Origin of the sequence: Streptococcus sobrinus DSM 20742 = ATCC 33478 (genome assembly GCF_000686605.1) — a bacterium.
Classification (GTDB): Bacteria; Bacillota; Bacilli; order Lactobacillales; family Streptococcaceae; genus Streptococcus; species Streptococcus sobrinus.
Genome location: NZ_JMLC01000006.1, coordinates 1 through 57,671, shown reverse-complemented (window position 1 = coordinate 57,671; position 57,671 = coordinate 1). Strand labels below are relative to the sequence as shown.

Sequence of the window (57,671 nt, the reverse complement as noted above, 5' to 3'; positions counted from 1 at the left end):
GCTAGAGCAAAGGCTAAAAGCGTATAAGACCAATAGAAATAGAAGTGAATGTTCTTGATGACTGTCAACTTAACCGCATTCTTCACAATAATTGCAGGCAGGAAGTAATGACCGCCTATGATGCCTATGGTGGTCCCTAAAAGACTGGCAACTAGGCCATAGATGACAAATTTTTTAATAACATCATTATTGGAATAGCCCAAGGCCTTGAGCAGTCCGGAATTGGTTCGCTCCTCATTGACAAAGCGGGTCATGGTCGTAAAGGTCACCAGGGCAGCTACCAAGTAGAGTACAACAGGGAAAATATTACCAATTTGATTGACATTACGACTGATATCTCGATAGGTCTGATAACCTTCCCCACCAGGTAGGGTTGTCCGACTGTAAGTCTGATAAGTCGGTGTTGCCAGCTGATTTAATTTAGTCTGAGTGTCCTTGATACTAGCTTGATTCTGAGCCAACTTAGCCTTGCCTTGGGCTAAAGCAGCTTGAGCTGCTGCCAAACGCGGACCGCTCAGGTATGGTAGAAGCTTTTCTTGTTGATTAAGCTCTGCTTGGGCTTGATTCAGTTTGGATTGAGCTTGGTTGATACCTGCCTCTTTATCTTTCTTGATTTCTGCTAGACGCCTAGTACCATTATCGGCCAAGACCTGATCTAAGGCTTCCTGCTTTTTTTCCAAACCTTTGGTATAGGCAGTGGAAAAAGGATTAAGGTTTTTCAGGTCATCGTAGCGCAGGCGGGCCAGGCTGTATACAGGACTAGAAAAACTATCAGCGGGTGTCACCGCATAACCAGTCAAGTTCCCATCGCCTGCGGTAGAGGAACCTAAATTTTTATAGGACCAAATTTCAGATGATTTGACGAAACCAACAATCTTGTAACTAGTTACCCGCAGAATGCCAGTTGACTTTTGCTTGAAAGTGATGGTACCGCCAATTTTATAGTCCTTTTTCAAGGTTTCAGATAGAGCGATTTGATTGCTTTTCCTTGGTAAATGACCAGACACTAGTTGGTATTGAGACAAGGTTTTTGTTTTAGAGAAAATTCGAACTGCATCATTCTTATCTTTGGTAGTCACGTCAGTCATATAGGCGAATTCTACTGTGGCCCCTTTGGTTTGTTTTAATTCATCTTGATCTGCCTTGCTCAGACCACTACTAGCAATAACCGATAAGTCCATGGTTTTATGGTCACTCAAGTAGTCAATGGCCGTTTTTTGCATATCTGGACTAACCACCTTGAGCCCCAAGAGGGCGAAGGCTCCCAAAAACATAAGCACAGTGATGGACAAAAAACGCCCCAAAGAGCCAGTGAAGGATTTGAAAATATCTTTCCAATAGATTTTCTTCTTCATGACATCCTCCTAGTATTCCAGACTGGCAATATCTTGAGGCTGGTCGTTGAGGTCAATAGACTTAACCTTGGCATCATGCATCTGAATGACTCGATCAGCAATGGGGGCTAAAGCAGCATTATGGGTGACAATAATCACTGTTGCTCCCTGTTCACGCGACATGTCCTGCAAAATCTGTAAGACCTGTTTCCCTGTATGATAGTCCAGAGCTCCAGTTGGTTCATCACAAAGAAGAATTTTGGGAGTTTTAGCAACAGCACGCGCAATGGCTACCCGCTGCTGTTCACCGCCTGATAGTTGGGCCGGAAAGTTGTCAAGCCGTTCCCCCAGTCCAACATCTTCCAGAGTCTGTTGAGCATCGCGGGCATCTTTGACAATTTCAGAAGCCAACTCAACATTTTCCTTGGCCGTCAGATTAGGGACCAAATTATAGAATTGGAAAACAAAGCCAACATCATTGCGACGATAATTGGTCAACTGTTTAGAAGAAAAATTCGAGATATCTTGTCCGTCGATAATCACTTGTCCATCATCATTAGTATCCATACCTCCGAGAATATTAAGGACCGTTGATTTCCCAGCCCCCGAGGCTCCAAGAATAATAACCAGTTCACCTTTTTCAATAGCAAAACTAACATCATTATTAGCAATAATCTCCGTATCACCCATCTGATATCGTTTAAAGGAATGTTTCATTTCAATATAGGACATTATTTTTCTCCTTACCTCTAATTTCACACCCCTTATTATAGGGGATTTGGCTCAGTGAAAAAAGCCCAAAATGTTTACAGATTGTCAAGTAATTGTAGGCTGAGATTCCCCCATAAAACTGGGTTGCCAAAGCTGAAAATTGACATTCATTTGACAGCCCGTCAATTTTTTTATAAGCTGGTGCTAAAAGGAGGTTACAATGGTTCAAGGAAGCCGTGAAGCTATTGTCAATGCTGTCTTTCGGATTGCTAGCAAAAATCCCAAAAAACGGGAACTCACTATGGCAGAAATCGCCAAGGAAGCTGGGATTTCTCGCCAGGCGATTTATCAAAAACACTTCGCTAATGTCGAGGAAATTTTTAACTATATCCACAGAAGCATGACGGATGAAGTTTTTGCGACTTTTAAAACTAGTATTACCAATCCTAAAAATCATTCAATCTATGAAGCCGTGGCTAACGATATCATCCCCCTTGTGTATCAGAAACGAGATCGCGTCTATGTCTTTTATCACACCTCGCTAGATACAGGTGTTTCTAATTTTTTAGAAGCACACTATGTCGACTTACTAGAGCATGCGGCTATTGAGATTGATAATAAGGGGCCTTTCTCAAATAAGAGTATGATGAGGATTGTCATCAATTATATTTTTTCCATTGTTGGTGAATGGATTGCTGAGGATTTCCCAGACCCACCAGAAGTCTTTGCCAAGAAATTTTTAGACTTAATGGAAAGCTCCCCAAAGGATTTAATTGATGCTAGGCCAGCCCCTGACAAAAATTAATTAAGTAAGTAAACAAGAGGTGCAAAAAGCCTACCAGCTATTGAAGCGGTAGGCTTTTTTAATATTAGCGACTTTAGTCAATTTTGCTCCGGAGATGCAACAGCCAATAGAATGAGAGGCATAAATTATTAGAGCCAAACCATCAATTTATCTTCCTCTTCAACTTCAAAGTATCAAGATAGCAGCTGAGTAGTCACCCTATTGCAACCTACTGCTCTCTCTTATTGAGTTTTTATCTCTTTTACAAAAACACTAACGAGGTTAAAAGTAACCTGTTGCAGGCTGAAACCGCTCACTCTGTACCACCCTGTATTAGTTGAGTTGCAACAGGGATGGGCAAACGCTAAAGCACCAAGCCCAATATCGCAAATTGACCTTTTCACCAAATTGTTAGCTATAGGAAAAACGAAGCGGTTGCTGACTATATCCTGATTCCTATAATTGAGTGTTCAGTCAGTTAAAAAGAACCAAAATCTTCTTATTAATCTTCTTGGTGTTTGTTGAGGCTCCCAACAAAAGTGACTATCATAAGGCCAAGAAATATCATTAGAGAATCAGCCTTGCTATCACCTGTTTCAGGTAAAGCTTGCGCTTTTTTGTCTGGCTTATTAGATGTGTCTGTATTCATAGAAGGGTTCTGGTTAGATGCTGGGCGACTGCCTTTACCTGGTACTGCTGGGCTGTTTGGTAAATCAGATAAACCGCTTGGATTACTGGTATCGTTAGAGGATTGTGCAGAATCACTGGGATCTGAAATATTCCCTTGCGATTTTTGGTTATCCTCTGCCTGATTGTCAGAGCCAGCAGCATCACTAAATGAATCAGGGATTGCTGAAGCTAGGGAAGAATTTTCAGGGGCTTGACCAACCACGGGGGTTGTTACCATAACAGACGGGTCGGCTTGATCAGCAGGTGTGGTTTGGTTGCCATTAGCATTTCCTTGTTCTGAAGAATTTAGCTGACTAGGGTCGGCTTGGTCAACACTTGGTTGGTCCACCGGAGTCTCAGGAGCTACCGATGCTTGATCTTCATTTGATGTAAGGAAATTAGTTGGCTGTTCAGGAAGATTAGCTGCCTGATTATCAGCATCATCAGATGCCGCTTCCTTATCAGAAGAAGGCGCTTGGCTTACCCCATCCACAGCCGGTTGAGCTGTCGGATCAGGTTGACTAGCACTTGGCGCTTGGGAAGCTGCCGGAGTGTCGTCCTGATTTTCATCTGCAACTGGTGCCTGAACCTTCGCAATAGAATTCTGGTCTGCAGAATCAGTCTCCTGATTGCTTGGTTGAGAGGCATCTGAGTTGGCTGCGGAGTCGAGAACTGCTTCTTCAGCCGGCATCTCCGTCGCTGCTAGCTGCTCTTGACTTGGAGTTACACTACCAGGAGTTTGAGCGGAGTCAGGTTGGGGAGCTACTGGGGCTGGACTCGGCCCTGCAGTTTCTGATTGAGCTGCGGGGTCAGTAGATGCCTGGTCTTGCTCTCCTGCTTGGGGATGAGCTTGTTCAGCAGCTGGGATTTCTGGCGCAGCCGATTCTACTGACATATTTCCTTCAGGCACTTTAGGTGCTACTGTTTGAGCCGGCTCTGCATTAGTTTGACCTTGCGGAGTTTCTGGTTGAGAAGAAGCCTGATTTTCAGTCGGTTGGTCGGCTTGGGCAGATGAGTCTTGCTCATTGCTTGCTTGGGCCTGACCATCTTGGCTTTGGCCCTCAGTATTTGATTGACCGCTCTGGTCAGGAACTGATGGAGTTTCTGATTGAGCAGGGGTATTTTCAGTCGCTTGAGCTTGGGGCTCTGTTTGAGCTGAAGCAGAACCATTATCTGGGCTGTCAGCTGCCGGCGCTGGATTCACTTCTGGAGTTTGGTCAGAAGTTTTATCAGCTGATTGAGACTGGTCCTGACCTTGGGCTGCTTGATTTTCAGCACTTGGTTGGATTTCTTCTGTCTGGGCTGGAGCCTCATTGTTTGGCTGAGCTTGACCATTGTCATTAGCGGCTGACCCTTGGTCTGATGGTGTTTCCGTTGACTGATTGTTATCAGCTTCTGGAACTGGCTCAGTCGGTTGCGTTGACTCGGCTGGCTGGCTATTGTCTGCTTGAGCTTGGTCGGCCGGTTGGCTAGACTCTGTGGACGACTGATTATTGTCTGCTTGAGATTGATCAGCCGGTTGGTTAGACTCAGTTGATGGTTGACTGCTGTCAGCTTGTGGTGCAGGGTCTTGAGACGGTGCATCTTCTTGCTTATCTGCAGCCGGGGCTGAGTCTTGCGATTGAGCTGGTGCTTGAGCACTTGTCACCAAGTTAGCTAGTTGGGCATCCTTGTCAATGGTATTGTTGTCAAGGTGAATGTCGCCATTACCTTGAGCTGAAAGGTCAAAATTAGCATTGATGGCATTGACGCTATTGCCAAAGGAGTTCAACAGTTTGTTGTCCTTGATGGTAACATTTTTGATGTCGCCGTTGGCAGTTTGGAAGTCAATAGCCCCACGTTCTTGATTGTAGAGATCACTGGTCGTTCCTGTTCTCCAAAGGAGGTTGTCATGAACGCTGATACCAGTATCATTGTTATCAAAATTGTAACCTGGGAAGACCGTACTAATACGGACTCCGGCACCGGCAAAGTTATCCTTGATGAGGTTATTAGCCACTTCGTGACCCTTACCACCAAAAATACCCACACCTCCGGCCCGCCATCCCAGTTCGATGGTGTTGTTGAGGTATTTGTTGTTCTCATCCATGCTGGCGTTGGAAGCACCATCACGGCTGGACCAGCTGGCCAAGCCATCGTCACCATTGCCACGGATGTTTGAATTTTGGACGGTTGAATTTTTGGTTCCTTGGGCAAAGTTAATGCCGTCGGCCAAGTTATTACGGATACGAGAATCCTTAACCGTCAGACCATCAGTATAGTGCATATTTGAGGCATCATAATCCCCAATCCACATACCGGCTTCAAAATGTTGCTCCCAGAAATCATGGATTGAAGAATCCTTGCCAAGGCTACCGGCAATAGCTTTGTAGTTGGCAGCTTCTCCATAACGGGAAGTCAGGTTGGAATCGGTGAAAAAATCGCTGATTTCCAGACCATCATCATTGTGGTCAAATTCAAATCCACCACCCCCAACTTGGTCGCTGGTAAAATGCAGGTTGGTATGCCAGATACCTGCACCTGAAATCTTCATATTTGAAGCCGTCACATGAATCTTTTGGGCTAGATCAAATTGACCAGCTGGAATGTAGACATTTTTGCCGGTCGATTGAGCATCCGCAATGGCAGCCAAGAGGGCTTGGCTGTCATCCTGACCGTCATTGGCAACGGCACCCTTATCGGTGATACTGATAGAATTTTCAGGTTGGGCTTTGGGGCCTTGGTCCTCTTCCAATTCGATAAAGTCAATACCGTAGGCAACATTATCCCCCTTCTTTTTGACCAGGGTAATCTTATCGCCTGCCTGCAGTTGAACATTGCTCAAGAGGGTGTGAGCTTCATCGAAACGGAAACGAGCACGAGCACCCTCACTGGCTGAATCCTGCTCCTTATCTCCAACAAGGTACTGCCAAGAGGAGGCAGAATTCAAATCCAGGGTCGCAACGCTATTGCCATTGATTTGGACATCCAATTGACCTGTTGTCCCGTCTGGAACGGTATAGCGGACGTTGAGGGCATTGGCTGGCTTGGTAACCTGGAAGGTTACGGATGAGCCTTCATTGGGCAGCTCAACGTATTTTTGGTTGGAAGCTTCAACGGCGGTTGAATCAACGTCGTCGGAAGCCTGTTGGCTGGCCCCGTTGGCCAGTTGGGCATCCTCAGCCTCATAGGTAGTATATGGAACTTTGGCACCATAATTGGAGCTGTCATAGGTATTCGCTGCAGCGCTGGCTGGTGCTTGAACCTTGTTAGTCTGATCGCTAGTTTGTGTTTCTACTTGAGCATCAGCATTGGCGTTTTCTGCTGGCTGGCTGTCCTGGCTAGTCGTGATGACACCGCTGCTTGCAGGGGCAACTGACTGACTTGACATCGATTCAGAAGATGCGGCCAGAGAGGCAGAAGGGGTAGAGGAATTTTCTTGAACCTCATCTGCACTGGCTGTCGTCGCTGCTTGCCAAGACAAGCCGATAGCTAATAGACCAAGAAGAATTGCTATTTTTCGCTTACTTAATGGCAAGGGAACTCCTTTCTAGAGGAGGCCGAGATAAAACTCCTAACCTCTTTACTTTTTCAAGTTCTAACATATTGACGCAGGGGGTTGATCGGATATCTTTATTCCCCGCATAGCGGTGATAGGTTCAATAACCTGGGAGGCTATTGGAGAAAACCAAGTCAACTGTGCGGGGTGGGAAATAAAAAGGTTCAGTGTCCCTTGAATCCCGCGACACTTCACAAGTAAACTCGATAATAGTTTACTTGTGAGTTAGTATGGAAGGTAGACAAGCTACTCTAGTACTTGTCGTAAGCCTCCCTTGAACCTTAAAACGAGAGAGTGAGGGAAATCGATTTGACGAAATCACGATTTGTCCCGCTCTCTCTTAATTTAATGGACCTAATCCTACTTCTTTTTCTAACGCTAAATACTTTGACACAGTGAATAGTTTTTTAACGGTCCAAAGACTATTTGAAAAACTATTACCAACTGCGCAAGAGCAAGAAAATGGATGGCAGAGCCCCACCACTTTCCTCTAGCTTATTTTTTTTCATGCCTTGCCAAAAGTCCTGTCATACCAACAAAGACAAGACCAAGAACAATAATGAGAACAACGGTCTTGTGATCCCCAGTCTTAGGCAACTTGTCTGAAGATGAAGTCGTGCTTGTTTTAGAAACAGGCTCTGATTTCTTTTCTGGGCTAGTTGCAACTGATGATTTTACTCCTGCTACTTGTGGAGAGGCTGGTTGACCAACTTTTTCCAAGTCTGTAGCTTCTTTAGGGAACTCTGAAGATTTTTGACGGCCTTCTGAATCAGTTGCCACCTTGTTCTTATCTGCATCGGCTACTTTTTTAGACTTAGCTGAGTCTGTATTCGCTGGAGTATCAGTGTCATCCGTTTTAGGATCATCTACTGTTTGATTAGGAACTACTGGTAGACTTGGCTTCACCTGTTCCTGATCGCTTGTATCAGTATTTGGATCTGACGGTTTGGTCTCAGGATCTTCTGGACCAGAATTGTCTGGACCATCCTCCGGAGTCGTTGATTTTCCAGATTGATCGGTTGAAGACCCTTTTGTAGAATCCTGATTAGCCTTGTTGGAATCAGCCTCATTAGTCTTATTCTTATCTGCATCGTTTGCATTATTAGGCTGATTGTCATTATTTTCTGGTGTTGATGGCTTAACAGTTGGAGCCTTGTCTGAGTCTACCTGACCAGCTTCTGGAGCTTTATCTGTTCCCGAATCTGGAGTGACCTCTGACTTAGTCTCATCAACTTCTGGATCATCTGCCTCTTTGGCTGGATTGCTGGTGTCTGCTGCTTGAGTTGAATCAGGCTTAGCCGCTTCTGGTGCGGCTGCCTTGTCGACAGAAGGTTTAGCCTGGTTTGGTTCTGTTGCTTGTGGTTGTTCAGCTACTGCTGGGACCTGGTCAGCAACTGGGGTCTCGGTAGATGATTGATTAGCCTTGGAGTCTCCTTGCTTGTCTGGAACGGTCGGTGTCTCGATCTCTGCCGGTTGAACAGAGAGATTGCCGGCAGGAACTATAGGAGTATCTGAAGACTGGTCTGTTGCTGCTGGCTCAACTGGACTAGTTGACTCAGGAGTAGAAGTGCTATTTGTCGGAGCTTGGTCTGCCTTATCAGCTGCTTGACCTTGGTTAGTCGGTCGTTCAGCTACTGGTGTAACTGAAGTATTGGCTGGACTAACTTGGGAACTTGGTTGCGTTTGAGCTGTTGGTTCATTTAATTCAGGTTGTTCTGAATTTTCTTGAGTTGCTGGAGTTTCATTTGAAGCTGGTGTTTGGTTCGCTTCAGGCTGACTTTGGCTAGCCGCTTGCTCTTGACTTGCAGGCTCAGGGCTTACGGCTCGATCAGCGGCTTGGTTTGCTTCAGGTGCATCTACCTTAGCAGGTTCAGCTGTCGCTGGAGTCACCTCAGCTTCAGGTTCAGTAGCTGGAGATTCTGCTTGGTTAATAGCTTGTCCTTGCTCGGCCGGTGCCGCTTGGTCTTGAGCTGGTTCTGAAGTTTGCTCTTTTGCGTCTGCTGCTGGTTGACTTGTTTCGTTTTCAGCAACTTTATCATCGCTAGATTGAGCTGCAGGTGTTTGAGCTTGATCAGCTTCAGGAGCAGATTCTTGGTCGGCATTGGAGATGTAGACCACGTCCCAAAGAGTCAATTTAGGCACATTAATAACCAAAACAGGTTTACCATTTTCGTCAGTTTTTACAGATGCAGAAACCTTTTGCAGATTAGATTTGGACCAGTCATCTGGAGAGGTCACATAGGTTTGGTTAGCCATCCGTTGAGCATCTTCCATTGAGACATCCCCCAGAGCATACTTAACCGTCAGGTTGGTTTGCTCATCTGGGGTCTTGTTGGCTGCCAAACCATCTTCATTCTTCCAGTCAGAGTTAATGCCCATCAAGTTAAGGAGTTGAACGGTTCTAAAGTTATCGCCTTTTTTTCCGTAAGTCCAAACTTGATTGCCAGTAATACCTTTGGCGTCGGTCGAAAGCTTTTGACCATTTGAGTCAAAAGTATTTACTTGGGCATCATCATTTTCAACACCATCACGCAAAACGTTTTCATAAGCGGTGATGAACTGTTGATAATCATTATTTTTGCGGGTTAATTCGCTTGAGGTCTTCAAGCTTTGAGTTGGGTAATAAGCAGTTTGGAGAACGCCAATTCCTTGGCCTCCGTCCGTTTCGTCTTGCTGGTTAGCAAGAACTGCGAGGGACATATGGTAACCACCGGCAGCGGCGATTGAGGCAGAGGTCAAGAGAACCGCATCTGTTTGCAGGGATTTACCTGCTTCAGCATCAGCCTTGGAACCGCCATTTTCGCTACCTTCCATATAGGCACCGACAATAAGAGATTTTCCAGTCACCTTGCGAACTTCATCAACACGGGCCTTGAGGTCACCGTATTCGGTTTGACTGCGGCCATCTCCGAGGGCAGAGCCGCCGAAAGGCCAGATTTCGTTGTAGATAACATCTTGATTACCGTCTTTGAGACGATAGATTTGTTCACCGTTAACATCGTTTACGGTTAAGTAGTAGTTGGGTAATTTTTCCTTAATGGCACGAAGGAATTCCGCATAACCTTCGGTCAGCCAAAATTTCTTAGAGGGGTCATTGCTATCCTTATCAGCATAGCTGTAAACTTCGTTATCTCCGATAGTATCACCCTGCCAACCATCAAAGCCACCATTCTTCATGGCTTGACCCATCTTGTCAGCAATGTAATCTTGCCAGAGTTTGCTAGTTGGGTTGTAGTAGCGTTGGATTTCGACATCCTCTTCTTGCCCGTCTTTTGGAATTTTCACGGTGTAAGACATCGGTTGTCCTTGAGCACCATAACCGCGGTCATCGCTATTATAAGCGTATTCCGTCTCTGGCAAAACAGGAGCTTCACCGGTATTGGTATTTTCTGCCAAAATCATGTTGTAAAGCATGGCAACAGCGCCACCATCATGAACTTGATTGACAATATCTTTGACAGCTTGGGTATCAATTTCTGAGCCACTCCAAGTGTTCCAGTCTTGTTTGAAAGTGTCTTCATCACTTGGGAAGGGATTGGTAGCAGTCTTGTAAACATCATAGAAGAAGTATGAATTGATGTTCATATTCTTCATCTTTTCAATTTCTGCACGGTAACGGTCAGCATCCTTAGACAGCAGGCTGTTGTTGGTATCTTGAGAACCCCCAACAATTCCGTAACGGGGGAATTTGGTCCAATCACTTTCAACGGCAATGGCCTTGTTGACCTCGCTGAGAGTATTATTGTCAGCGTCAGCCACGCGAACCTTAAGCAGGTAGCCATGATTGTTTTCAAATTGTGAAGCAGGAATCTTCAAGTCGCCGGATTGCATCTTGTAGCCTTCACCGGCTTTGAGATGTTTGCTGAACTTGTAGGTCCCTAGTTTGTTGTCAATATAATAAACATCAGCGTAAACAGTTACGTCTTGCTCTTTATCTGTTGTGTTCTTGAAGTCAACAGATAGGTTGACATCTTCACCCTGACGATAGCTGGCCTTGTCGGCTGACAAGTCAACAATTGCATCGCCAGATTGTGAAGAAACAACAGATCGAGTTGCGGTTACCTGAGCACTTGTTGCTCGGATAACCCCAGGTCCGTTGCTGGTAGATGATTGGTTTTGGGTTGCATCTTGAGCGTATTTCTCAACAGAATCCGCCGAGGTTGTCGCTGGTGCAGAAGCATCAGACGTTTCAGGCGGTGTTTGTTCAGCGGGATCTTGAAGTTCTGTACTTGAGTCAGGACTTTGTGATTCTTGCTGAGCATTGGGTTTCAGGCTCAAATTGCTCGTGTCCTCTTCCATTGCTGGGCTGATCTCCTTCTCTTGTGACTGGGGCTGCTCAACAGCGGCTTGTGATGTACTAACCACAATGGAAGCCTCATCGGCTACCTTGGCGGTTTGGTTTGCAAGCTCATCTGCATGAGTAGTGCCAGCTGAAACTGAGAGCACCATTCCAAAAGCAAGTAGAAATAACATGCTAGGGAGAGATAGCATTCTGTTATTCACGGCCTTTTTCTCCTTCTAATTTTTTATGATCGAGCGACCTGTTTAAGGTGCTCCAAAATCATAAGTGTATTTTACTGAAAATCTATGAAAACACAACCCTAATACTTGAAAAACACCGACTAATTTCATACCCAAAACCATTTCATTTTTACTGGCTTTGTAAATAAAGAAAAAGCCGAGCCCTGTGAGCTAGCCTTTTCTTTATTGCATAAAACCTAAATCATCAAATTTATTACCATTTTGTTACAAAACGCAAACAATTTAATGATTGGAATAATTTAAATAGCCAAACACTTATTAAATAAGGTTCTTTACGCATTTAGACTCATTAATGGTTTTTACTATCTAAAATAATTGTAACCGGTCCATCATTAACCAAGGACACTTTCATATCCGCTCCAAACTCTCCTGTCTTGACCGGAAGGATTTTTGAAAGGATTTTGTTAAAATCTTGATAGAGTTTTCTGGCTATTTGGGGTGAGGCTGCTTCAGTAAAAGACGGCCGATTTCCCTTTTTCGTATTTGCAAATAAGGTAAATTGGGATACGGAAAGGATTTCTCCTTGGATATCTTGAACCGACAAGTTCATCTTGTCTTCCGGATCCGAAAAGATCCTTATATTAAGGACTTTTCGAGCCAGATAGTTTACATCCTCTGCTTCATCATCAGGACCAATACCAACCAGTAAAAGAAGCCCTTGACCAATAGAAGCGACTGTTTTTCCTCCAATAGTCACCTGAGCTTGACTAACCCTTTGCACTACTATTTTCATAATAATTTAGCAGCCTCCTCCTATAGTTTTAGGTTTGGAATCAGAGAAATAGTTGCAATTTTAACCATTCGTCCGTTTTACGGAATAGACATCCGGAACCACCTTAATCTTGTCTACAACAGTCGTTAAAGTGGTTAAATTCGGAATTTTGAAGCTGACATGGATATTAGCAAATTTCATATCCTTGGTCGGTTGAGCATTGACCGTAGAAATACTCTTGGTCTGGGTTGAAAGGATTTGCAGGATATCATTTAAGAGACCAGAGCGGTTGAGACCGTAAATATCAATTTCGGCTAGATATTCTTGACTGGCTTGGCTAGACCCATCCCATTCGACATCAATCAGTCTTTGCTCATAGCCATCTTGACTTTTGATGTTGTGGCAATCAGCACGGTGGATAGCTACCCCACGCCCCTTAGTGATGTAGCCTTCAATTGGGTCACCGGGAACTGGATTACAGCACTTGGCAATCCGCATTAAGAGACCTGAAGAGCCTTGAATAATGACTCCATTTTCACTCTTAACCTTGAGAACATCCTTATTTTGATGCTTAACTTCACCGCCGTTCATCAATTCATCAGCTTCTGCTTTGGCCTTGGCTCTTTCTTCTTCCCGCCTTTCTTTTTCTGTTAGACGGTTAAAGACGGCAGCTGGACTGATCTCACCAAAACCGATAGCTGCATAGAGGGCCTCTTCACTGCGGGCGCTCATACGGGGCAGGATTTCGTCAATATGCTTCTTATCTAGGTACTTATTGGCGATATAGCCCTGTTCTTGGAAGTAATCAACCAAGAGGTCACGCCCCTTGCTGATGGACATTTCCTTATCTTGATTCTTGAAGAATTGGCGAATCTTATTGCGAGCCTTGGTTGTTTTGACCAGCTTGATCCAGTCGCGGCTAGGTCCAAAGGAATTCTGGTTGGTGACTATTTCAACCACATCTCCGGTTTTGAGCTTGGCTGTCAGAGGGACCATGCGGCCGTTGACCTTGGCTCCGACGGCCTTTTCACCAACTTGGGTGTGAATGGCATAGGCAAAGTCAATTGGACCAGAATCCCTCGGCAATTCCTGAACATCACCCGACGGAGTGAAAACGTAAATCCGAGCAGAGAAGATGTCTTCCTTGACCGAATCAACGAATTCCTGAGCATCCCCATTAGAGCCTGCCTGCAGCTCAACTAGATCCTGAATCCAGTTCATCCCGATAGCAGATTCTTGGGCGTCAACCTTGCCCTTGATACCTTTTTTATAGGCCCAATGGGCAGCAACCCCATATTCGGCCACTTCGTGCATCTCTTGGGTCCGGATTTGAATTTCAATGGGACCCTTGGGACCGTAGACGGTGGTGTGGATGGATTGGTAACCGTTAGATTTAGGGTTGGCAATATAATCCTTGAAACGCCCCGGCATTGGCCGCCAGAGCTCATGAATGTAGCCCAACATGGCATAGACATCGCTAGGCGTATCCATGATACAGCGGATGGCAATCAAATCATAAATCTGATCGAAGCGTTTTTTCTTATCCCGCATTTTACGGTAAATGGAATATATATGCTTAGGACGACCATAAATCTTTCCCTGTAAGCCTTGTTCAGCCGTATAGGCCTTGATCTTTTCCACAATTTCATCAACTAGGCTTTCCCGTTCCCGCCGTTTTTCATGCATCATGTGGGAAATCTTGTAGAATTCTACTTCATTGAGATAGCGGAAAGCCAAATCTTCCAGCTCCCACTTGATGGCACTAATCCCCAAACGATGGGCCAGAGGAGCATAGATTTCCATGGTTTCGCGAGATATACGTTTTTGTTTATCCGGCCGTAAATGTTTTAGAGTCCGCATATTATGAAGGCGGTCAGCTAATTTAACCAGGATAACTCGAATATCCTTGGACATGGCCATAAGCATTTTGCGGTGGTTTTCAGCCAATTGCTCTTCATGGGATTTATACTTGACCTTACCAAGTTTGGTGACCCCATCAACAATCTGGCTAATTTTTAGGCCAAAATCTCTTTCCAAGTCCTCTAAAGTGACCTCTGTATCCTCAACCACATCGTGAAGAAAACCACAGGCAACACTGGTAGCATCCAACTGTAAACCAGCCAAAATCCCCGCAACCTGGATGGGATGAATGATGTAAGGTTCCCCTGACTGGCGTTTTTGTTCTTTATGGGCTTCTGTCGCATAGTCTAAAGCCTTCTGTACTAGTGCTACATCATCATCGGTCATATAGCCTTTGACAAGCTCAATAACTTCTGGCCCACTTAAATTTGGGTTAGTTGCCATATTTCCACCTCTAACTAAAACTTGTATCCGATCCTAAAATTCTCCCAGATTAGGCTCTGCCAAACCTATCGGAAACTATCTTTAGAGACCTAAGTTGCCTTAATTTTAACACTTTTTGACCTCTAAGAAAAGATAGAAGAAAACCCAAATTATTTTCACAAAAGAAGATGAAAATTTCATTTTGTTTGACTAGAAAGATTTAGGATTTCAAAAGCTTAGAACCCGAGCAAGGGCGACTGATTTCCCTAACAGCTGCAACTATCGGAAGCGGAAAGACTAGCTAAAAAAGAGACTAAAGTTTGATTCCTAGTCCCCATATTTTTATCCCAATAAAATTTAAACCAGTGGCTTTGCTGGCCTTCTTCTATCACTCTCAAGATGCTGATAAAATGGTTTATCAGCCAAGCATGAAGGAGTCAAAAATCGACTGCCTAACAAATCTAATTGGAACCCTACTTGCCTTGACTCATTTCCAAGGCATAGCTGACGGCGCTGAGAGCATAAAGAGGAGCGGTCTCGGTCCGCATGATACGAGGACCCAAGCCTACTTCTAGAGCGCCAAATTCCTTGAAGTCAGCGACTTCTTCTGGAGACACGCCTCCTTCGGGCCCAAAGATAAAGAGAAGCTTGTCACCTGCTTGGATCTGGTTGAGCTCCTTGGCCAGAGTCGTCAACTGCCCCGATTTGGCCGTTTCCTCATAGGCTAGGAAAATCTTATCAAAGTCAGAAAAACAGTCAATAAAGTCAATCTTCTTCTCAAAGAGCTTAACCTGGGGTAGATGGTTACGCTTGGACTGTTGGGCCGCTCCCAGAGCGATTTTCGCTAACTTTTCTTCCTTCTTAGCTAGCTTTTTGCCATCCCATTTGACAACCGACCAATCAGCTGGGAAGGCCCAGATGGCCTCTGCCCCTAGTTCTGTGGCCTTTTGCGTAATCCAATCCAGCTTATCCCCCTTGGGAAAGCCCGAGGCGATGGTGACTGAGACCGGTAGTTCAACATTATCCTCAAGCTCCTTTATCAGCTCCAAGGTTTGCTGAGTCGGATCCGTTACCTTGGCCAAATGTTTAATGCCGTCGTCAAAAACGAGGACAACCTGATCCTTTTCCTTCAGACGCATGACTTGAAACATGTGTTTGGCCGTATCTTTATCCTTAATGGTTAAGAGATTGTCTGGCTGGCCTTTGATAAAATACTGTTGCATCACCGCTCCTTCCTATTATTCTTTTTAATTCCCCAGAGAAGGATGCGGACAAGCCAATAAATGATAAAACCAATTACTAAACCACGGCCAAGAAGAGCTGGCATAATTCCTTGTTCAACCATCTCACCTCCAAAAATGATGACAGCTAGGAAAAGAAGCACTTCTAGAGCAATCCGAATAAAGGTTCTTATTGGTTTGAAATTAATTTCTTCTTTAGGAGTTGGAAGGTATTCTCCCCAATAGTCTTGACTTTGCCACTTTAAAATGGCTGCATAGCCATATTCTACATGAAGTCGAGAAAAAACAACTGTAAACAGAATAAAACATGATAATCCTAAGCCAGCCACCAATGATTCCTTTATTAAAATAGGTGCGAGCATGGTTACGCCGAAAATCAACAACAAAGTGCCTGGTGAAGAGACTGACGAAGCAGCTAGAAAGTTCTTTTGGGTGCGCTCTTGGCTCATCCCCTTGGTCAATTCCTTTCGTAGCCAAAATACATTGTAGGCTAGACAGGAAAAGTAAAGCAAACTCCCACCTATCAAGGAAAGCAAAGACCAGCGGGAACCATAAATATCTAACATATTTTTTTCAGCCAAAAAAAGGATAGCAGATAAGATCACTAGAGTCAGATAAAACAAGAAAACAAAGCTTAATTGCCAAAGAGAACTAAATCGCTGATGACGATAGAAGAAGTGTCTTAGAGGAGCAATTGGATATATCAAAAAAGAAATCGCCATAAATACAAGACAAACCAATGAAATGATTGAAATCACATCTTGAGGAGGGGTAACACCATAGTAAATCACCGTTAAGGAGTGGAGTAAATAATCAATTCCTGCCAGTGCAAAACCTGCAATCCCTAGCACTAACATTCCCATAGAAGCACGAGTCGTAACTAATGATTTGAAATAATTAGCATTTAGGGTTGTCGCTGACTTTTTTGTCGCCGTCACTTATTCTTAGCCTCCAATCACGCCCGACAGGTCATCGGTCTTTTTGAAAATCAGGGTATTCCACTCTCCTTGAACCATCTGGGTCTCCAGTAAGAAACCACTGCTGTAGGCTGCTTCCAAGACCAGATCCAACTTGTCGGCGATAATCCCTGAAAGAATCAGATAGCCCTGGTCTTTGACCAGACGGTAGGCATCATCAGTCAATTTTACCAAGATATCAGCTAGAATATTGGCCACAATAACATCCGCCTCCTGCTGCACGCCCTCCAAGAGGTTGCCCGCAGCCACATGAATGTTGGCCATGTCAGGGTTGAGGTCGATATTTTCCTGAGCCACCCGCACAGCTACATCATCTAGGTCGTAGGCGTAGATGTCCTTGGCCCCGAGGAGGGAGCTGGCAATGGAGAGCACGCCCGAACCGGTTCCAACATCTAGGACAGTCTCACCGCCACGCAGAACCTGCTCCAGGGCGTAGAGACTCATCTCGGTCGTCGGATGGGTACCAGTTCCAAAGGCCATACCAGGGTCCAGCTTGATAATCTTTTCTCCAGCTCCAACTTGGTAATCCGTCCAAGAGGGGACAATGGTCAAATCATGGCTGATTCGAGTTGGTTTGTAGTACTTCTTCCAATTTTCCGCCCAGTCTTCCTCGGCCAATTCATGGCTAGATAGGTGGGTCTGACCCATCTTCAAGCCAAATTCTGGCAAGTGCTGGATAGCCTGATTGACCTGATCCTTGATTGCCTCAATATCCATAGAATCAGGGTAATAGGCCGTAATTTTAACCGTCTCAGACTGCACGACCTCTGGAAAGAGCTCACCATACTTGCCAACAGGACCCAGATAGTCAGCACTATCCTCAATAGCCACACCCTGGCTACCTGATTCCACCAAAATATTAGCAACCGCCTCCTGAGCCTCCCGATTGACCGCCACCGTCAACTCTTGCCACTTGTCCATGATAAACCTCCTAGAAATCCAAACGCCAACAAGCCTCTAAACTGCAACCTGCCAAACGCCCTTAAATCTTTAATTTACAGTATGTTCATTATAGCATAGATGGGGGAGAGGAGATATCGCTGAAGTGATTGTACTCTTTCCCCATCTCCCTATTCAGGATTTCATATTATCAATGGCTCAATCTCCAATGTAACAAAATGATTGTGGTGCAACTCTGATGCTAGAGTCAAACTCTGATAACTCTAACGGTTTTTCGTAGCGTATAAATTTTTCTATTTTTATAGCAAAACCACTCTCTTTGTCTTTAAAGTAGTCATAGAAAAATTCTTCTGTAATTCCAGAAAATCTTTTGGTATTATCCCAAAGTTGATCAATACTTTCTTCTATAATATCAGCTATTTCAAATTCACCTACAACTTTCCCATATGGCTTAGTTGCATAAACTACGATAGACGAAACGTCTGAACGTTTGAACACTTTTTTTCTGTATTCAAATTTTTTTCTTCCTTCAATTATTTCTTCAACAAATTCTGGCTTAATTGATAATAAAGCTTTCATTTATTTCACCCATTTCTAAAACTTTGTTGAACTGATTATCCGTTAAAGAGAGGTAACCAAAATAATTATTTCTATCAAGTCCAACTTGTTCAATTAATTTTTTTCTGATAATCCGTTTTTGTAGAGGTGCATTATATAGCATCTTAATGATATAAGGATAACGATTATTATTCCAAAACTTAATCAATTCACTCTCAGAAAAGATTGTACCCTTTCCACAATACCGAAGGAAATCTTCCAATGAACTAAACTTATCTATATTTATAACTTCAAGAACTGTACAGATTGAAGTTGCAACAGAACTGTATTCTGCGGATTTCCCATTTTCAGATGTTCGATATATAACGACTAAATCTCCTGAATTCATATTCAGAACACCCTGCATTTTACAAAGGTAGACTTTTTCACTTGTATTTGTAAAAGATAGATCTTCCACTAAGTGGTTTCGTTCGGTGTGTAACCTTGAGAAAGGAAATAATTTAGTATGGAAATTAGGATGAATTCCTAATAGATACTTTTGTGTATTTCCTGATAGATTGAATCTTGGAAAATCCTTATACAGATTATCGAAAACCGTTAAATCTTTAAAATAGACTAATTCCCCATTACTTTTGCATCCCCATTGTCGAAAACCAAATCGCTCAAAAAGCCTTCTTAATCTTTCTTGCTTTGAAAATAATGTAACATAAGTAAAATCATGACCTTCATTTATCATCTTCCTCAAAATAATACTTAAAAAGCGCTGTCCAAGGACTGTTCCATGAGAATTAATTTTAAATGTTCCAATTTTTAAACGGCGTCTCTCATTAAAGAAAGGATTAATGCTGCTATCTGCTTCATATTCATCCTTAAGATAAAGAAATCCCAATAACCGATTTTGATCTATCAATACGTAAGCTTCCTCATTGGATTTCCGATAGAGCCAATCATCAAATCCATCATAATCATCTCTCAACGAATTAAAAAAAGGATCCTGAAAATTTAAAGTTCCTATTGGAACTTTTTGAATTACATCATTTTTCATGAGTTTCCTCCATAATTTTTCTACCTACAATATATTATTCATAATTTGATTTTTCCTTACAACTAAGTTTCTAATACCTCGGATACCCGTACAACTCAGTCTCTTCCAGCTCTGCTCTGCCATTTTCAAAAGCTTCCTTATCCCAATGGAGGCTGAATTCTTGGATGCTGTCATCTGTCAGGAAGTCCATAAGGTCGCTGAGGCCCTCGGTCACAACCTCATTGAGGGTTTGGGCGAAATAGGCCAGAAATTCTCGGGACAGGCCCTTCTTGGGCTGGTAGGGAATGGCTACTAAGTAGTCCTCTGGAGCAAAGGTTGACTTTTGGGGATTGTAGAAGATGACATAATCCTCAAAGAGGACATTCTGGTCGGAACTTTCTCCCTGGTCATCGACAGTTTCGACGGCAGCGATATTCTGTGCCTCAAGGGCAAAGGCTACCTCGACAGCGTGGTTTCGCTTGTCCCAATCCATGGCGAAATCATAGTCAAAATGCTGCTCCAGCTCCTCCTCCAGAACCGATAAAAATCCGTACTTAGCCATCTGCTCTCCTTCTTGCTTGTTGCTTTTTGTGTTACAATAATTCTATCATAAAAATCTACGATTAAAAGGAGCTGTATGCTATGACAGCAAATCTAGCCTTACGAATGCGGCCCAGAACTATAGGTGAGATTATCGGCCAAAAACACCTGGTCGGTCCAGGTAAAATTATCCGCCGAATGATTGAGGCCAATATGCTTTCTTCCATGATTCTCTACGGTCCGCCAGGAATCGGCAAGACCTCCATCGCCTCGGCCATAGCGGGGACGACCAAGTTTGCCTTTCGCACCTTTAATGCCACAACCGACAGCAAGAAACGCCTGCAGGAAATCGCCGAGGAAGCTAATTTTTCCGGCGGTCTGGTTCTCATGCTGGATGAAATCCACCGCCTGGACAAGACCAAGCAAGACTTTCTTCTACCTCTTCTGGAAAACGGCAAGATCATCATGATTGGAGCGACAACCGAGAATCCCTTCTTCTCCGTTACGCCTGCCATCCGCTCTCGGGTGCAGATTTTCGAGCTGGAGCCTCTGTCCAATGACAATATCAAGACGGCTATCCAGCGGGCCATTTCTGATAAGGAGCGGGGCTTTGACTTTGAGGTCAGTCTGGATGAGGAGGCCTTGGATTTTATTGCAACGGCTACCAATGGCGACCTGCGTTCGGCCCTCAATTCCTTAGATTTGGCCGTCATGTCCACTCAGGCCGATGACCAGGGACTACGGCATATCACTCTGGACACGGTGGAAAATAGTCTGCAAAGGTCCTACATTACCATGGATAAAAATGGCGATGGCCACTACGATGTCCTATCCGCCCTGCAAAAATCCATCCGTGGTTCCGATGTCAATGCCAGTCTTCACTATGCCGCCCGCCTGATTGAAGCTGGTGACCTGCCCAGCCTAGCCCGCCGTCTAACTGTGATTGCCTATGAAGATATTGGCCTAGCCAATCCTGATGCTCAAATCCATACCGTAACCGCCCTAGAGGCTGCTCAAAAGATTGGTTTTCCTGAAGCTAGAATTCTGATTGCCAACGTCGTAGTTGATTTGGCCCTATCACCCAAGTCCAATTCTGCCTATCTGGCCATGGATGCTGCCCTAAGTGATTTACGGAAATCAGGTAACCTCCCTATTCCTCGCCATTTACGTGATGGTCATTATCAGGGCAGCAAGGAATTAGGCAATGCTCAGGTTTATCTCTATCCCCATAATTATCCAAAAAAGTGGATTAAACAGCAATACCTGCCCGACAAACTTTTAGGGTCCGATTATTTTTCGGCAAATGAAACTGGAAAATATGAGCGCGCTTTAGGGGCAAATAAGGAGCGAATTGACAAGCTTTCTGACTAAATCACGAAAATTTTACTAAAAAAAGCAATTTTCCCCCTTGAAAATATTTTCAAAAATGGTATGATAGGAACATAAAACTGCTGTGGTATACGAATCCACATCACTGTGTTGACCGACTAAATCTTTGTATTTTGGGAAACATAAGTCTTCTTGCAGTATGCAAGCCGTCTCACACGGAAGCAACTAAGCAAGAGCGAGTTACCCACCTGCTTTAACCTGCGGGTTCAATACAAAACGTGGATCATCGGTACCAATACAGCTCTTTCTCCTTCCTTAGCTCAGTTGGTAGAGCAGTGGACTCTTAATCCATGGGTCGTAGGTTCGAGTCCTACAGGGAGGATAATCTTGACATGTGAAAGCCTATGTGAATGGGCTTTTTATTGACTAGGGGTTTATGATGAGAAGAAGAATAATTTTGCTGATATGCCTCTTGGCATCCAGCAGTTTTTTGGTAGCTTGTACCCCCAAAAATCAGTCGAAATCAGCTCAATCGAGCACTTCAAGTTCGACAGACGATGGAGGTAAGTCTAACGCCAAAGGAAAAGAATACGAAAACCGGCACCCTACTGATTTACCTAAGGATGCTGACTCTGCAAAGACAGATAAGATTTATGCAACGGATGGTAGTGAGATTTATTATGAAGGGTCCAATTCAGGGCTAAGCGCTTCTGCCCCTGATTACAAAGGATACACGGCTGACAAGGTCAAGCAAGTTCTCGGTCGTCCCGATCTTACCATCCGGAACAGCTCAGATATTATTGATGCTTTAAAGCAAGAAGAACCTCAGCGTATTATTAGCCTGTTCAAAAACAGTGATATCACCCGTGAGGAGGCTCGTGCTTTCGCCTGGAAGGCAGTTGACTTTGCCCTTAATAATACTGGCGGCTATTACATCTATTATTATAAGCAAAAAAACATTATCCTTTTGTTCAGCGCAGCTAATAACACCTTGGTCTACGTGACTCCCAATCCTACCTATGTCTATTGGCGATAATTGTTTGATAATTTATAAATCCCATCAGGGATTTTTTTGTTAATAAAAATAATATTGCCCAAGCCAGACAGATTTCGCATGAGCGGGGCCACAAGGTAGCGGAGTTTAGCATAGCAATAATTCGAAATCTAGTTCGTGCTCTCCAAAATAACAATGGCCCGACCATTGACCTGACAGGGGTTTCTGCCAGAAGGCAGATCTTGAGTCCTTTTTAGTTAGATTAGGCTCTTGGGAGCCAGGCAGTTGTTAGGTAAGAGTCTCCTTTAAAAATCAACCGCCAAATTTTCAGAATTTTTGGTATAATAGAGGCTAAACGAAAAGGAATGGAGACTATCATGACTGCACAAAAAATGACTGCTCAAGAAATTATTGCCTATATCGGAAATGCCCAAAAGAAAACCAATGTCAAGGTAACTTTTGAAGGACAATTGGCTGGAACCGTCCCAGCATCTGTTACTAAATTAGGCAACATTCTCTTTGGCGACTGGAAGGATATCCAACCTCTCCTCGTTAATTTAACCGAAAATAAGGACTACGTGGTTGAACAAGATGGCCGTAATTCCGCTGTTCCCCTTTTGGACAAGCGAAATATTAATGCGCGGATTGAGCCAGGGGCTATCATCCGCGACCAAGTAACTATTGACGATAATGCGGTGGTCATGATGGGGGCCGTTATCAATATTGGTGCCGAAATCGGAGCTGGTACCATGATTGACATGGGGGCTATATTAGGTGGCCGCGCAACTGTTGGTAAAAACAGCCACATCGGGGCTGGTGCTGTCCTAGCTGGTGTCATTGAGCCCGCTTCTGCTGACCCCGTTCGCATTGGCGACAATGTCTTGGTTGGTGCCAATGCAGTGGTTATCGAAGGAGTTCAGGTTGGTAATGGTTCTGTCGTTGCCGCCGGTGCCATCGTTACTCAGAATGTCCCTGAAAATGTTGTGGTTGCTGGTGTTCCAGCCCGTGTCATCAAGGAAATTGATGCCAAGACCCAACAAAAAACTGCCTTGGAAGATGCCCTGCGTAACCTCTAAGACTGATGATGGAGAGAGTTGTCCACTCTCTTTTCTTATGTAATCTTATATCCTAGCTATTGAATGACAGCACTTGCCAAATTTGATACCAGCTTAGGCTTGACGCCGCCTTCTATAACCATAACCTGCAATGAAAGGACCTGTTTTCATGTTAGATTTAATTAAAATCCGTCGAGACCTCCACCAAATTCCTGAAATCGGCTTAGAAGAATATCAAACACAAAAATACCTTTTGGAAAAAATTGCCATAATCACTCAGGGCAAGGACTTTGTCGAGCAAAGAACCTGGCGAACTGGTATCTTAGTCTTTTTGCATGGTACTGCTCCCCAAAAGACAGTGGGTTGGCGAACAGATATTGATGCCCTACCCGTTGAGGAAGATACCGGCTTGAACTTTGCTAGTCAGCATGAGGGGCGGATGCACGCCTGTGGTCATGATATCCACATGACGACTGCCCTCGGGCTCCTAGATGTTCTGGTACAGAAGCAACCAAAAAACAACCTACTCTTTCTCTTTCAACCAGCTGAGGAAAATTTGGCTGGCGGTAAGCTAATGTATGAGGAAGATGCCTTTGGTGATTGGAAACCAGATGAATTTTACGGTCTCCACGTTCGACCCGATTTAAAGGTCGGTGATATTGCTACCAATACGCATACTCTTTTTGCTGGCACCTGTGAAACCTTGATAACCTTCAAAGGAACTGGTGGTCACGCTGCTTTCCCACACAAGACCAATGATGCCCTGGTCGCTGCAGCCTATTTTGTGACCCAGGTGCAAACTATTGTCAGCCGCAATGTTGATCCCATTGAGGGAGCGGTTGTGACCTTTGGCTCCCTACATGCTGGCACCACCAATAATGTTATTGCTGAGGAAGCCAAGCTGCATGGTACCATCCGCACCCTAACTCAGGAAATGAACCTGTTGACCCAGAAACGTTTGCAGGAAATTGCCAAAGGGGTTGCTCAATCCTTTGAGCTAGAGTTGGATGTGGAGCTCATCCAAGGAGGCTATTTGCCAGTTGAAAATAATCCTGAACTCGCCAAGGACTTGATGACCTTCTTCGACCAGGAAACGGATGCCAACCTGATTGACATTCTTCCTGCCATGACCGGTGAGGATTTTGGTTACTTGCTCCATAAAATTCCCGGCGTCATGATTTGGTTGGGGGTTGATTCTGATTATCCACTGCACAGTCCCAAAATGAATCCAAAGGAAGAGGTTCTTCCGTTCGCGGTTGAAGCTATCAGCAAATTCTTGAACTATCGTGCAAACTGAGACTATTCACTTGAAGGAGCGGATTTTTTTGGTTAAATCTGTCAATTCACAGGAAAAATGGTAAGATAAGGGCATGTTAAAAAAAGAAATTCGGCAAACAATTTTAAGACAGTTAAAGGCTCAAGACAAGGAGCGTAAAGCTGAGATTGACAAGTCTTTACTGGAGCAAGTTTTGACTAGTCCAGAGTACCGAGAGGCTCAAACTCTGGCGACTTATCTGGCTTTTGATTTTGAATACAATACCCAGGCTCTAATTAACCAAACTAAGAAAGACGGAAAAGTCGTTTTAGTGCCAAAAACTTACCCTAAAAGTCAGATGATTTTTACGGAATACATTCCAGATGAACTAGAAATGACCAAATTTGGTATCTGGGAGCCAAAAAGTGACCAGGCCTTTAACAAGGATAAGATTGATCTCATCCACGTCCCAGGACTAGCCTTCAATAACGAAGGCTTCCGGATCGGCTTTGGGGCCGGTTTTTACGACCGTTACTTGGAAGATTTTCAAGGTGAGACGATTAGCACCATCTATCCCTGTCAAGAAATTGATTTCCAAGCTGACTCTCATGATATCCCTGTAAGAAAGGTCTTCACCTATGCTCAAAGATTTTAAAAAATATCCGGCGACCTATGTCTTGCTTGCTCTTACTCTGGTAGTTTTCCTGGCTCTACAGCTTGTTTACTTCGGCCAGGCCACAAGCTCGCTTGCCATCTATCATTTTGGGGGGATGTTTGGGCGAGCGATCCAATATGATCACAGTCAAATCTGGCGACTAGTTTCCCCCATTTTTGTTCATATCGGTTGGGAGCATCTAATTTTTAATGGGGTTACCCTCTATTTCGTAGGTCGTATTGCCGAGGATCTCTGGGGGGCAGGAAAATTTCTCCTCCTCTATCTCCTTGCTGGGCTGATGGGGAATGCTGCCACCCTCTTCTTCACACCGACTGTGGTTTCGGCAGGAGCATCAACCTCCCTCTTCGGACTCTTTGCAGCGGTTGTCATTGTTGGTTATATTGGTAATAATGCTGTCCTCAAGCAAGTCGGTCGGCAATTCTTAATCCTTATTGCACTAAATCTGGCCTTTAACCTGATGGACCTCCTATCTGGCCATCCTAGTATCAGCATTGTGGGCCATCTTGGTGGGCTCCTTGGTGGTGGTCTTACGGCCCTTTTCCTTCCAATGAAACGCTACCGTTCTGGAATTCCTGTCAGTCTAAAAATTACTGCCCTCGTTGCCTATCTGGTCTTTGCTATCGGTATGGTCTTCTTGTCAATTTCCTAAAAGCTGGCACTGACCGGTCTGTGAGCCTATCTTCCTTCAACGAGATATCTATTTATCGGTAATATTATGAAATTTTTAATTCCTACAGCAAAAGAAATGCAGGTCAGAGAGCAAGGCAACTACCTGGATCTCACCGCCAAAAGTCAGGCTATCTTAGAGGTCTTAGCCCAAGCCAGTCTGGCTGAACTCGAGAGAATTTATGCAATCAAGCCGGAGGCTGCTAAAAAAGAAGCCAATCGGCTAAGGTCTTTACAGGAAAGGCAAGTCCTTAGTTACTCGGCTTTAACACTTTTCAACGGTCTTATGTATCGTCAGATTGACAGAAACTTGACCGATCTTGATAAGAAGTTTACAAGAGAACATGTCTTTATTACCTCTGCTTTTTACGGGATTATCAATGCTTTGGATGGCATTGCCGAACATCGTCTCGATTTCAACTGTAAAGTTATGGTTGACGGTCAGTCTCTGAAAAATTACTGGCGGCCAGCTTATGATGATTTCATTCAGTCAATTCCTGAGAACGAGCCCATCATCTCCCTTTTGTCTAGTGAATTTGAATCAGTTTTCTCACCTAAATTAGCTAGGTCTCTTATCAGACTAGTTTTTCAAGAAAAAAAGGAAGGCAAGCTCAATACCCATTCCACCATCTCTAAAAAAGGACGCGGTCAGCTCTTGAATCAGATTATCAAGCAAAAGATTGCTACTATCCCGGCTCTAAAAGAATTGGAATTCGCTGGCTTTTCTTATCGCTCCGACCTATCAAACGATAAGCGTTTAGTCTTTGTAAAAACTGTATAATATACTTTGAAAATTAAATATCCTGACACCCTGACGGGCAAAGAAAATCTATAATTTTTAGAGAAACTCAATTTGCTTGAGTAGTCCACGCGGTCTATCTAGGCCTTCCTTATGGCCCCATCAAGGCCGTTTCCTCTGTACTACATCACTTTTTAGAATCACTGGAGGTTGCTACGAATGGCCGACTTTCTCCTTCCTAGATTTATAATTTCTAAAGCGTATGAATGTTAATGGATATACCTAATACCTATATAAAAAGCATAAAACTGTCAAAAGTTTTACGCTTTTCTTTTTGAATAGTTCAAATCTTTTCGATCGCTTTCGGAATTCCTAGAAAGCCCCTATATGAGATTATTGCGACTGACCTGCTCGAAACTGGTCTGACCATCATTGAGCTTTTCCCAAATGACAACCTGGCCTTGGTCCAGGGATTTTTTGACATCAATAATTCGTTGATTGGATGAGCCACGGAACTGAAGCATCAAATTCTTCTTCTTGATGTCGAAACGGCCATCCACTAAGATGTCAACAAGATTCAATAATTCCAACTTGTCTGGCGTTTCCAGCATCAGCTCTTCCCAGGTGTAGCCTGTCCAAGACCAGATGTCCTTTTCTGGTAATTCCTTGCGAATCCGTTTAACTAATGGCAACAAAATGCCTGTGTTAAGGAAGGGCTCGCCTCCCAATAGGGTCAACCCTTGCACGTAAGGCTGAGCCAAATCAGTTATAATTTGTTCTTCAAGTTCTTGGGTGTAAGGAATTCCTGCCCTAAAAGACCAAGTTGCCGCATTATAGCACCCTTCACAATGAAACATGCAGCCACTGACATAGAGGGAATTTCTGACCCCTTCGCCATCAACAAAGTTGAAAGCCTTGTAGTCAATAATTCGACCCTGACTCAGTTCCTCTGCCTTCCATTCCTGTGGTTTTGGATTATTCATCTCTCTTTTCTCCTACTTCTATCCAATAGCGTTCCACGCCATCAACTATCGTGTCAAGAACACCACCATTAGCGAGAATAACTGCTCGACTGGCTGGGTTATTACTATGGCAGGTCACTAGGGCTTGCTTGATATTTTTAGCTTGACAGACCTGTAAAGCTCTTGACAACATCTCTTTAGCATAACCCTTTCCCCTTTGGCTAGGTCTGACTGAGTAGCCAATATGACCACCTACCTTGGACAAGGCAGGGTTGAGGCGTAAACGAAGGCTGAGGAAGCCCAAGGCCTGACCGTTATCAGCAAATGCCAGAAATTGTATGGCTGGAACCCAGTTGTCTGCTAAGTTCAAGCTTAGCTCGGTCGCTTGGTTTTGCTCCAGCCAAGCCTTGTAATCAAAGTTCTGACTGTCCCAAAAACCACCAGCATGGGATGAATCTTCTCGCTCAAATTCTGCCATTAAATCTAAAACTGCTGCCTTGTCAGCCAGCCTAGGCCGTCGCAACTCCATAAGCTCTCTTTTCCATCTTATAGTCAATGAAAATCAAAAGTTCCCGAGTCAACGAACTGCAGACAGTACTGATGTAGGGCCAAGTGAGTTAACGATACGATCTTTTGATTTACAAAGGGTATTAATAGGAAAGAGCTGGGCGGACCCAACTCTTTAGCCATCTATTTCTTTTCTTTTTGAGCCTGCTTCAAGAGGGCCTGAACTCGAGCCTTGCGGCTGGTCTGGCTACCTTTGGAGTTCTTCTCATGATAACGCTCCACCTGAGCCTGCCCCTTATAGTCTAGCTGAAACTTTCCCATATCTAGACGCCTCGTCCTTCCTTATTTTGAAATCAATGATTTCTCTTGCAGATAGTAACGCACCAATTCGTCAACAATTTCATCGGGATGATGACGACGAATATTATTGCGGGCATTATTATGACGAGGAATATAGGCGGGATCGCCACTGAGAATGTAACCGACAATCTGATTGACAGCATCATAGCCAATCTCATTAAGTGAGCGGGAAACCGTCATCAGGTCATCCTTCAAGGTTTTGGCATCCTCATCTAGCTTGAAAAGAACTGTATCGCTGGTAAAATTCTTATCTCCTGCCATCCTTGCTCCTTTTTCTTGAACACGTCAACGACTCGGTGGAAAAAGCAGTTTAATCGAAATAGTTCCGACTAACCTCGCTTCCCATTTCCAAGCACGGGTTAAAAAATCTACTGCATTTTTAGCCTTCGAGTCGTTTGACGGCTTTCTATTTATTGCTTATTTATCTTAGGCCTCGTGCTGTCCTGGGTTATTAATGGTTGAGCCATTCATGTGTTTCACACGAGCGGAAATTTCCTTGTGACGACCATTAACCATTGGACGTGCTTGAGGATTACCGAGGTAGCCACAGGTCCGTTTAACGACATCTACGGTCTTAGGATCGGTGTTGCCACAATTTGGACACATGAAGCCACGTTCTGTTGGGGTAAAGTCCCCTTCAAAACCACACTCATAACATTTATCAATTGGGGTATTGGTGCCTAGGTAACCAACACGGTCATAGGCATAGTCCCATACAGCCTCCAACGCCTTAGGATTTTGCTGCAGAACTGGATATTCACAATAGTGAATGAAGCCTCCTGATGCACCCAATTCTGGATAGTCTTTTTCAAAATCTAGCTTTTCAAATGGCGTTGGGTTCTTGCGGACATCATAGTGGAAGGAATTAGTATAGTATTCCTTATCGGTAACGTCCTTGACCTTACCAAATTTTTCAGTATCCAGACGACAGAAGCGGTCGGTCAAGCTTTCTGATGGTGTTGAATAGATAGAAAAATGGTAATCATATTCATCTGACCAAGCTTCAACCAATTTCTTCATTTGACGAATGATATCCTTGGTAAATTCCTTGGCCTCTGGATTACCTTCCCACTCACCACCGTAAAAGACAGTCGCCACTTCGTAAAGGCCAATATAGCCCAGAGAAACGGTCGCCCGGCGATTTTTAAAGAGGTCGTCAACATTGCCAGTCTTACTGAGCCGCTTACCGAAGGCTCCATATTGATAGAGAATTGGAGCATTGGCTGGGCTGGCCTCTTTAACCCGACCCACGCGGTAAACTAAGGCATCCTTGGCAATTTGCATCCGTTCTGCAAAAATATCCCAAAACTTATCCATATTTCCTTGGGATTCCAAGGCGATTCTTGGCAGGTTCACGGTAACGACTCCCAGGTTCATCCGGCCAGAATTGATTTCTTGGCCAATTTCATCCTTCCAACCTTGAAGGAAAGAGCGACAACCCATAGGAGCCTTGAAAGAACCTGTCAAATCAATGATTTTATCATAGGAGAGAACATCTGGATACATGCGTTTGGTGGCACATTCCAAAGCCAGCTGCTTAATATCGTAGTTAGGTGCCCCTGGTTCTAGGTTAAGTCCCCGCTTGAGGGTGAAAATCAACTTAGGGAAAATAGCTGTCCGATGTTCGCTACCCAGACCCTTGATGCGAATTTGCAAGATGGCCCTTTGAATTTCCCGTTCAAACCAGGAAGTTCCTAATCCAAAACCTAGGGAAGTAAATGGGGTTTGACCGTTTGAGGTAAAGAGGGTATTGATCTCGTATTCTAGACTTTGCATGGCATCGTAGATGTCCTTCTTGGTCTTAGACCGAGCATAATCCTCTTGCTTGTCCTCAGCTACCCATTCCTTGGCATCTTTGAGATGCTTTTGGTAATTGAGCTCCGCATAAGGAGCCAAGAATTCATCAATCCGGTCAGCTGTACAGCCACCATATTGGCTGGAAGCTACATTGGCAATAATTTGAGAAATCTGGGCAGTCGCTGTCTGAATAGACTTGGGACTTTCAACCTCAGCATTGCCAATCTTAAAGCCATTGGCCAACATACCCTTGAAGTCAATCAAGCAACAGTTGGTCATTGGCGTGTAAGGGCTGTAATCCAAATCGTGGAAGTGGATATCCCCCTTTTGATGAGCATTAGCGACATGAGGCGGCAACATTTTCAGACCGATGGACTTGCCAACGATACCAGCTGTCAAGTCCCTTTGCGTATTAAAGACATCGCTGTCCTTATTGGCATTTTCATTGACAACGGTTTGGTCCTTGTTAATCAACTTATCAATGGTAAAGTTGATGTCTGTCGCTTGCGAACGAGCAAAATCCCTTTGCGTACGGTAGTTGATGTACTCTTGGGCAATAGCGTACTCGTTGGCGTTGAGCAGTTCATGCTCAACAATGCTCTGAATTTCGTAAATCTTGATATCTGCCATAAAGCGATTGGCGATTTCAGCGACGATTCGGTCACAAATGCCTTTTAATTTGGCTTCCATCAGGGGAGACATATTAGAGACATTTTGGCTGGCCTTAATCAGAGCTTGATAAATCTTGTCGCTATCAAAAGGAAGGCGACGGCCATCACGCTTAATAACAGTAATTTCAGGATCGGTTACGATAAATTCTTTTTCTAGTGTAATCATTCTTTCCACCTCGGAGACCATTATAACACAAGGGTAAAAAAAATCAATATGTTGTGGCTATATTTTTTGATAACCACAACATATTGATTTTATGAATGAAATTACTTCTTCTGATAAAGGGTGAAATGGTCGCTATTATCTAGAGAAATTTTCTTATAATTCGATTTCAAGAAGCTAGAAACTTCACTTGGAATTTTTTCAGACTTATTAACAACAACATACCTAGCCTTGGCTTGCAGAACATCGTCATTGCGTTTTTGGCTGTTGGTTTTGGTACTAGTGTTCACCACTGGATTGGGAAATTGCGAGGTTGACTGTAAACCAGTATCTAGATAAATTTTTGACGACTTATCCCAGACATAAATAATTGAACTATCACTCGTATTCGCCTTTAAGTAGTTGGAGATATTTTTTCGCTCACGATTGGTATTTACAGACAATACACCGAGAACAATCGGAGTTGCGATTCCCACAATCATCACCAAAACAGGAAGTTGAAAATGTCCCTTGGCAAAGGTTGCCCAGTAGCCCCCTTGTGACTCGTGGGTTGTCCGTTTCCGACGGTGTGTTCCTCCTGTTTCCTTTTGATTCCCATCAGCGCCTTCATTAATCCTATCATTGATTACTAGGGCTGTTAAAATTAAGCCAAAGGGCAGAGCTAGAAGTAAGGAAAAGACAAAGTAGGACTGTGAAAAAATCCCTATAATCAGGCTAAAAATTAGCGTGAAGAAAGACAGCCACTTAACAGTCTTGAATTCCAACACCCGTCCTAGATGACCGAAGAAACCAAACAATCCTAAGAGAAGACCAGAACCAGCCAAGACAAGGATTTGGTAGGGCAGGGTAATGAGTAGGGAGTCGCTTCCGACCGCAAACACTTTGAAGTTGTAAAAGAGAGCTTGGGTGACATAGTCTGACAGGTTCCCCATATTGAGAACAAAGAAACCTACCGTATAGTAAACGAGAATGGCTCCAAAAATCATACAGAGCAGTTGATAGAAACCACGCGCAAAGTGACGTTGGAGAAAATTATAAATCCCGATGATAATAAAGGAGAGTCCCCAGAAAATCAGACTGCGAGGATCAATCAGGGCCGCCAAGGTCCCAAAGAAACCGTAAATTATAAAGGCCTCATCGTTAATATGACCCGCAAAATACTTGGTCAAAAACCACAGGGCATTGAGGATAAAAGGAAAAGCCCATTGAATAGGGTAGAGCCCACCGAAACCTAGCGCCAGATTCAAGAGGTAGAAGATGGCCGTGAAGGTCATCCCCATATCTGTTTTACTAGTCAGGAAGCTAATAATTTTATAGAAATAAATTCCCGACATGTAGAAGGCTAGGAATTCTACCACCATTAGCCAAAGACTAGAACCCAAAAAGTAACTAAGAGCAATCAGAGCATAGAAAAGAAAGCCACCTGTCGCAAAAGTATCCAGATAGGGAAGATGCCCATGACTCATCATCTGACCCGTATAGAGATGAACCATCTGGGTTGGATTAGCAAAGTCAGTAAGCAAGGGATTGGCAACTGAGGTTAAGCCCATTACTAGACTAAATAAAAATATGTAAAAGCGATGATTGCTAGCAACCGCTATGCTATAAGAGGTTCTTGCTTTGGCCTTAGTTGGTCGGCTATTAGCTGACTTTACTTCATCAGCTTGACGACGACTATAGGTTATATGCTCTTCTTGTTTGTTAGCCACTATGGTTTCTCCTTGGTAAAAAGCTATTGAGAAAATCATTTCAACGGTTTTGGTTGTCTAAATAATCCCTTCTAGTATATCAGAATTTAGTCTTTAGTCAATTTTCTAAGGATATGAACATAGGCTAAAATATCTCTAAAACGATGAAGTTTTCGCTGACGATAAGCTGCCAAAAATTTTTGCTCTATCAGTGTCAAATCTCTTTCCCGCATAAATTTGCCCTCCACCTATTTATCCGTAAATAGTCTGGGTGGAAAAGAAAAAGCTGAGCAAAGATTTTACTATTAAACACTTTGTTACAATTGATTGCGATGCGACAGAGTCATCCAGCTATAAAAACAGAGCCCCTGCGGAAGGAGCTCTATCAATAGTATTTAGCTTATTCTTCATCAAGGAAGCTGTTGAAGACTTCTTCAATCATGTCCCATTCAGCATCTGAATCTTCTGGGATTGGTTGCAAGTCGCCTTCTGTACCGTCTTCATTTTCTGTAAATGAATAGGCCTGGATTTCAATTTCGCCGTTATCATCTTCTTGTGCACCAGCTGGTACCAAGAGAACATAGTTTTTACCAAATTCTTCCCGGCCATCAATAGTCAAAAGAATCTCAAACAGGGTCTCATTTCCTTGCTCATCAACCAGAGTAATTACCTCATGGTCGTGATTGTGTTCGTGTGCCATATCTCTTCTCTCCTCTAAAACATACGATCTAAATAATTTTGTAAAATCAGCTGGGCCGCTAATTTATCAATAACTTTTTTGCGTTTGCCTCGACTGATATCTGCTTGCTCAACCAGCATTCGCTCGGCCTGTACAGTTGTTAGTCGTTCATCCTGATAATCCACCGGAATCCCGAATAAATCAGCAATCTTTTCTCCATAAGCCTGACTGGCTTCAACACGTGGACCGCTGGTATTATTCATATTCTTTGGCAGGCCAACAACAAACTTCTCGACCTTATAGTGCTTGACCAACTCTCCCAAACGCTCAAAACCAAACTCTTCTTTGGCCTCGTTAATCGGAATAATTTCTAAGCCCTGGGCCGTAAAACCAAGAGGGTCGCTGATAGCAACACCGACCGTTTTAGACCCAACATCTAGTCCCATCAGTCTCATTAAACGTCAATTCCATTTCCTTTGAGGTAAAAACGAACTAATTCCTCAACAATTTCATCACGTTCATATTTACGGATTTTATTGCGGGCATCGTTATAGCGGGGAACATAGGCAGGGTCCCCACTCAAAACATAACCAACAATCTGATTGATTGGATTATATCCTTTATCATTCAATGAACGGTACACGGCTGTCAAGGTATCACTAATTTCTTGTTTACTTCCATCATCAAGATTGAAACGGACTGTTTCATCTGTAAATCCCATGCTTGCACCCTCTTTCTATTATGAGCAATTTGTGCTATTATACCTTATTTCCCTTATCTTTTCAATGAAAAGTCACCCTAAAGTCCTACTCAAGGGCAACTTCTTCAATCATCTTTTTGATTGAACATCACTAGAAGTTTTTGAATTCTCAAAAACTTAATTATCAGCTTTTTTAGCACCAGATTGGGCCAGTTTCAAAATATATTCCAGTGGTGTATTATTCTTAACAGCTGTAAAGTTGATTCCTAGGCCACTCTTTTGCGATAATTTGTCAACATCTGCTTTGGTCATATCAAAGTTCACGTCCACTTTGAGGTGATAGTCTTGTGACAAATCAAGATTAACCGTTACCCCTGGGGTATTTTTTAAATCTTGGATGAAGCTATCTTTCTCCCACTCTTCGAGGAGAGTTTTTGTGACCTCATTAAAATCCAAACCCTCAGCTGCCTTTTTGACATCCTCAGAAAGGGGTTCATCAATATTGAGTTTGATGGATTTGTATTTATCGCCATCGTAATCAATGGTTTGCTTAACAGTCACTGTCACGCCATCATCCAAGGTCGTATACTGCATGGTCTTCTTACCAGAGACGCCCTTGACCTCATGCGAAGACTCCTTCTTGCTGCTTTGACTGGTTGAGTCAGATTTAGAGTTTGAGCTAGGACGGCTAGTATTCGAGCAGGCAGCCAAGCTGAGAAGTAGGAGGGAGGCTAGCATAAGCGTATAAATTTTTCTTTTCATGATTGTTCCTTAATCATCTATTTACCCCGAAACTCCGAACTCACTTCTAGCAGGGCTCGGGGCTGTTTTTTATTCTTAGGGATATTATAGCTTATTTTAAGATTAAAAAAAGGGCATTCACCCTTCTTTTTACTTTTTTATAAAGATAATAGGTCCCCCGACAGCCGAGTTCCATCCATTAGAAGGAGCTCCAGTCGGTAATCCATCAAGCTGTCAGTCACCTAGGGGCTTACAAGACAGCCCGCATCCGTGCTTGGTTATTTTCAACTTCACGAATGGAACGCGGAAGGAAGGCCCGGATATCGTCTTCCTTATAACCCACCTGCAGACGCTTATCATCAATAAGGATTGGACTTTTAAGAATCCGGGGATTTTCTTGAATCAAATCAACCACCTGGCTGAGGCTTAACTCGTCAATGTCAAATTCCAGAGCGCGAGCATAGCGATTCTTTGATGAAACGATGCTTTCAACGCCGTTTTCAGTCTTTGACAGGATATTGACAATCTCTTCCTTTGTCAGACCTTCTTTGCCTAAGTTTTGTTCTTTATATGGTAATTGGTGGCTGTTCAACCAAGTTTTTGCTTTTTTGCAACTAGTACAACTAGAAATAGTATAAATCTTAATCATGTCACTTCTCTCTTTCTATCACATGATACCTATATTCTAGCATAGGTCCTCAAAACAGAACATAGGTCTTGGGACCTATTTTTGAAATTGTCAACTAAAAAACTAAAACTCTTAATATTTTAAGTGATGGTTAAGTTTTCTGTCATCTGAACTTAATCTTGCCGCCCTATTCCGAAGGAACCTTCCTTATTTTTGACCCCAAAAAGAAGCCTGTTATAGACTTCTTTTCAATAGTATTGGGAAGAAAGCAAGTCCCAAAGGTGGCCTTCCTTTTTGGTGCTAATAACAGAGGAAACCCTTACTCTTCGATTTCGATGCTCTCTAGGTCAAGGGATAACTCTTCTGGCTCTTCCTTGGCCTCTGCTTGGACCGGTTGGGCTTCTACAGCTTGGTCATCTTCAATGAGACCATACTTGATACGAACCTTCTTATCGATTGCGTCAAAGACTTCTGGATTATCCGCCAGGTATTTCTTAGCATTTTCAGATCCTTGACCAATCTTTTCACCATTATAAGAGTACCAAGCACCGGCTTTTTGGATAATATCAAGGTCGGTCGCAATCTTAACCAGCTCACCAGTTCTGGAGATGCCTTCTCCGTACATGATTTCCACTTGGGCTACCTTAAATGGTGGGGCTACCTTGTTCTTAACGACCTTAATCTTGGTTTCCTTACCAATACTGCTATCCTTTTGGTCACCGGTTCCCTTGATCTGGGTATTACCACGGACATCAAGACGAACTGATGAGTAGAATTTGAGGGCACGGCCACCAGGAGTGGTTTCTGGGTTACCAAACATAACTCCAACTTTTTCCCGCAATTGGTTGATAAAGATGGCAATGGTCTTGGTCTTGTTGATGGAGGCTGAAAGTTTACGCATGGCTTGGCTCATCATCCGTGCTTGGAGGCCCACGTGGCTATCACCGATATCACCATCAATTTCGGCACGAGGAACCAGGGCGGCAACAGAGTCGACTACAACCAGGTCAACGGCACCAGAGTCAATCAACTTACCGGCAATTTCCAGTCCTTGCTCACCTGAGTCTGGTTGAGACAGCAGCAATTCATCAATATTAACACCAAGAGCCGCGGCATAACTTGGATCTAGAGCATGTTCGGCATCAATAAAGGCTGCAACACCACCTTCTTTTTGTGCTTGTGCAACAGCATGCAGGGCAACTGTCGTCTTACCAGAACTTTCAGGTCCGTAGATTTCAATAATCCGTCCCTTTGGATAGCCACCAACACCCAAGGCGATGTCAAGAGCCAAGCTACCTGAACTCATGACTTGAACCTTTTGGTCAGCTCTTTCCCCCAGCTTCATGATGGCACCCTTACCAAAGTCTTTTTCGATGGTTTTTAGAGCATCATCTAAGGCTTTTTTACGTTCATCGCCAAATTTTTTGGTGATTTCATCAGTTTTTTTTGTTTTTTTCGCCAATTCTTTTCTCCTCGTCTTAAATTCGCTACAAGTCCAAGAAGAGAGTTAGCTGCCTCGACCTTGTCAATTTACAGCTAAGACTGCCTCCGGGGACAAAACCTTCTGGTGCCGAAGTAACTGCTACCAGCTCAGATTCTCTGTCTTACTTTTTAATTTCATAAAAATCAAGAGGACGACTCTGTCCTTGGAATTTTGTAGTTTTTAGTGTGCATTAGTTATTATACTAAATTTTTTTCCTTTAATAAAGTTTTTCGCACTTGATCAAAGGCATGTAGAACGGTAATCTCACGCACATCACTGCGGGAGCGGCCATTTATTTTTATCAGGTGACTTTCTAAACTGTCAGCTGTAGCTAAACCAAGAAAAACGGTTCCAGCCGGTTGGCCTTCCAAGCTGTCGGGTCCAGCAACCCCAGTCAAGGAAACAGCAATATCTGCACCAGTCTTGCTTCTTGCACCAGCGGCCATAGCTTCAGCGGTAAAGGCTGAAACCACGCCATGAGCTTGGAGGTCAGCCAGAGGAATATCCAGCATCTTAGATTTTTCCTCCATACTATAGGTAACAAAACCCCCATTAAAGACGTTGGAAGCTCCAGAAAAGTCCGCTAGGGTTGCTTGGAAGAGACCTGCTGTCAGACTTTCTGCGGCCGTAATTGTCTTGCCAGAACTCTTGAGCAAGTCAAAAGTAACTTGAGCTAGGGAATTATCGTCTCCATAGGCATAAAAATAGCTGGATAGGGGCCGATCTTCTAGCGATTGAACAGCCAACAATTTTGCTTCAAGTTGGTCTAATTTTTGCTCAGCTTTGGCTTGACTCTGAGACTTGGTGGACAGTCTCAGGGTAACTTCTCCCGTCTTTGCGTAAGGAGCAATGGTCGGATCAGTCTGCTTCTTGATGAAGTCATCGAGAATTGTGACCAACTGACTCTCACCGATACCAAAGAAACGCAGAACACGGGAATATAGCTGCTGATGATCCTGGTCAATCAGAGGCAGAAGCTGCTCTTGCACCATCGGCTTGAGTTCACTTGGTGGCCCTGGCAGAACAATATAGGTCTTATCCTCTATCTCAAGCAAAGCGCCAACTGCTAGACCGGTCCGATTCTGCAAGGGAGTAGCTCCCTCAACAATCTGGGCCTGTCGCTCATTGTTGGAGGTCCGAAGTACAGCTGGACGAGCCGCAAAGAAGCGATTCAATTTATCCCTGGCCTGGTCATCAAAGACCAAGGATCGATTGAGAAATTTGGCCAAGGTTTGTTTGGTTAAGTCATCATCCGTTGGCCCAAGACCACCGCAGAGCACAATCATATCGCTGCGGCGGGCTAGATCAAGAATTGACAAGAGACGTTCTTCATTGTCACCAACAGCCGTCTGGAAGTAGACATCAATTCCCAACTCGGCAAATTTTTCCGAGAGGAATTGGGCATTGGTATTGACAATTTGCCCCGTTAAAATTTCCGTTCCGACTGCAATTATTTCAGCTTTCATTAGGTCACCCACTTATCTATTCGTAAAGTCATCTTATTTTATCAAAAAATTGGTCCAGTGGACCAATTTTTCACGAGCCTAGAAACTAGAAAACGAGTTGGGGCCGATGTGACTGTTTTTTCATGCGACATAAGACATTTTGCTCAATAACAGCAAGAGGGCTGACTTAGTAAGGGAGACAAGCCAAGTCACCATAGTGGTTGGTTCCAGTCTCCGTTGAGCCTAAAAATTAGAAAGCGTATTTTGACCCTATGCAGCCTTTTTTACGCAATATGAGACCAGGTACTTCATAATAGGAACTGAACATAATTAGCCAAAGGGTGGGCTAACTAAGCGATCCTAGCGAGTATCCCTAGGTACTGTATGCTTGGAAAATTTAAGTTGGTTAACGAACCTTCCCTTATATTGCCATTTCCTTATATAAAAAATAAGTCTGAAAACAGAAAACTCTTGACAGGCTATACAAAAAATTGTATCATTTCAATATTACAAAAAATGAAAGGAATTCATATGAGTTTATTGGAGTTAAAAAATATCTATAAGTCTTATTTTCTTGGTAAGGAGGAATTTCCTGTTTTAAAAGGGATTAATCTTTCCTTTGATCAAGGAGATTTCATTAGTATCCTTGGAGAATCTGGTGGAGGAAAATCCACTCTAATGAATATTATTGGCGGCTTGGACCGAAATTATTCTGGTGATGTTATTATCAAAGGACAACCGCAAAAAAATAAGGGTGAGAAGGCCATGGATGAGTATCGCCGCCAAACCATTGGTTTTATCTTTCAATCCTTCAATTTGGTGAACTACCTCAGTGTGCTAGACAATGTTCTGACTAGCCTAAAAATGACTAAGCTATCACATAAGGAACAGCTGGCTCAGGCTGAAAAACTTTTGAAACAAGTTGGCCTTTATGAGCACCGCAAGAAAAAGCCTGCCCAATTATCTGGTGGGCAAAAACAAAGAGTTGCTATTGCTCGGGCCTTGGCCAGCAATCCTGAGATTATCATCGCCGATGAACCAACCGGTGCTTTGGATTCTCAAAATACCAAAGAGGTTCTCAAAATTTTACAAGATATTGCTAGGTCAGGCAAAACTGTTATCGTAGTTACTCACTCCCAAGAAGTCGCTGAGGCAGGAACACGAATCGTCTCCCTGACCGATGGCCAAATAACTGCCGATGAGCGCATACGTGATCCATTCTCAACAGGAAACGACTTAGAAGAACTATCTTCCAGACCTTTGACCAGGGGAGCTAGTTGGAAAATGGCCTGGGCTCACTTTAAAAATGCTTGGAAGCAAAACCTCATCATTACGATTGGGATGGCTATAGGTCTCTTTTCTGTCATGTTCTTTCTGGGCCTCGGTAATGGTGCAAGAGGCTATATGAATAGCTTTATAGATGAAATCGCTAATCCAAAGGCTTTTCAAGTTACCCTTAAAAATACCGATGCACTAACTAGCACTGGCATGACTGGCAAGGATAAAGATAGAATTGGTAACATTAAGCATGTTACCAAGACAGAATATGGCTATTACGCCCCCACTTTTACCATCAGTTATAAAGATAAAATCGTACAAAATAGTATTTTACAGACAACAAATGATACTATCGTAAAGAAGAATATCTCAAATAAGGCCATGCCTAAGGGAGACCAAATTGTTGTTTCAAAAGATTATGCCAAGAAAAATATTTCTAAGGATGTTAAAAAGGCCGTTGGTAAGAAGGTGACCATCGGGCTAACCGCCTTGGGTGACGACGGGAAACCTATTACCATTACTAAAGAATATACTATTTCAGGGACAACAGAGCAGATGAATCTAGTTTCTATGGATAGTTTACAAAAAGCTGCGACTAAGCAAGGAGCTAAGTTAAAACCTAATTTCATTACAGCTAGTGTTGATAATTTGAACAATACCAAACAGGCGCAAAACGATGCTCGAGCCTTGAAGAAAAACGGAAAGGTGCTCTATAGCATCACAGGTGTCGGCGCAACTCTAAACTCTATTGTACAAATCACCTATATCGTCGGGGTTGTTCTGGCCTTGGTTGCTGGTATTTCTCTTCTAGTAAGTATCCTCATGATTGTAGCGACTACTTACATGAGCGTTACCGAAAGAACCAAGGAAATCGGTGTTCTGCGGGCTATGGGGGCTCGTCGCAAAGATATTCGCCGGCTCTTTGTCAATGAAAGTCTTCTGCTGGGCGTATCCGCCAATATTTTAGCCATCATCACCGCTCTAGCCATTCAACTTTTAGTTAATAAATTGGTTTACTCAACCATCAAATTTGATATTATTCAAGTGTCTTTAGCGACAACCATCTCTACTGTGATTATTGGTTTACTGATTGCCTTGATTGCTAGCTTGGCACCATCTGGTAAAGCAGCCAGGCTCAATCCAATTGATGCTCTGGCCAGTGAATAATAGATTAATATTATAATACTCCAGCCTTGAAATAAGGTCTGGGGTATTTTGTTATGAAGCATAACAAGCTTAATCAAGAAAATCTCTTGTTCTTATCCCCGGTTTTCTGTAAAATAAAATTGGGGTTGGACTCGCCTACATCATTCTGGGAAGAGAGGGAGACTGTCTTGACTTTAGCTGATTATAACCAAGACTATCTTTGGGTACAAATCAGGCTTGGAGCTCCGGTACACCTTCACCCGATTTTCCACCTCAGCCCTTTATTTTCAAGTTTGGATAAAAAGGGGTACCAGACCTTTTAGTTCTTTGTGGCACCCGGCTGTTCTGTACCTTGTGAAAGGAGGAAGGATCTTGAAAGTCTCTCAAGTTCTTAAAGAAATTCGTCAAAAACACGGACTGACTCAAGATAGTTTGGCTCAGAAACTCCATGTTTCACGTTCAGCCGTGGCCCGTTGGGAGTCCGCCGACCTCCCTAATATTGCTAATTTACTTGCTATCAGTGAAACCTTTCAAATCAGCTTAGATAGGCTAATCAAGGAAGACAAAGTGGTCAAGGAAAAAATCATTCGAGATAGCCGGAGAAAAAAATGGCACTACGGAATTCTAGCATATCTATTGGTGACGCTGATTTACATTGCCTATTTTACTCTTGTTCATCGAATTTTTATGCTGGGCTTCCTAGTCGCAACAATATTTGCACTGGCCTATGAAAGCAAATTATTCCTCCAAGAAAAGAAAATACAAAAGAACTGAAAATGAATGGACCTCCCAGTTTGGAAGGCCCATTTTATTTAAAGTCACAGCTGTTTTCGTGGTCATTGATGAGGCCGGCGGCCTCTAAGAAGGAATAAGTGGTTGTTGGGCCGACGAATTTACAGCCACATTTTTTCAGGTCCTTAGCTATCTCTTGAGATAGGTCGGTTTGAGTTGGTAGGTCCTTATAGCTGTCAACTTTATTGACAAGCGGTGTAAAGTTAACATAGGACCAAATATAGTGATCAAAAGAACCAAATTCCTTTTGGATAGCCTGAAAAACTTGGGCATTGGCCCGGGTAGCGTAGAGTTTCGCCTTGTGGCGAATGATGTCAGGATTGTCAAGCAAGTTGTCAAGCTCCTGATTACTCATCTGAGCGACTTGACTGATGTCATAGTTATGAAAGGCCTTTTTGAAGGCCTGACGTTTGTTAAGAATGGTCTCCCAAGAAAGTCCAGCTTGGTAACCCTCCAGACAAAGCAGTTCAAAAAGGGCCCGTTCGTCATGCAAGGGCCGTCCCCATTCCTGGTCATGGTAAGCGATGTACAAGGGATTGGTCATCTTGACCCAACCGCAACGGTTCATAGAAGATCCTTTCTTAAATGCCATCTATCAGGCAAGTTTGAAGCCCAGAAAACTTGTGAATTGCGAGTCTGCCTGATGCTCGCGAATCGGTCAACTTCCTGTTAAGCATATTGTTTGATATGATAAACTTCCAAGCTTCGTCCAGTTCTTGCCATTCTTTGGATTTAATTATTTCATCAGCAATTTCAGGGCTGACTTGATATAATTCTCTGCGGTTTCGTCGGTTCCTTCAAAGAAGGCACGGACTTTCTTGAGTTCGCTGGCCTTGTAGCCCAGTGCCTGGAGGGCTTCCATGGCTTCGTCCAGATTTTGATTGCTACTTTGGGCCTGTGGACTTGCCTTGCCAGCCGCTTGAGGCACTTCCACAAACTTACCAGCTAGGTCCAAAACCATCTGCTGTGCAGTTTTCTTGCCAATCTTAGGAAATTTAGTCAGGTACTTGATGTCGCTATTATCAATAGCGGCAACCAAGCCCTCATTATCATCAACAGCAACGATAGCTAAGGCCGTTGTTGGACCGATACCTGAAACAGAAATCAGATTGAGGAAAACGGCCTTCTCCTCTTCGCTATGAAACCCATAGAGAAGCTGGGCATCCTCTCGCACCACATGGTGGAGATAGATCTGGATGTCCTGATGCATCTGGTTGGAGAAAGAGTAGGGGTTGGCAACATTAACCATATAGCCCAGGCCACCAGCCTCGACCACGATATACTTGGCTGTAATTTTGGTTAAAATTCCTTTGAGATAGTCGTACATAAAAAGCCTTTCAAATCAAATTGAGATACCCTTATTCTACCAAAAAATCCGCGCTTAGACGGATTCATTTGACTTATAGTTAATGAAAATCAAAAGTTACCAAGTCAACAAATTGCTAACAGTTCAAGAGACCTAGGAGAGCTTTTGAGGTGGAGAATGGGGAAAACCTAGCTTTCCTCAGCAAGTCCGACAAAGTGAGTTGACAGCGAATCTTTTGATTTTTGAAGAAGATTAATATTTCCCCAGTTCCCTTAGGCTGGTATGGTTCTCTTGAATCCGACGGAACATTTTTTCCATATCAGACTTGGTGAAATTAACCAGGACCGGCCGGCCATGGGGACAATTATAGGGATTTTTACATTGGGATAGTTGGACTAGAAGATTGCTGGCCGAATAGTCATCTAGGGCATGGTTGGCCTTGATGGAGCGTTTACAGCTCATCATGATAGCTAGCTCAGCCCGATAGACCTTGATAGAAACCTCATCCGTCAAAAGGAGCATGTCGCACATCTCGTAAACACCCGATTCAATCTCTTCCTCCTTCATCCAGATGGGGTGCTCCCGCAGGATAAAGGTATTGTTACCATAGGGTTCTAGATAGATACCCACTTGGTTGAGGAGAGGCATTTTTTCTTGAAGGTTAATGAAGTCTTCCGCCCGAAATTCAAAGAGATAGGGAACCAAGAGCTGCTGTAAAGAACTGTCAACCTCACCAATTTTTTCTCGGTAGTATTCGTATTTGACCCGCTCCTGGGCAGCGTGTTGGTCAATGATATAAAGGCCACCTTGTCCTTGGGCAAAGAGATAGGTGCCCTGCATCTGACCAAAATAATCCAACTCAGGGAAGCTTGAGCTTTCTTCTTGGTCCAGACGATCCATCAATTTATGGGTCTGAGTCTTCTTGGAAAAGTCAATATCAGGATGTTCCTGGTCCTGGACATCTGGTTCAGGCCTTTGGGCTTGTCTGACAGAATCCGTCGGCTTGACAGCCTTGTCAACTTGATTGACAGGTTGAGAAGGCTGGTTTGACTGGTTTTCCGCCGCCTGATTGACAGACTGGGGATCTTGGTTTAACTGGTTTTCTGCCACTTGATTGTCCGATTTAAGGAAGAAATCCTGACGGGCCTGGTCGTAATAGAGATTGGTCTGCTTGAGCGGTAGGCTGGTCTGAACAGGTTTGTCAGCCTTGCGAACACTAGATTTGGCCAGATTTTCCAAGGCATCTGGAATCAAATCCTGCTCTCGCAAGCTCTCAGCAATTGCCTTGCGAATCAGCTGCATGAGCTCTTTTTCCTTAGAAATAAGGACTTCCTGCTTGGTTGGATGGACATTGACATCGGCTAAATAGGGGTCAATCTGGATGTCAATCACAGCTAGGGGAAAGCGACCGACCATGAGCTTGGAGCCATAGCCATCTAAAATGGCCCGATTGAGAAGGAAATTCTTGATGTAGCGACCGTTGATGAGGATGGTGATGTAGTTGCGATTGGCTCTAGTCAATTCAGGCAGACTGACATAACCTGATACCTCGAAATCCAAGTCACTATTGGAAATTTCGACCATCTTCTTAGCCGTATTGAGACCATAGATACCAGCAATGGCCTGACGCAGGTCACCAGTGCCGGTGGTCTTGGTCAACTCACGCCCATCATTAATCAGGGTAAAGGCAATCTCGGGGTGCCCCAGGCTTTGACGATTGATGACATCAACAATGTGCCCCAACTCTGCCTGGAGGGACTTCATGTACTTGAGGCGGGCTGGAGTATTAAAGAAGAGATCCTCAACCGTAATCTTAGTGCCGACAGGGGTACTGATAGGCTCTTGGGAGAGGATTTCTCCGCCTTTAGCGACCAGCAGGGTCCCGTGGTCTGCACCCTTGACCGCTGTCTTAATCGTCAAATCGCTAATTGAGGCAATTGACGGCAGGGCCTCACCCCGAAATCCCAAGGTCCGAATCCGAAAGAGATCCGCCTGATTTTTGATTTTACTGGTGGCGTGACGACGCAGACTGAGGGCCACATCGTCATTTTCAATGCCTTGGCCGTTGTCGGTCACCTGAATTTTCTTGAGACCGGATTCTTCGATTTCAACTGTAATTTGTGTGCTACCGGCATCGATAGCATTCTCGACTAATTCTTTAACAACGCTGCTGGGCCGCTCAACAACCTCACCGGCAGCAATCTGATTGGCCAAAACCTCTGGCAATTCAATAATTTTTGACATAGTTCACTCATTCATGTATTGAAGGTTATATTCATTCTATCACTTAAATAGCCATTAATTAAAATTCTTTACATTTTATTCTTAGATGTTATAATACACCTAAAGATAACTTGTGAAGGATTAGCTCTGGGTTCCCGAATGGGAGTAGGCTTTACGCTTAGAATTCCTATGACCCTGGAGTTATCTTTTTTTCTTCTTAATATTGGCGACTATTTTTGAATCAATTTTTATTTTTTCGACTACAAATTCTACTAATTGTTGAGAATACCGTCTTGTAGGACCAAATTGATAGCAATACTTATCTCGTTTTAAATTGTAGAAATCCATGATTAAATTCAACGTGTATTCGTTAAAACCTTTATCTCCTTTGGTTGTCTGATAATCAAAGGAGATTTTTTTCATCCTGAGCTGCTTATTGACTGAGTCTATAACGTCTTTTCTAGTAAGTTTATACTTATCCTTTGGATCTTGCAATTTTTTAATGATTTTTGCTGACGTATCAGCATTAGGATCTATCTTGTAAGTAAAGTCTGCTTTTTTCTTACCTTTTATTTGTTCAAACTCATGTCGAATTGGGATATATAAATCTTTTGAGGAATTATTAGATTCCAGAAATTCCAGCTCATTTTTGTTACTAATTAAACGTTCTGCCATTTCTTGCGAGTATTTTCCACGAATTTCTTCATTGGTTAGAATATTTAAATTTACTGACAATGTTAAAAAATTTTGAGCAATATAGTCAGTAACATCTATATTATGAAATCTCTTAAGTTGCTCTGAAAAATTCAAAACACATGATTGAAAGAAAGGAGAGCATAAATGGTTTCATAGTCTTCAGTTATGAAATGAGTACTTGTGTTCCTTAATTCAATAATCTTTTCAAGATTAACTCTCAACGGTTGCTTTTTATCTGTATATATTTTTCGAATAGCGCCCTCTAAACTTATTGTCCTATCGCTATCAGGAAAATAAATAGAACCCCCTCTTTTTAACAATTCTGCCTTTAACATTAACTCCCAAGCATTACATACAAAGAAACTAAAACCTTCAATTCTGTACTTAATTGTAGGTTTGTTATATATTTCAAGCCCCATAATAAAAGCCTCAATACTTTTATCTACCAATCGTTTACTTAAATCTTCCATATATTCCTTTTCTATAAATAAATTTAATATATTTACAATAATTTTTTCAATTCGAAGAGGGCATTCATGGCTTCCATAGGGGTCATATTGACCACATCAAGGTCTTGGAGGGCTTGAACCAACTTATCATTAGGTTCTGCTACTTCAAAGAGGGACAACTGTTGACTGTCTCTTTTCTGTTTGACAAGTTTGTCAAGCTCCGTAAAGTCTTCTTGGCCGGTCAAGCTGACCGAATGGGCCTCTAAATCAGTCAAGATAGCATTGGCTCGCTGGAGGAGAGCCTCAGGCAAACCTGCAATCTTGGCCACATGGACCCCGTAAGACTTGTCAGCAGGACCATCTGTAATCTTATGCAGGAAGGTAACATCGCCGTCCTTCTCCAGAGTCGCCACGTGGACATTGACCAGATGTGTCAAGCTGATTGACAGTTCCGTCAATTCGTGATAATGGGTGGCAAAGAGGGTCTTGGCACCTACCCTATCGTGAATGTATTCGATGATTGCCTGAGCCAGGGCCATCCCGTCATAGGTGGCGGTGCCTCGGCCCAATTCGTCAAAGAGGATAAGGGACTGACTGCTAGCCCGCTGGATAGCCATATTGGCCTCCATCATCTCAACCATAAAGGTTGATTGCCCGGAAATCAGGTCATCGGCTGCCCCAATCCGAGTGTAGATGGCATCAAAAATAGGAAGATTAGCAGACTCGGCAGCCACAAAGGAGCCGATTTGAGCCATGACCACAGTCAGGGCCAACTGCCTCATATAAGTGGATTTCCCGCTCATATTGGGACCCGTAATCAGCTGAATCGCAGTCTTCTGATCCAAGGTGATGGTATTAGGAATGTATTCCTGGGTTCCCATAACCTTCTCAACAACAGCGTGGCGCCCCTCTTGAATATCAATAAGCTGCTGGTCGTTGAACTGGGGCCGAACATAGTGATTGTTTTCAGCCACAACGGCTAGGCTCTGTAGGGCATCAACAGTTGCAATATTTTTGGCCAGGTCTTGCAGACGTTGGATGTATTTTTCCACCTGATTGCGGACGGTCATGAAAATATCGTATTCCAGGGTTGCCGATTGCTCTCTGGCTTCCAGCATGTCCCCTTCAATTTTAGCCAGTTCCGCTGTCCCAAAACGCTCAGAATTTTTCAGAGTTGCCTTGCGGAAGAAATGGTCCGGCACTAGGGAAAGATTGGAATTGGTCACATGGAAATAGTAACCATCCTTGCGGTTGTAATCAATCTTGAGGGTGGAAATCCCGCTGGCTGATCGCTCCTTGGCTTCGATTTCGGCAATCCAGGTGGTTCCTTCCCGCATCACCTGGCGATAATGATCCAACTGCTGGTCAAAGCCTGTCTTAATCATGCCCCCTTCGGTAATGGTGGCTGGAGCATCTTGGTCAATGGCCGAGGCAATCAGACTTTCCAACTCCGGCAGGGCATCAATGGCTTCATTTAGCCGGTCTAAAACGGGACTAGAAAAGCTGGCTAAGATGGTCTTGATTTTGGGAACCTGGGCTAGAGTATGCCCCAACTGCAAGAGGTCCTTGGGATTGGCCTTACCAAAAGACACTCGGCTGGCTAGGCGCTCAATATCGTAGACCCCCTTGAGGCTGTCGGTCAGGTCGCTGCGTTCAAAAAAGTTATCCAAGAAGGTCTGAACAATCTCCTGCCGCTCCAAGATTTTCTCTTGGCTAACCAAGGGCCGATCAATCCAGGTCCGCAAGAGCCGCATCCCCATGGCTGTCTTAGTTGAATCCAAAAGCCAGAAGAGACTGCCGTGTTTCTTGCTGGTTCTAGCATTTTCCAAGAGATCCAGACTGGTCTTGGTGGCATAGGTCATCTGTAGGAAGTCCTTGATTTCGTAGTGAACCAGACTTTGTAGGTGGCTGAGCTCCCGCTTTTGTGTCTGATGGACGTATTGGAGGAGCTTACCAGCGGCCTGGGCCTCTACGCTTGACAAGTCAGAGCCAATCAGCTGGACATCATCATAGACCTCTTTTTCAGGTGACAAAAGGAGACTCATCTGCTTGGTCAGAGCTTCCTGCTGCTTGTCACTCAAATCAAAGCCCAGAACGACTTCCTTGGCCTTGAGATTTTGAATTTCGCTACGAACGGCTGTAAAGTCTGTCAGGCTGGTGGCACAAAACTCCCCAGTTGAGAGGTCCATATAGGAGAGTCCGTAAACCCCATTCAGATAGTCGATGGCAACCAAGAAATTATTACTGCTATCGGGCTTGCTGGAATCCACCACGGTTCCTGGCGTAATCACCTGAACAACCTCCCGTTTGACGACACCAACAGCCTTTTTGGGGTCCTCCATCTGCTCGGCAATGGCTACCTTATAACCCAAATCGACTAGGACATCAATATATTGTTGTGCTGAATGATAGGGCACGCCCGCCATAGGAATGGGATTGTCAGCATTCTTATTGCGACTGGTGAGGCTGATTTCCAAAATCTGAGCAGCCTTAACCGCATCGTCGTAGAAGAGCTCATAAAAATCCCCCATCCGAAAAAGCAAAAAAGCATCCGGATAGGATTCTTTGATGTCTAAATACTGCTGCATGCCTGGAGAAATTTTATCTTTTGCCATTTGCTAATCCTTTGTTGATCTTTTCTTCCAACGTCTTGGTCACATACTGCAGGAGGTCACTGGCATCCTGCATCTTGATCCGGTAATCCTGGACCAAGGGAAGGTCTGAGAGCTCCTGATTTAAGCGATCAGCAGCCTGACCTGACTGGTCGGCTGCCCGATTTTTTTCTAATTTTTCGTAGAGAACCGCTTCCTGCTGGTAGGCCTTCATATCATGAGCCAGATGGTTCAAGTCTGGTTGAGCCTTCACCTTGGCCTCAACCGCTTGAAAAGCCTGAACACTCTCATGTTGAGCCAAAAGCTCTTGCAGATCTTTGACTGCTTGATTTAAGTCAGTCATGATTCAGTTCTTCCTCAATTGCCTGGGCCTTGGTCTCATCCTGACAGATGACCAAAAGTGTGTCGGCACCAGCGACGGTTCCCAGAATATCACTGCGACCTTCTCGGTCAATAATGTTGGCCAAAACATCCGTTTCTCCCAGCTCAGTGCTGAGAACCAGAATAAAGCTGGCCCGTGAGACCTTTTTAATATAATCTCTTGCAACATCCGACAGATGAGAGGCTTCCTCCGCTGATAGGCTGTAGTAGAGCTTGCCAGCCTCATCCCGGCGTTTGAGGAGACCAATCTCCCGCAAGTCCCTAGACAGGGTCGCTTGGGTTACCGCAACTCCTTGCTTGGCCAGGCTATCCTTGATTTCCTCCTGGGTCCCCACTCGCTCCTCCTGGATGATGGCCTTTATCTTATTTTGACGTTCAATTTTATTCATGTTTTCCCCTAAATCTCTCAATTTATACCTTACCCATTATAACAAAAAGGCCTAGCTTTTTCATCTTAAGTCAGAGGCGAGAAATTTGGCAAACGCCCCAGCAAAATCAGGCTTTTTATGTTACAATGAAATGAATACTTTCACAGGAGAAACACATGGATAATAAAGTCATTATCGCTCAAGAAATTCAGGCTGCCCTGCCTGACATGGAGCCTGATGCGATTGTTAATTTATTGGAAGTCCCTAAAAATTCTAGCATGGGCGACTTGGCCTTCCCAACTTTTTCATTGGCCAAGGTCTGGCGTAAGGCTCCTCAAGCCATTGCCAGCGAGCTGGTTGAGAAAATCACATCCGATAAATTTGAAAAGATCCAAGCTGTCGGTCCCTATATCAATTTCTTCCTCAATAAGAAAGAAATTTCCCAGGCCGTCTTAGCTGATGTTATTGGCAAAGGTAGCAACTACGGTAAGCAGGAAATCGGACAGGGGAAAAATATCACCATTGATATGTCCAGCCCCAATATCGCCAAGCCCTTCTCCATCGGCCATCTACGCTCAACCGTTATCGGCGATAGTTTGGCAAAGATTTTTGAAAAGCTGGGCTACAAGGCTGTCAAAATCAACCACTTGGGCGACTGGGGCAAGCAGTTTGGCATGCTGATTGTGGCCTATAAAAAATGGGGCGATGAGGAAGCTGTCAGGGCCAATCCTATCAAGGAACTCCTGCAACTCTACGTCCGCATCAATAAGGAAGCCCAAAGCCAACCTCAATTGGACGAAGAAGCCAGAGATTGGTTCCGCAAGCTAGAAGCTGGCGACCAGGAGGCTATCAGTCTCTGGCAATGGTTCCGCAACGAGAGCCTGGTCGAATTCAACCGTCTCTACGACCAGTTGGATGTCCAATTCGATAGCTACAATGGAGAAGCTTTCTACAACGACAAGATGGATGAAGTCGTTTCTATCCTTGAGGACAAGGGGCTCCTTGAGGAATCTCAAGGGGCTCAGGTTGTTAAGCTAGATAAATATGGCATTGAAAATCCGGCCCTGATTAAGAAATCAGATGGGGCTACCCTCTACATCACTCGGGACCTAGCTGCAGCCATCTACCGCAAGCGGACCTATGATTTTGCCAAATCCATCTACGTGGTTGGCAACGAGCAAGCTGCTCACTTCAAACAGCTCAAGGCCGTCCTCAAAGAGATGGGCTACGACTGGTCAGATGACATTACCCATGTACCTTTTGGCCTAGTGACCAAGGATGGTAAGAAACTCTCGACCCGCAAGGGCAATGTCATCCTCTTGGAACCAACTATCGCCGAAGCCATCAAGCGGGCTGGTGACCAGATTGAAGCCAAGAACCCTGATTTACCAAGCAAGGAGGCCGTCGCTCAGGCAGTCGGTGTCGGAGCTATCAAGTTCTATGACCTCAAAACCGACCGCCTCAACGGTTACGACTTTGACCTTGATGCCATGGTTTCCTTTGAAGGGGAAACTGGCCCCTATGTCCAATACGCCTATGCTCGTATTCAATCCATCCTTCGCAAGGCCAACTTTAAGGCCGATCCAGCTGTCGGCTACTATTTAGATGATGCTGAAAGCTGGGAAATTATCAAGCTGATTCAAAACTTCCCTGCTACTATCAAGCGGGCAGCCGACAATTTCGAGCCCTCTATTATTGCTAAGTTTGCCATCAGCCTAGCTCAGGCTTTCAATAAATACTATGCCCACAATCGTATCTTGGACCAGAGTCCAGAGCGTGACAGACGTCTAGCTCTCAGCTATACAACGGCACTGGTTCTCAAAGAAGCCCTGCATCTTCTGGGCGTGGATGCACCAGATGAAATGTAAACTAGAGCTTATAAGAACTTAAAATACCACCAATCATCCCAGAGAAGATTCTTGATTTATTAACGATCTTCTCTGGGCTTTTCTTATGAATTCATGTCTAACTTTCTATCGTATTGAATGGACTCAAAAAAAGACAAACCTCAAATGAAGTTTGTCTCAGATCAATGGACAGTTTCAAAGTAGACCTTAGTCTCGCTTAAGTTTTTAGTGAATCAATCCCTCTTATTTTTGCTGATCCATCTGGCAATTCCAGCAACCAGTAGCAAAGTCGTCAAACCGAAAGCTACAAGAGCTACAGGGGCGTTCACCATATCAGGAAAAGGATCAATTCTGTTAATTAAACGCATGATGGAGAGAACAGCGAGAAGAAGCAATAATGAGGATTCAAGCCTGATAAGTGAAGTCATTTCATTGTTAATTGCCCACAAAAATCCTGGGAAACAAAGCAATGCAAGTGCTATGACAAGCAGGTTTGAAAGTTTCTCTTCACCATTGTTAATTACTGATATCATAAGACCATTTGCTATAATGATCAAAGCTGTACAAATAATAAAAGAACTTTTTCTTCTCACGATAACCACCTCAAAACGTAGATTGATTTAACAGATGCTTAGCTTGCTAGACCATAACCAATGTAGGCACCTGAAGCTGCACAAAGACCTAGATAAGCTGCTCCTGCTCCCCAACCAATTGGACCAGTAGCCATACAAACGGCCATAGTTGCTGCACCATAAACTGTAGCACCACCGAAGACACGATCCCAATTGACTCCACCTTCAATGCTAGCAAGCATTTCAGTGTCCATAAGTTCAAATTGTTCAAAAGCTAAAGAATTCATAAACATTCTCCTTTAAAATTATTTTACTAGTCGACTAGTATCTTCATTTTAATATTTTTTTCAAAAAATTAAAGGTTAAAATTTAAAAATCAATAATTGTGTAATGTTTTTGAAATCTGATGTATAATTTTCTTTCATTTTAATTAACCTTCAATTAAAAATATCCTAAATAGATGAAATTATAGTTGCTACAGACACTTACTTATTAGAGCACTTTTTATTATGTAACTGAAAAGCCTTTATTGTAGCCTAGAAGGAAACTTTTAAGACCATCGAAAAATCCGATAGTCCTATTTTGTACTTATATGAAAATTGAAAACAGACGAAGAAAGAACCATCTATTAGTGAAAACTATCGTTTAACTAATAGAACGTCAGCAACTATGGTTGACTGACTAGTTTCTTCACTAACCTCATAAAGTTGGTAGAAACGAGACTTATATGAGGTGTCGTTCGAACTGCAGACTGTACTGAAGCACGGCAAAGTGAGTTAACCAGGTGACTCGAGAAAAGAAAAGCTGATTACGCTTTGCTTGATGTATCTTGAGATTTTCGAAGAGTATTATTCTAGTCATCTTCCACAAAACGTCCCAGGATATGAACATCCTCGGCCACGGAAACGAAAGCCTTGGGGTCAGCTTTACGCATGACATATTTGAAATCATTAAATTCTTCTCGGGTGATAATAGCAATTAGCACTGCCTTTTTCTCATGGTTATAGGTACCTTCGGCATCATTAATTTGGGTCACGCCCCGGTGCAGTCGCTTATGAATTTGCTTGGTTACTCGTTCAGGCTGGCTGGTAATAATCGTGGCCTGCATCTTCTTTTGCTTGGTGAAAATGGCATCTGTCATCCGACTGGAGACAAAGATGGTCACCATGGAATAAAGGGCATACTGCCAGCCGAAGAGGAGACCAGCAAATATCATGATGGTTCCATTGACCATGAGGGAGATACTGCCGACAGCCCGCCCCGTTTTCTTACGGATATAGAGGCTGACAATGTCAGTTCCCCCGCTAGAAATCCGCGACCTCAGACCATATCCAATCCCCGTTCCCATGACCAGACCACCAAAAATGGCATTAATCAGGGGATCACTGGTCAGGGTAATCTGGGGCATGATTTGGATAAAGAAGGAACTGATGGTTACCGTGATAAAGGTAAAAATCGTAAAACGATGGCCCAGATTGAACCAAGCTAAAATCATTAGCGGAATGTTGACGGCATAAAAGGTCACCGAAACCGGAATGACAAAGCCAACAAAACGATCACTTAGAGCCGAGAGAACCTGAGCCAGACCGGTCGCCCCGCTGGAATAAACATGGCCGGGTTGAAAGAAGAAATTGACCGCAATACTGGATAAAATCCCATAAAAGAGCGAGGCAGAAATCTTCTCTGCATATTTCTCCCGAGAAATACTGCGAACTGCATGCAGGAGACCGACCTTCTTAGCCGCTCTACCGACAGCATACTTGATTTGTCGCTTAGGCTGTGTTTTTTTAGTCATGGTCTTGCACTTGCAGAGCTAACTCTTCCAATTGTTTTTCAGCCACTAGACTAGGAGCCTGAGTCATTGGGTCAGAAGCCTTGTTGTTCTTGGGGAAGGCGATGACTTCACGAATGTTGTCCTGACCAGCCAAAATCATAACAAAGCGGTCCAAACCGATAGCCAGTCCCCCATGTGGTGGGAAACCGTAATCCATGGCTTCTAGCAAGAAACCAAACTGCTGGTTAGCCGATTCTTGGCTGAAGCCAAGGGCCTTGAGCATGCGTTCCTGCAGGTCCTTATGGTTAATCCGCAAGCTACCGCCACCCAATTCATAGCCATTGAGGACAATATCATAGGCAACCGCTCTAACCTTGGACAGGTCTCCTTCAAGCTGGTCGGCTGTTTCTTGAGTTGGTAGGGTGAAGGGGTGGTGGGCAGACATGTAGCGACCCTCTTCCTCTGACCATTCAAACATTGGCCAATCAACCACCCAAAGGAAGTTGAATTGGTCTTGGTCAATCAGGTCTAGTTCCTTAGCCAGAAGGATCCGCAGGGCGCCTAGAGTGGTATTAGCAACTTCTAAGCTATCTGCAACAAAGAGGACCAAATCATTGTCAATTAACTGTAAACGTTCTGTCAACTTATCAGCAATCTCTGTCAAGAACTTAGCAACAGGTCCAGTCATTTCTCCATCAAGATACTTGACCCAGGCCAATCCTTTGGCTCCGTACTGTTTTGCCACATTTGTCAACTTATCAATGGCTTTACGAGAATACTTATCCGCCGCATTCTTGACTACAATAGCCTTAACTGCTGGAGCTTGGGCAAAGACCTTGAAGTCAATTCCCTTGACAGTATCTGTCAAGTCCTGTAAAAGCATGTCAAAGCGGGTATCTGGTTTATCAGAGCCATAATTGTTCATGGCATCATCGTAGGTCATACGAGAGAAGGGTATAGTCACATTAATCCCTTTGGTTTCCTTCATGACCCGAGCTATTAGACCTTCAGTAATCTCTTGGATGTCTTCCTCATCTAGAAATGAGGTTTCCAAGTCGATTTGTGTAAATTCAGGTTGACGGTCCCCCCGTAAGTCTTCATCACGGAAGCATTTAACGATTTGATAGTAACGGTCAAAACCAGCATTCATGAGTAGCTGCTTGGTGATTTGTGGACTTTGTGGAAGGGCATAGAAGTGACCTTGGCTAACCCGACTTGGTACCAAGTAATCACGCGCCCCTTCTGGTGTTGACTTAGTCAACATTGGCGTTTCCACATCAATAAATTCCAACTCATCTAGGTAATTACGAACGCTATGGGTCACCTTGGCCCGCAGTTTGAGATTCTTGAGCATACTTGGACGACGCAAGTCCAGATAGCGATAACGAAGACGATTGTCATCTGTCATTTCCGCATCATCCTTGATTTCAAAAGGAGTCGTCTTGGAAGTGTTGAGAATGACCAAGTCGCTGACCTGCAGTTCCACAGCTCCAGTTGCCAGCTTGTCATTGGCCTGCTCACGTGCTTGAACGGTTCCTGTCACCTCAATTACGTACTCCGTTCGTAGGCTTTCAGCCTTTTTCATGATGTCTTTGGATACTTGCTCTGGGTTGATGACCAGCTGCATAATGCCTTCGCGGTCCCGCAGGTCAATAAAAATCAAGCCACCTAAGTCACGACGGCGACTCACCCAACCTTTAAGAGTGAGTTGTCTTCCGATGTGTTCAGGGCGAACACGTCCAGCATAGATACTACGTTTCATTATGTTTCCCAAACCCCCACTTTATCTAACAGGGCTTATTCCTTTCTCCTTGGGTCTTTTTACATTCCCATCTATTATAGCAAAAAGCCTAATAAAACCCCACCCATTGGGTGGCGTTTTTTAGGACTTCTGTTTTTAAGCTTTCGAAATTCATTCGATACCATACTATACAGGTCTAGTTTTTTGTATGTTTGACTAGATTAACCAGTAATTTATGAAGTTTCTCTACTTCTTTTTTAGTTAGCTTACGAGCTCTAGCATCATGTCCTTCTAATGTCCCTACATGTGTTACAACCTCCCCTCTACTATTTATTGAAACAATGAAGGGTACTGTTAGTTCATCCTTATAAAATTTATGGTAAAAATTTGTCAACTTCTTATAATCCTGAGAACTAAGCTCTTTTGATTTTGTATCAACCATATACGATTTTTGTGTACATTCCTTTAGTACATCATTAAAAACTGGTCTAATTTCTGCACACCACGGACATGATGGAAATCCAAAATAGTATACTCCCCTTTTATTGTCGGTAAGTTTAGAAATAACTTCATGTGGTGAAGTCTTATAATAATATTGTTTTTCATTGATATTGCTGGGTGTTTGGTTAGAGAGAACAAAATGAAAATATCCAAATATGAAACTGCATATCATTACAAAGCAAGATATGTAAAAAAATTTGTGCTTCATTGCTTGATACCTCTTTTCAATAAGCTAAGAAGTGACACGAATATAACTTGGCCATCGTTGCAAAAAGGCATTAAATGAAAAATATTTAATAAACAGGCAAATTTAAATAGCGAAAGGACTATTATTTTATTGGGAATCATCAAACCAATAAAAAACAAAGTAACAGGAGCCGACGCTGATATAAGGCTATTTTTTAAGGCATTTCCTTTATTAACATAAGATACCGTTAGAGAAAGGAACTTTTCAAAATTGAATCCCGGCTGATAACCTAAAAGTTTGGCCACTAGATAATGACACAATTCATGCATAACTAGAGAGGTGCTGAGTAAAATTACTTGGATTAAGATACTTGCTAGGTTTAACGTCATTATCCTTTTCTTTCCTTGCTTATTTTACGGTGATGTATAATCCATGTATAGATTAAATTTAAAAAGAGAACGACGAGCAAAGCTAATACCATTCGGTAATGAAGTGAAAATGTTTGTAGTAATTCTTTATTTGTAAATTTGCTTTTGATAACCACTCCAAATAATGTAATAACTTTACCCGACTGACTGATCTGAAATAGCTCAATCAGGAGGTCTAATGTAAATAAAATCAAAAAACTAATGATTGTGCGTTTTAAAGAATTGAAAATTTCTATCATTGTCATAGTCACCCTCTCATTTCTTGCCTCAATACTATACTAGTTACTAAAAGAAATAGCAGCACTGTTGGGTAAATCAAGTCATTAATTTTAAAAACTACATAAGCCAGTATAATAATTAAAAATACTAGTATACTTGATACCGCTTCATTTACGTTACCTCTTGATTTTGGAAATAACAGTCCCATAAGTAAAGCAGCCACAAAGACTAAAACACTTAATCGAACAGTCTCATATTTGCCTACAAATAAATAACAGACGACGATTTGGGGCAAAAAATAATGGCTAAGCTCAATAAAAGAGAACTCATTTCTCTATACAAACTAACTCTTAATAAGTTGTACATTTTCCTGATACCAGATGTCGCATCTGCATAATACATGCTCATAAGAGGAATAACAAAATAATAGATTGCAAATGTTTGCATAGCCAGCTTTATCCCTCCTTGGCTATACATTATTATGGTCAAAACCGAAATCATAGATAAATTATATATAAAATTTTTGTGTCTGATAAATTGTAAAATATAGTGCAACAAAAAAACTCATAGCGTTTCATTGGTGTAAACTGTAAGTAACCACACAAACAGAACCCGAGGAAAAACTATGAGCTACTCCCATCTTACCATAACCGACCGAATAAAGATAGAAACCTACTTAGAATTAGGTTTGAAACCTTGCCAAATTGCAAATAAACTTGGCGTCCATAAGTCTACTATTTCAAGAGAGTTAAGACGATGCCAAAATGGTTATTCCGCAGCCTTAGCACAGGAACAGTACG

51 protein-coding genes, 1 tRNA gene, 1 other RNA gene and 2 pseudogenes (1 of these 55 running past the window's edge) are annotated in these 57,671 nt (G+C 43.4%); 15 read left to right on the top strand and 40 right to left on the bottom strand.

Annotated features, from left to right (window positions below):
• Together BS63_RS0104155 and BS63_RS0104150 are read right to left on the bottom strand one after the other, a co-directional pair.
• Window positions 1–1,355, bottom strand: the 5' portion of a protein-coding gene (locus BS63_RS0104155) for an ABC transporter permease (protein WP_004205619.1). Its footprint begins 1,282 nt before the window's first position; 1,355 of the gene's 2,637 nt are visible here — the first part of the coding sequence; the start codon lies at window positions 1,353–1,355; the stop codon falls past the left edge of the window.
• Window positions 1,356–1,364: 9 nt separating this feature from the next.
• Window positions 1,365–2,066, bottom strand: a complete 702-nt coding sequence (locus tag BS63_RS0104150) for an ABC transporter ATP-binding protein (RefSeq protein ID WP_002996363.1) — start codon at window positions 2,064–2,066, stop codon at window positions 1,365–1,367.
• 199 nt (window positions 2,067–2,265) lie between these two features.
• Here BS63_RS0104150 and BS63_RS0104145 point away from each other — a divergent pair, with 199 nt between their 5' ends.
• Entirely contained in the window at window positions 2,266–2,850 is a 585-nt protein-coding gene (locus tag BS63_RS0104145) for a TetR/AcrR family transcriptional regulator (RefSeq protein ID WP_004205622.1), read from the top strand.
• Between the two features lie 481 nt (window positions 2,851–3,331).
• On the opposite strand, the gene BS63_RS0104140 is transcribed toward BS63_RS0104145, so the two are convergent.
• From BS63_RS0104140 to BS63_RS0104095, 10 genes are all read right to left on the bottom strand, one after another.
• On the bottom strand, window positions 3,332–7,015 hold the full coding sequence (locus BS63_RS0104140) for a right-handed parallel beta-helix repeat-containing protein (RefSeq protein WP_028798446.1): 3,684 nt from the start codon (window positions 7,013–7,015) through the stop codon (window positions 3,332–3,334).
• A 516-nt stretch (window positions 7,016–7,531) separates the two neighbouring features.
• Window positions 7,532–11,527: a glycoside hydrolase family 66 protein gene (locus BS63_RS0104135; RefSeq protein WP_050585017.1), complete on the bottom strand. Its 3,996-nt coding sequence runs from the start codon at window positions 11,525–11,527 to the stop codon at window positions 7,532–7,534.
• 340 nt (window positions 11,528–11,867) lie between these two features.
• Window positions 11,868–12,311, bottom strand: a complete 444-nt coding sequence (gene dtd / locus BS63_RS0104130) for a D-aminoacyl-tRNA deacylase (RefSeq protein ID WP_002960494.1) — start codon at window positions 12,309–12,311, stop codon at window positions 11,868–11,870.
• Between the two features lie 60 nt (window positions 12,312–12,371).
• Window positions 12,372–14,594, bottom strand: coding sequence for a RelA/SpoT family protein (locus tag BS63_RS0104125; RefSeq protein ID WP_002960496.1), 2,223 nt, complete (start codon window positions 14,592–14,594; stop codon window positions 12,372–12,374).
• A gap of 452 nt (window positions 14,595–15,046) precedes the next feature.
• Entirely contained in the window at window positions 15,047–15,796 is a 750-nt protein-coding gene (locus BS63_RS0104120) for a 16S rRNA (uracil(1498)-N(3))-methyltransferase (protein ID WP_002960498.1), read from the bottom strand.
• Window positions 15,796–16,752, bottom strand: coding sequence for a hypothetical protein (locus BS63_RS0104115; RefSeq protein ID WP_002960500.1), 957 nt, complete (start codon window positions 16,750–16,752; stop codon window positions 15,796–15,798). Before BS63_RS0104115 ends, BS63_RS0104120 begins: the two co-directional genes overlap by 1 nt.
• A gap of 6 nt (window positions 16,753–16,758) precedes the next feature.
• Window positions 16,759–17,712: a 50S ribosomal protein L11 methyltransferase gene (gene prmA, locus BS63_RS0104110; protein ID WP_002960502.1), complete on the bottom strand. Its 954-nt coding sequence runs from the start codon at window positions 17,710–17,712 to the stop codon at window positions 16,759–16,761.
• 177 nt (window positions 17,713–17,889) lie between these two features.
• Window positions 17,890–18,270, bottom strand: a complete 381-nt coding sequence (locus tag BS63_RS0104105) for an ASCH domain-containing protein (protein WP_002960503.1) — start codon at window positions 18,268–18,270, stop codon at window positions 17,890–17,892.
• Window positions 18,248–19,294 (bottom strand): hypothetical protein, encoded by a 1,047-nt coding sequence (locus tag BS63_RS0104100; RefSeq protein ID WP_002960505.1) that lies wholly within the window; start codon window positions 19,292–19,294, stop codon window positions 18,248–18,250. The genes BS63_RS0104105 and BS63_RS0104100 overlap by 23 nt, the downstream gene beginning before the upstream one ends.
• Window positions 19,295–19,364: 70 nt before the next feature.
• Window positions 19,365–19,835 (bottom strand): DUF3013 family protein, encoded by a 471-nt coding sequence (locus BS63_RS0104095; protein ID WP_019776430.1) that lies wholly within the window; start codon window positions 19,833–19,835, stop codon window positions 19,365–19,367.
• Window positions 19,836–19,915: 80 nt separating this feature from the next.
• Here BS63_RS0104095 and BS63_RS0104090 point away from each other — a divergent pair, with 80 nt between their 5' ends.
• The 9 genes from BS63_RS0104090 to yaaA all read left to right on the top strand — a co-directional run bounded on the left by BS63_RS0104090 (window position 19,916) and on the right by yaaA (window position 26,569).
• Window positions 19,916–21,184, top strand: a complete 1,269-nt coding sequence (locus BS63_RS0104090; protein WP_002960508.1) for a replication-associated recombination protein A — start codon at window positions 19,916–19,918, stop codon at window positions 21,182–21,184.
• A gap of 74 nt (window positions 21,185–21,258) precedes the next feature.
• Window positions 21,259–21,450, top strand: a non-coding RNA gene (gene ssrS, locus BS63_RS1000000111735) — 6S RNA.
• Between the two features lies 1 nt (window position 21,451).
• Window positions 21,452–21,524 (top strand) — tRNA-Lys (locus BS63_RS0104085).
• Between the two features lie 75 nt (window positions 21,525–21,599).
• Complete coding sequence (locus BS63_RS0104080; RefSeq protein WP_019769809.1) at window positions 21,600–22,178, top strand: DUF4947 domain-containing protein; 579 nt, start codon at window positions 21,600–21,602, stop codon at window positions 22,176–22,178.
• A gap of 335 nt (window positions 22,179–22,513) precedes the next feature.
• Window positions 22,514–23,212, top strand: coding sequence for a 2,3,4,5-tetrahydropyridine-2,6-dicarboxylate N-acetyltransferase (dapD, locus tag BS63_RS0104075; RefSeq protein WP_002960513.1), 699 nt, complete (start codon window positions 22,514–22,516; stop codon window positions 23,210–23,212).
• A gap of 148 nt (window positions 23,213–23,360) precedes the next feature.
• Window positions 23,361–24,488: an N-acetyldiaminopimelate deacetylase gene (locus BS63_RS0104070; RefSeq protein ID WP_002960515.1), complete on the top strand. Its 1,128-nt coding sequence runs from the start codon at window positions 23,361–23,363 to the stop codon at window positions 24,486–24,488.
• Window positions 24,489–24,561: 73 nt separating this feature from the next.
• Window positions 24,562–25,101 (top strand): 5-formyltetrahydrofolate cyclo-ligase, encoded by a 540-nt coding sequence (locus tag BS63_RS0104065; RefSeq protein ID WP_002960518.1) that lies wholly within the window; start codon window positions 24,562–24,564, stop codon window positions 25,099–25,101.
• Window positions 25,085–25,771 (top strand): rhomboid family intramembrane serine protease, encoded by a 687-nt coding sequence (locus BS63_RS0104060; protein WP_002960520.1) that lies wholly within the window; start codon window positions 25,085–25,087, stop codon window positions 25,769–25,771. The genes BS63_RS0104065 and BS63_RS0104060 overlap by 17 nt, the downstream gene beginning before the upstream one ends.
• A gap of 66 nt (window positions 25,772–25,837) precedes the next feature.
• Entirely contained in the window at window positions 25,838–26,569 is a 732-nt protein-coding gene (gene yaaA, locus BS63_RS0104055; protein WP_002960522.1) for a peroxide stress protein YaaA, read from the top strand.
• A gap of 341 nt (window positions 26,570–26,910) precedes the next feature.
• Here yaaA and nrdG read toward each other — a convergent pair whose 3' ends face one another.
• The 13 genes from nrdG to BS63_RS0103980 form a co-directional block, all read right to left on the bottom strand.
• Window positions 26,911–27,510 (bottom strand): anaerobic ribonucleoside-triphosphate reductase activating protein, encoded by a 600-nt coding sequence (nrdG, locus tag BS63_RS0104050; RefSeq protein WP_002960525.1) that lies wholly within the window; start codon window positions 27,508–27,510, stop codon window positions 26,911–26,913.
• On the bottom strand, window positions 27,503–28,018 hold the full coding sequence (locus BS63_RS0104045) for a GNAT family N-acetyltransferase (protein ID WP_002960526.1): 516 nt from the start codon (window positions 28,016–28,018) through the stop codon (window positions 27,503–27,505). The genes nrdG and BS63_RS0104045 overlap by 8 nt, the downstream gene beginning before the upstream one ends.
• 161 nt (window positions 28,019–28,179) lie before the next feature.
• Window positions 28,180–28,317 carry a hypothetical protein gene (locus BS63_RS1000000112120; protein ID WP_002960534.1) on the bottom strand — a complete coding sequence of 46 codons (138 nt, stop codon included), beginning with the start codon at window positions 28,315–28,317 and terminating at the stop codon, window positions 28,180–28,182.
• A 21-nt stretch (window positions 28,318–28,338) separates the two neighbouring features.
• On the bottom strand, window positions 28,339–28,617 hold the full coding sequence (locus BS63_RS0104035; protein WP_002960539.1) for an IreB family regulatory phosphoprotein: 279 nt from the start codon (window positions 28,615–28,617) through the stop codon (window positions 28,339–28,341).
• A 165-nt stretch (window positions 28,618–28,782) separates the two neighbouring features.
• Window positions 28,783–30,990 (bottom strand): anaerobic ribonucleoside-triphosphate reductase, encoded by a 2,208-nt coding sequence (gene nrdD, locus BS63_RS0104030; protein WP_019785244.1) that lies wholly within the window; start codon window positions 30,988–30,990, stop codon window positions 28,783–28,785.
• A gap of 101 nt (window positions 30,991–31,091) precedes the next feature.
• Window positions 31,092–32,735, bottom strand: coding sequence for a membrane protein (locus tag BS63_RS0104025; protein ID WP_019795387.1), 1,644 nt, complete (start codon window positions 32,733–32,735; stop codon window positions 31,092–31,094).
• A gap of 340 nt (window positions 32,736–33,075) precedes the next feature.
• Window positions 33,076–33,375, bottom strand: a complete 300-nt coding sequence (locus BS63_RS0104015; RefSeq protein ID WP_002960548.1) for a DUF1292 domain-containing protein — start codon at window positions 33,373–33,375, stop codon at window positions 33,076–33,078.
• A gap of 14 nt (window positions 33,376–33,389) precedes the next feature.
• The gene (ruvX, locus tag BS63_RS0104010; protein WP_002960550.1) at window positions 33,390–33,809 is read right to left on the bottom strand and encodes a Holliday junction resolvase RuvX; all 420 of its coding nucleotides are present in this window, start codon (window positions 33,807–33,809) and stop codon (window positions 33,390–33,392) included.
• Complete coding sequence (locus BS63_RS0104005) at window positions 33,809–34,075, bottom strand: IreB family regulatory phosphoprotein (RefSeq protein WP_002960554.1); 267 nt, start codon at window positions 34,073–34,075, stop codon at window positions 33,809–33,811. Before BS63_RS0104005 ends, ruvX begins: the two co-directional genes overlap by 1 nt.
• 156 nt (window positions 34,076–34,231) lie before the next feature.
• Window positions 34,232–34,792, bottom strand: a complete 561-nt coding sequence (locus tag BS63_RS1000000112265; RefSeq protein ID WP_002960555.1) for an SP0191 family lipoprotein — start codon at window positions 34,790–34,792, stop codon at window positions 34,232–34,234.
• 253 nt (window positions 34,793–35,045) lie between these two features.
• Window positions 35,046–35,444, bottom strand: a complete 399-nt coding sequence (gene spx, locus BS63_RS0103990; protein WP_002960556.1) for a transcriptional regulator Spx — start codon at window positions 35,442–35,444, stop codon at window positions 35,046–35,048.
• A 298-nt stretch (window positions 35,445–35,742) separates the two neighbouring features.
• Window positions 35,743–36,885, bottom strand: coding sequence for a recombinase RecA (gene recA / locus BS63_RS0103985; RefSeq protein ID WP_002960557.1), 1,143 nt, complete (start codon window positions 36,883–36,885; stop codon window positions 35,743–35,745).
• 218 nt (window positions 36,886–37,103) lie between these two features.
• Window positions 37,104–38,372 carry a competence/damage-inducible protein A gene (locus BS63_RS0103980; protein WP_019786779.1) on the bottom strand — a complete coding sequence of 423 codons (1,269 nt, stop codon included), beginning with the start codon at window positions 38,370–38,372 and terminating at the stop codon, window positions 37,104–37,106.
• Between the two features lie 510 nt (window positions 38,373–38,882).
• Between BS63_RS0103980 and BS63_RS0103975 the strand changes: the two genes are divergently transcribed.
• The 3 genes from BS63_RS0103975 to BS63_RS0103965 are packed head-to-tail and all read left to right on the top strand — an operon-like array spanning window position 38,883 to window position 41,549.
• Entirely contained in the window at window positions 38,883–40,796 is a 1,914-nt protein-coding gene (locus tag BS63_RS0103975) for an ABC transporter ATP-binding protein/permease (protein ID WP_019775059.1), read from the top strand.
• Between the two features lie 53 nt (window positions 40,797–40,849).
• Window positions 40,850–41,098, top strand: coding sequence for a hypothetical protein (locus tag BS63_RS1000000111730; protein ID WP_002960560.1), 249 nt, complete (start codon window positions 40,850–40,852; stop codon window positions 41,096–41,098).
• A gap of 49 nt (window positions 41,099–41,147) precedes the next feature.
• Window positions 41,148–41,549 carry a helix-turn-helix domain-containing protein gene (locus tag BS63_RS0103965; RefSeq protein ID WP_002960561.1) on the top strand — a complete coding sequence of 134 codons (402 nt, stop codon included), beginning with the start codon at window positions 41,148–41,150 and terminating at the stop codon, window positions 41,547–41,549.
• Window positions 41,550–41,583: 34 nt separating this feature from the next.
• On the opposite strand, the gene BS63_RS0103960 is transcribed toward BS63_RS0103965, so the two are convergent.
• From BS63_RS0103960 to argR, 7 genes and pseudogenes are all read right to left on the bottom strand, one after another.
• Window positions 41,584–42,135, bottom strand: coding sequence for a DNA-3-methyladenine glycosylase I (locus tag BS63_RS0103960; protein WP_002960562.1), 552 nt, complete (start codon window positions 42,133–42,135; stop codon window positions 41,584–41,586).
• Window positions 42,136–42,303: 168 nt separating this feature from the next.
• Window positions 42,304–42,894 (bottom strand): Holliday junction branch migration protein RuvA, encoded by a 591-nt coding sequence (gene ruvA, locus BS63_RS0103955; RefSeq protein WP_002960563.1) that lies wholly within the window; start codon window positions 42,892–42,894, stop codon window positions 42,304–42,306.
• 231 nt (window positions 42,895–43,125) lie between these two features.
• Window positions 43,126–45,117 carry a DNA mismatch repair endonuclease MutL gene (gene mutL / locus BS63_RS0103950; RefSeq protein WP_002960564.1) on the bottom strand — a complete coding sequence of 664 codons (1,992 nt, stop codon included), beginning with the start codon at window positions 45,115–45,117 and terminating at the stop codon, window positions 43,126–43,128.
• Window positions 45,118–45,297: 180 nt separating this feature from the next.
• A pseudogene (locus BS63_RS1000000111320) lies at window positions 45,298–46,262 on the bottom strand (DUF3644 domain-containing protein).
• A gap of 32 nt (window positions 46,263–46,294) precedes the next feature.
• Window positions 46,295–48,856, bottom strand: a complete 2,562-nt coding sequence (mutS, locus tag BS63_RS0103940) for a DNA mismatch repair protein MutS (RefSeq protein ID WP_002960565.1) — start codon at window positions 48,854–48,856, stop codon at window positions 46,295–46,297.
• The gene (locus tag BS63_RS0103935; RefSeq protein ID WP_019795383.1) at window positions 48,843–49,196 is read right to left on the bottom strand and encodes a YlbF family regulator; all 354 of its coding nucleotides are present in this window, start codon (window positions 49,194–49,196) and stop codon (window positions 48,843–48,845) included. Before BS63_RS0103935 ends, mutS begins: the two co-directional genes overlap by 14 nt.
• On the bottom strand, window positions 49,189–49,623 hold the full coding sequence (gene argR / locus BS63_RS0103930) for an arginine repressor (protein WP_002960568.1): 435 nt from the start codon (window positions 49,621–49,623) through the stop codon (window positions 49,189–49,191). The genes BS63_RS0103935 and argR overlap by 8 nt, the downstream gene beginning before the upstream one ends.
• A 155-nt stretch (window positions 49,624–49,778) precedes the next feature.
• Here argR and argS point away from each other — a divergent pair, with 155 nt between their 5' ends.
• Window positions 49,779–51,470 (top strand): arginine--tRNA ligase, encoded by a 1,692-nt coding sequence (gene argS / locus BS63_RS0103925; RefSeq protein WP_002960570.1) that lies wholly within the window; start codon window positions 49,779–49,781, stop codon window positions 51,468–51,470.
• Between the two features lie 212 nt (window positions 51,471–51,682).
• Here argS and BS63_RS0103920 read toward each other — a convergent pair whose 3' ends face one another.
• From BS63_RS0103920 to BS63_RS1000000111725, 8 genes and pseudogenes are all read right to left on the bottom strand, one after another.
• Window positions 51,683–52,042 carry a hypothetical protein gene (locus BS63_RS0103920; RefSeq protein ID WP_002960574.1) on the bottom strand — a complete coding sequence of 120 codons (360 nt, stop codon included), beginning with the start codon at window positions 52,040–52,042 and terminating at the stop codon, window positions 51,683–51,685.
• A gap of 38 nt (window positions 52,043–52,080) precedes the next feature.
• A complete protein-coding gene (locus BS63_RS0103915) occupies window positions 52,081–52,308 on the bottom strand; it encodes a ComC/BlpC family leader-containing pheromone/bacteriocin (RefSeq protein WP_002960575.1) in 228 nt (75 codons plus the stop codon).
• Window positions 52,309–52,874: 566 nt separating this feature from the next.
• A complete protein-coding gene (locus BS63_RS0103910) occupies window positions 52,875–53,816 on the bottom strand; it encodes a YitT family protein (protein WP_002959662.1) in 942 nt (313 codons plus the stop codon).
• Window positions 53,809–55,557: an aspartate--tRNA ligase gene (gene aspS, locus BS63_RS0103905; RefSeq protein WP_019775052.1), complete on the bottom strand. Its 1,749-nt coding sequence runs from the start codon at window positions 55,555–55,557 to the stop codon at window positions 53,809–53,811. Before aspS ends, BS63_RS0103910 begins: the two co-directional genes overlap by 8 nt.
• Before the next feature lie 175 nt (window positions 55,558–55,732).
• Complete coding sequence (locus BS63_RS0103900; protein WP_002959664.1) at window positions 55,733–56,245, bottom strand: hypothetical protein; 513 nt, start codon at window positions 56,243–56,245, stop codon at window positions 55,733–55,735.
• The gene (locus BS63_RS0103895) at window positions 56,242–56,613 is read right to left on the bottom strand and encodes a metalloprotease family protein (RefSeq protein ID WP_002959665.1); all 372 of its coding nucleotides are present in this window, start codon (window positions 56,611–56,613) and stop codon (window positions 56,242–56,244) included. The genes BS63_RS0103900 and BS63_RS0103895 overlap by 4 nt, the downstream gene beginning before the upstream one ends.
• Window positions 56,613–56,897 carry a hypothetical protein gene (locus BS63_RS0103890; protein ID WP_002959666.1) on the bottom strand — a complete coding sequence of 95 codons (285 nt, stop codon included), beginning with the start codon at window positions 56,895–56,897 and terminating at the stop codon, window positions 56,613–56,615. The genes BS63_RS0103895 and BS63_RS0103890 overlap by 1 nt, the downstream gene beginning before the upstream one ends.
• A gap of 2 nt (window positions 56,898–56,899) precedes the next feature.
• Window positions 56,900–57,408, bottom strand: a pseudogene (locus BS63_RS1000000111725) (hypothetical protein); the annotation flags it as partial.
• Window positions 57,409–57,496: 88 nt separating this feature from the next.
• Here BS63_RS1000000111725 and BS63_RS01000000110875 point away from each other — a divergent pair.
• A partial coding sequence (locus tag BS63_RS01000000110875; protein ID WP_032798549.1) for a helix-turn-helix domain-containing protein occupies window positions 57,497–57,671 on the top strand: 175 nt, incomplete at its 3' end.

Coding starts and splice junctions, on each gene's coding strand:
- BS63_RS0104150 (WP_002996363.1), bottom strand. CDS start 2,066: ATGTCCTATATTGAAATGAAACATTCCTTTAAACGATATCAGATGGGT.
- BS63_RS0104145 (WP_004205622.1), top strand. CDS start 2,266: ATGGTTCAAGGAAGCCGTGAAGCTATTGTCAATGCTGTCTTTCGGATT.
- BS63_RS0104135 (WP_050585017.1), bottom strand. CDS start 11,527: ATGCTATCTCTCCCTAGCATGTTATTTCTACTTGCTTTTGGAATGGTG.
- dtd (WP_002960494.1), bottom strand. CDS start 12,311: ATGAAAATAGTAGTGCAAAGGGTTAGTCAAGCTCAGGTGACTATTGGA.
- BS63_RS0104125 (WP_002960496.1), bottom strand. CDS start 14,594: ATGGCAACTAACCCAAATTTAAGTGGGCCAGAAGTTATTGAGCTTGTC.
- BS63_RS0104120 (WP_002960498.1), bottom strand. CDS start 15,796: ATGCAACAGTATTTTATCAAAGGCCAGCCAGACAATCTCTTAACCATT.
- prmA (WP_002960502.1), bottom strand. CDS start 17,712: ATGGACAAGTGGCAAGAGTTGACGGTGGCGGTCAATCGGGAGGCTCAG.
- BS63_RS0104105 (WP_002960503.1), bottom strand. CDS start 18,270: ATGAAAGCTTTATTATCAATTAAGCCAGAATTTGTTGAAGAAATAATT.
- BS63_RS0104100 (WP_002960505.1), bottom strand. CDS start 19,294: ATGAAAAATGATGTAATTCAAAAAGTTCCAATAGGAACTTTAAATTTT.
- BS63_RS0104095 (WP_019776430.1), bottom strand. CDS start 19,835: ATGGCTAAGTACGGATTTTTATCGGTTCTGGAGGAGGAGCTGGAGCAG.
- BS63_RS0104090 (WP_002960508.1), top strand. CDS start 19,916: ATGACAGCAAATCTAGCCTTACGAATGCGGCCCAGAACTATAGGTGAG.
- dapD (WP_002960513.1), top strand. CDS start 22,514: ATGACTGCACAAAAAATGACTGCTCAAGAAATTATTGCCTATATCGGA.
- BS63_RS0104070 (WP_002960515.1), top strand. CDS start 23,361: ATGTTAGATTTAATTAAAATCCGTCGAGACCTCCACCAAATTCCTGAA.
- BS63_RS0104065 (WP_002960518.1), top strand. CDS start 24,562: ATGTTAAAAAAAGAAATTCGGCAAACAATTTTAAGACAGTTAAAGGCT.
- BS63_RS0104060 (WP_002960520.1), top strand. CDS start 25,085: ATGCTCAAAGATTTTAAAAAATATCCGGCGACCTATGTCTTGCTTGCT.
- yaaA (WP_002960522.1), top strand. CDS start 25,838: ATGAAATTTTTAATTCCTACAGCAAAAGAAATGCAGGTCAGAGAGCAA.
- nrdG (WP_002960525.1), bottom strand. CDS start 27,510: ATGAATAATCCAAAACCACAGGAATGGAAGGCAGAGGAACTGAGTCAG.
- BS63_RS0104045 (WP_002960526.1), bottom strand. CDS start 28,018: ATGGAGTTGCGACGGCCTAGGCTGGCTGACAAGGCAGCAGTTTTAGAT.
- BS63_RS1000000112120 (WP_002960534.1), bottom strand. CDS start 28,317: ATGGGAAAGTTTCAGCTAGACTATAAGGGGCAGGCTCAGGTGGAGCGT.
- BS63_RS0104035 (WP_002960539.1), bottom strand. CDS start 28,617: ATGGCAGGAGATAAGAATTTTACCAGCGATACAGTTCTTTTCAAGCTA.
- nrdD (WP_019785244.1), bottom strand. CDS start 30,990: ATGATTACACTAGAAAAAGAATTTATCGTAACCGATCCTGAAATTACT.
- BS63_RS0104025 (WP_019795387.1), bottom strand. CDS start 32,735: ATGATTTTCTCAATAGCTTTTTACCAAGGAGAAACCATAGTGGCTAAC.
- BS63_RS0104015 (WP_002960548.1), bottom strand. CDS start 33,375: ATGGCACACGAACACAATCACGACCATGAGGTAATTACTCTGGTTGAT.
- ruvX (WP_002960550.1), bottom strand. CDS start 33,809: ATGAGACTGATGGGACTAGATGTTGGGTCTAAAACGGTCGGTGTTGCT.
- BS63_RS0104005 (WP_002960554.1), bottom strand. CDS start 34,075: ATGGGATTTACAGATGAAACAGTCCGTTTCAATCTTGATGATGGAAGT.
- BS63_RS1000000112265 (WP_002960555.1), bottom strand. CDS start 34,792: ATGCTAGCCTCCCTCCTACTTCTCAGCTTGGCTGCCTGCTCGAATACT.
- spx (WP_002960556.1), bottom strand. CDS start 35,444: ATGATTAAGATTTATACTATTTCTAGTTGTACTAGTTGCAAAAAAGCA.
- BS63_RS0103980 (WP_019786779.1), bottom strand. CDS start 38,372: ATGAAAGCTGAAATAATTGCAGTCGGAACGGAAATTTTAACGGGGCAA.
- BS63_RS0103975 (WP_019775059.1), top strand. CDS start 38,883: ATGAGTTTATTGGAGTTAAAAAATATCTATAAGTCTTATTTTCTTGGT.
- BS63_RS1000000111730 (WP_002960560.1), top strand. CDS start 40,850: ATGAAGCATAACAAGCTTAATCAAGAAAATCTCTTGTTCTTATCCCCG.
- BS63_RS0103960 (WP_002960562.1), bottom strand. CDS start 42,135: ATGAACCGTTGCGGTTGGGTCAAGATGACCAATCCCTTGTACATCGCT.
- ruvA (WP_002960563.1), bottom strand. CDS start 42,894: ATGTACGACTATCTCAAAGGAATTTTAACCAAAATTACAGCCAAGTAT.
- mutL (WP_002960564.1), bottom strand. CDS start 45,117: ATGTCAAAAATTATTGAATTGCCAGAGGTTTTGGCCAATCAGATTGCT.
- mutS (WP_002960565.1), bottom strand. CDS start 48,856: ATGGCAAAAGATAAAATTTCTCCAGGCATGCAGCAGTATTTAGACATC.
- BS63_RS0103935 (WP_019795383.1), bottom strand. CDS start 49,196: ATGACTGACTTAAATCAAGCAGTCAAAGATCTGCAAGAGCTTTTGGCT.
- argR (WP_002960568.1), bottom strand. CDS start 49,623: ATGAATAAAATTGAACGTCAAAATAAGATAAAGGCCATCATCCAGGAG.
- argS (WP_002960570.1), top strand. CDS start 49,779: ATGGATAATAAAGTCATTATCGCTCAAGAAATTCAGGCTGCCCTGCCT.
- BS63_RS0103915 (WP_002960575.1), bottom strand. CDS start 52,308: ATGAATTCTTTAGCTTTTGAACAATTTGAACTTATGGACACTGAAATG.
- BS63_RS0103910 (WP_002959662.1), bottom strand. CDS start 53,816: ATGACTAAAAAAACACAGCCTAAGCGACAAATCAAGTATGCTGTCGGT.
- aspS (WP_019775052.1), bottom strand. CDS start 55,557: ATGAAACGTAGTATCTATGCTGGACGTGTTCGCCCTGAACACATCGGA.
- BS63_RS0103900 (WP_002959664.1), bottom strand. CDS start 56,245: ATGAAGCACAAATTTTTTTACATATCTTGCTTTGTAATGATATGCAGT.
- BS63_RS0103895 (WP_002959665.1), bottom strand. CDS start 56,613: ATGACGTTAAACCTAGCAAGTATCTTAATCCAAGTAATTTTACTCAGC.
- BS63_RS0103890 (WP_002959666.1), bottom strand. CDS start 56,897: ATGACAATGATAGAAATTTTCAATTCTTTAAAACGCACAATCATTAGT.